The sequence below is a fragment of the uncultured Roseobacter sp. genome (assembly GCF_947495275.1).
Classification (GTDB): domain Bacteria; phylum Pseudomonadota; class Alphaproteobacteria; order Rhodobacterales; family Rhodobacteraceae; genus Roseobacter.
The window spans coordinates 54,700-110,372 of the sequence record NZ_CANLYL010000011.1; the positions used below are offsets into that span (position 1 = coordinate 54,700).

Consider the following 55,673-nt stretch of genomic DNA (forward strand, 5'->3'; position numbering starts at 1 on the left):
GCGCTTAGCTGACGCAGCATTTGCTCGCGGTCGCGGCACACGTGTTGTTGCGGTGCAGCGTATGTCGCCATTCCAGCCACTCAAAAGCGTTGTTCTAGCCTGACCCAAAACCGTGCTTTCGCTGCAGGCCACCCAGACAATCTAGACGCGCGCACACCCGCCTTTTGCTTGTGCAGCCAGTGCCTATACAGAAAGTCTTCGCCTTTGCAGCACAAAATTTCGGCGGAGCGCCAGTTTTCGCGACGCCCGTTATTCATTGGCATCAAACCCGGACTTGAATTTGTGCACCTTCGCTGATCATGCATCCCAGATTGCGGAGGCGGGCGTTGCGGCATCGTGCGCCTAATTTGCACCAACTTATTTGTCCTAAGCGCAACCGGATTATCCTAGTGTCTCGGTCACTTGGCGTGGGGCACTCGAAAAGCCATAGATCGCCAACCCAAGTGTCATCAACGCCAGCGCAGATGCAGCACTGAATGTTATCGAAAAGGCATTGGCAACTTCCTCTGCCGATGCTTGATCAGCCTCGCCAGTCCCGAGAACAATGACAAACAATGAAGACATGGCTGATGCTCCGGTCATCAAGCCAATATTTCGCGAGAGACCGAGCAGACCAGAGAGACGGCCACTCTCATCCTTGGTGGCCCCGGCCAGCACTGCTGTGTTGTTAGCAGCTAGAAACATCTGAAATGCCGGTGTCAAAACAAAGAGTGCAGCAACATATCCGGCGACGCCAAAATATCGGGGCAAGAAAGCTAGGCACAGCAGGCCAAGCAGGGTCTGCATCACTCCCATGATCATCACACGCTGCGCGCCAAAGCGGTCAGTCAACCACCCTGCCGGGACACCAGAGAGCGCAGCAACCGCTGGCCCGACTGCCATTACCAGACCAATAAGGGCATCATTGAGACCCAGAGAGAAAGCTAGAAAGAAGGGCCCAACGACCAGCGTGGCCATCATCGCGGTAGCAATCAAGACATTCATTGCGAACCCTGCGCCGGTCCTGCGGTCACGCAACAGAGCCATAGGCACCAGAGGAGAAGCCATCCGTGTTTCGATAAAGCCAAATAGAATGAAAGTGATTAATGCAATACCAAACAGCACCTCTGAAGAAACGGGAATTCCTGAAACCCCTCCACTGGTTGCAGCCCCATAGGTCACGAGTGCGACGGCCAACACCAATGTTCCCGGTAAATCCATCTTTCTCCAAGATGTCCCCTGGGGGCGGGCGGTTTGCGGAACAAGCGTAACAGTCAGAATGAACGCGGCGGCGGCGATGCCTGCAAGAAGCCAGAAGGCCATCCGCCAGTCCCCCCAGGCTAGCAATGCACCACCCAGAGACGGACCCAATGCCGTACCTGTCGCGGACGTTGTCCCTAGCAAACCCATAGCAGCACCAAGCCGACTCGTACCCATAAGGTCGCGGGCAAGTGATATGGGAAGCGCGATCATGATCGCTCCACCAAAACCCTGCGCCACTCTGGAGGCGATCAATACCCCAAAGCTAGGAGCCATAGCACTCGCAATCGATGCGGTGCTGAAAATGACAAGCCCCCAGATCAGAACGCGACGGTGACCAAAAAGGTCGCCAAGACGACCTGCAGAAACAATGGTGATGGTGACCGACATAAGGTACCCCAGCACGACCCACTGAACATTCGATACCGTTGCCGAGAAGCTGTGCGCCAATGTTGGAAGCAACACCGATGCAACGCTGATACCCAATGATGCAGTCAGTGTTGCGGCAGAGAGGGCGAGCAGAACGGGTAAAGAGGTTTGGACCTTCGCAGAGTTTGCCATGGAGATTCTTCTTGTCGTTCGTTGAGCGTAGCTTCAGTCTGCCACTTCAAGTCAACTTGAGGTCAACTGTGAAATTTCTTGATATTGGCGAATTGTCCAAACAAACTGGCGTCCCGCCTTCTACGCTGCGTTATTACGAGGAAATCGGGTTGATCCGATCTATCGGACGGCATGGGTTGCGGCGTCAGTTTGATACTTCGGTGCTGACGCAACTTGCGCTTATCTCAATGGGGAAACTGGCAGGATTTTCGCTGCGCGAAATCAAGGACATGTTTGCCAAAGATGGTTCTCCGCAGGTACCGCGCCCTGAATTGCATCGATGCGCCGATGCGCTTGACGATCAAATACATGGCCTAAAAAGGTTGCGCGACGCGCTCAGACATGTTGCAGAGTGTCCGGCAACGTCTCATATGAATTGCTCAAAATTTCAGCGTCTTATGCAATTTTCATTGCGCGCCGCAGCCGCTCAAAACCGATGAACGATAGTCTCGTGACAAAACTAAAAACTCTCTCCATGAATGGCTTACATTCGGCTTTGGGGGCATGGCTCGACGCCCGCTGTGGTTTTTCACGGAGGTCCCGGATCGGGCCTGAACCCAAATCACACGGCTTATTTCAATGCGGATCGCCATCGGGTTATCTTGTTCGACTAAAGGGGCACGGGGTTATCGGGGAGGCTGGATCGATCATTGCGAACACGACGCAACAGACCTTGCATGATGCCGAGGCCATCCGCATTACGCTTGGACAAGCCGATATTGGGCGCACGCGCGTTTATCTGTGGTACTGGCTCAAAGGTTTTTTTCTGCCTCCAGATGGTTCGGCGAACCCTAACATCATCGCTCGCCTCCCCAACCGGCTGATACACGGAGCGGACGATCTAATCTGCCTTATTGGGGCAACACGGCAGTTCGCGATGCAAGGCGGCCTCCAATTTTATGAAGTTCCCGAAACGGGCCACGACCGACTTGCGCCTGAAATGGTCGCAGCGGTTCGACAAGCAATTGAAGGTTTCGAACGTTGAGAGGTCTTCTGCCCTTCCGAATGGCACCCTACTGCCTTTGAAAAAGGCAATAACCGTTGCCGAGCAAAGGATCACTTTTCATTCGTTGCTGCGGTTCTTATATGGGCCTTGGAACTGGCCACGTAGGTGTGTTCTTCGCTTCACAAAGCCAACGAGAGAACCGATGAAATCTGCATTTTTTTTACTATGCCTGACATTATTCGCGTCTCCATTGTATGCGGATCAGACGCTGGGCGTCGCAACCATAGACGTTGCGGGGGAAAATGTTGAACGTCCTTTGCGCTTGTCCCTTTGGTATCCTGGTTTGGGTGGAAAAGTAGAGGAAATGGGCGGTAACGCGGTATTTACCGGGGAAACGGCCGTTCCCGATGCCGCTGTTGTCGCGCGGAGGTTCCCTTTGGTCTTGGTATCCCATGGTGGGTTGCGATCTGCCCGGGACTCAGGTGCGTGGCTCAGCGCAGCCTTGGCCCGTTCCGGCTACATCGTTGTAGAGGTCAATGGTCCGCGTCCAGCCACTGCGGCTGAAGCCGTAGATGAAATCTGGCGTCGACCCAGTGATACCAGCCGAGCCTTGGATACCGTCTTGAATCATCCCATCTGGTCACAACACATCGAGGAAAGTCGAATTTCAGTTGTAGGATTTGCTTTGGGGGGAACAGCAGCGTTGAAATTATCCGGTAGCCAACTGGACACGCAGGCATTCATGCAATCTTGTGGAACATTTGGCGGCAGCCCTGATTGTGGGTGGCTTGAGGCACATAATGTGTCATTGGGCTCGGTTGACCTGGATGCGCTCACCACGGCGCGAAAAGACGCGCGTGTCAGCTCAGTCGTCGCCATTGCACCTGAATACACGCACGCCTTCTCGGATAAATCGTCACACGCGGGCATATCGGCCCTGATTGTTTTGTTAGGGAGCGACAAGCCCTTGTCTAGCCCTGTCGACGCAACGACCCAGGTTATCGAGATCCCAAATGCAGACGTATCGGATGGCTTGCCGGTTTGCACCTCGGCAGGCCCGGAAATTCTATCGGAAGACGGTGGTGATCCTTCAATATGCGGACCGTCTGCCGAGACGCGAAGTGCCGCGCACTCAGCTATCGCAAACAGTGTTTTGACATTTTTGGAAAACCCTGACGGTAGCTAAGGTCGGGATTCCCGACCCTAGCAAACATCAATCCCATTACTTTCTGCGATCTGCATCAATGACTGGTTTTGACGCTGCGTGATGGCGCGGAACCTATTGCTCACTGAGCATTTCTTTCGCTGCGAGCGATCACAGCAAGGCACTGAGACTTCTCCATTTGGCGCGGAACCGTCATCTGACAATTTCGATCAGATGACCTCAGCTCAGCCCGGAGGAGACATTCAATCCAAGGACTGCTCTAACGTGTGGGCGGACTTTTCGGACTTGTGCAGACGCAGCTATTGCTCACGCAGAAAAACCTCGCATCTGCCGCATGTTTTTGCTGCAATGCAGCTCAAGTCGCCGAAGCGGTCATTGAACCCCGCCACAATACACCTAATCTAGACCACCCTTTCGCAGCAGCCGGTTTCGACAATCGAGATGCGAGCTAAGCATGAGAAATCGGGCAGGCCTGAGGGCTGGTTCAGGTCTGGCACAATCAAGAATCTTCCCGTAAGGGCATCGAGCCGCTCTGAGCCCTTACACCGCGAATGCGTCTCAGGATGCTCCAACGCCCACTCTCCAAGGAATTTATCAGAAATTAGATTTTTTCGATCATTTAGGTCTGATGGAGAAAACACCGTGCAAGCAATTGATGACACCACCGCTGGCCAACAGCCGAATCTCGATTCTGCACGTTCTCGTCGTGGCATTGTCGATGGCCCTTACGTTCAGTGCCTGGCACTTTTCAAAAAAGCAGGCTGAAAGCCGGATTGAGCAGAGATTTGAGGCCTCCCGGGACAATATCGTTGGCCTGCTTCGAGACAGGATGCTGAAGTACGAAGATGCTCTCTGGGCCGGTGTCGCCGCCATGGAGTCTCACGATGGCGACATGACACGCGCGCAGTGGCGGACCTTCGCAACACATCTGCGTATCGATGAGAAGTATCCTGGAATCAACGGCATTGGTGTGATTCATTTTCTTTCAGATCAATCGCTCAACACATACCTCGACCAGCGTCGCTCCGAGCAACCGGGTTTCAATATATTCCCGTCGCACGACTATCCCACATACATGCCAATTTCGTTTATTGAGCCAGAGGAGATCAACGCGGCTGCGGTGGGTCTGGATGTGGCCCATGAACTGAACAGACGAACAGCAGCCCTCGCGAGCCGCGACTCGGGTGATGCCCAGATCACCGGACCTATTGTGCTTGTGCAGGATGCCGGTGCCACGCCAGGCTTCCTGTTCTACGCGCCCTTCTACAATGGCGGCGCGCCGCCCGAACTTGGTGACCGACAGACCAGGATCGATGGCGTCGTCTACGCGCCATTTGTGGTCCGCAAACTGCTGGACGGGCTACTGGCAAAGAACTTGCGCCATATCAGCATCAGCATCAGCGACGCAGACCAGACAATCTATGATGAACACTTGTCCACCGAAGAGCTTCACGATCCGGCACCGATGTTTTCTGAAGAGATGCAACTCAACTTTTACGGACGCTCCTGGACCCTGGACATCCGGTCAAACCTCGCTTTTCGAGAGAACAACAGCTATGTGCAGCCAACCGTAATCCTGGTCGGTGGGATTGTCATCGAAGCCCTTATTCTCTCGCTTCTGATCATGATGGCACGCGCAAACCGCAATGCCGTCGCCTACGCTGACAAGGTGACGGAGGACTTGCGGATTGAGCAGCAGAAATTGATCAGAAGCAACGAAGAGCTGGAGCGGTACGCATATGCCGCATCTCATGATCTGAAGACGCCCATACGCGGCATCGGTGGACTTACGGAGATGCTGAAAGAGGATCTGGAAGACTACCTTTCTTCACCGGATGCAAACCCCGAAATCGCAATGAGCCTGGACCTGATCCTGGACCGGGTGCAGCGGATGAATGATCTGACAAACGGCATCATTGAATTTTCGCGCGTCGGCGCGCAATCGGAGGATGGCAGCCCCCTCGACCTGAGCGAGTTGATAACGTCTTTGAGGTCCGATTTCGGACTGTCACCACATCAGATTGAGCTCAACAGTTCCGTGAGACGGGTCAGCGTCGATCCAATAGGGCTGCGGCGGGTATTTGAGAATCTTGTTGGAAATGCCGTGAAGTACCACGATGCTGTGGACAATCTCAGGATTTCGATCACGTGCGAGAAGACATTGGATGGGCTGGCGTTTTCGGTAGCCGACAACGGTCCGGGCATTGATCAAAAGTACCAAGAACGCATTTTCGAGATGTTTCAGACCCTTCGAACGGGAGACGTCCCCGAGAGTACCGGCATCGGGCTGGCCGTCGTCAAAAAGGCCGTTGAGGTACACGGCGGTGAGGTGACGCTAATCTCGAATACCGGTGAAGGGGCGAAGTTCTCTTTCCAATGGCCACAGGGCTCGAAACCCGATGTGGCCCAGGGTGATTGGATGGCGGCGTGAGGGGCAAACAATGAACATACTTTTGGTCGAAGACAACGACGTGGATGTGTTGTTGTTCCAACGCGCCCTGCGCAATGCCGGAACCAACAGCTCGGTCGTTCGCGCAAAGGATGGTGTAGAAGCACTGGAAATCCTGAACGAGCAAAGCGCAGACGGGCGGGTTCAGGATCCATACGTGATCCTACTTGATATCAACATGCCACGCATGAACGGCCATGAGTTCCTGAAGGAACTGCGGGCAAGTGCGCATCTGGCTTCGTCGAGGGTTGTCGTTGTGACAACATCTGATGACCCGACAGACATCGAGCTGGCGTACGGCAACTATGCGAGTGGCTATGTTGTCAAGCCCGGAGGCTCCGCTGAAATGACGGAGATCATCAAGTCTTTGCAGCACTATTGGGACATCTGTGAACATCCTGTCCGACAGGTCGTTTTGCAAGCTCTATGAGCGCGCTACAACAACCTAAGACAAGAAGAAGGGGTCGTGCTGTTGATCAAGATCTTTTGAAATCCTTTGGCCGTGTGATGCTTATCGAGGACGACCTTGTTGACCGCATCACATGCCAGCGTCTGCTCAGAAGGCTGGATCTGGCTGATGAACTGCTGTGCTTTGCAGATGCTGAAGCAGCACTTCTGGGCATGGAGACGAACGAGGGTTTTGAGGCAGACGTCATTTTCCTAGATGTCAACATGCCGCGCATGAACGGGCTGGAGTTTCTTCAAGAGATATATAAATCCGAGAAGGTTCAGTTTTCCGGTGTAGTGGCGGTCATGGTATCAACCGATTTGACCGCTGAATTGCAGATGAAGTTCGAAGAGATACAGTGTGTCAGAGCATTCATCCGCAAACCAATGACAGCGGATGAACTGGCGGCGCTCGCTACTGAAATCGAAGGCAGGAAATAGCCCGATCAACCCACTTGGTCCTCGATGGACTGCATTGTTGGTTGGCGGAAGCAAAGCTCAGGCTGATCTAAGTCATGCTCATCCGGTCAGAGGATGGACGCCGCGGTAGCCATAGTCAGCAATCGGATTGTATCACCGTCCTGCGGCTCTCTTGAACGGTGAAGCCATAGATCGTTGATCTTATTCCCGCAAAACTGATAGTTTTTGTGATAGACTTGCCCCTGAATTTTACTGGATATTCATTGCCTGCTCTCGAAAAACCGGTCCATGGATTTGCATTTCGCATTGATGTGAGCTACTGGCCCAATAGGCGAGAGGCCATGGCACTCTCATATTTCATCGAAGAACTCATGTCAGAGTGGGCCTCAGACGAGGCACGAACCTACCACCGCCTGCTCAGCCAAATGCCCCCACAGGATATCCCATGGAAGAGGCCTGAACTGGCGGTTCTTCGGGAAGACATTCGAATGATCGTCAAGGATGTCATGGGGGACTATCGCGACGCGTTCTTGACCGTGATGTCAGATGGGGGGTTTCCGATCTCTGCGGTTGTGACACCTTAATGGTGTCATAACTAAGGCCCGCAACGGCCGCGATCCGTAAACTGCCGCCTCAATCGTCGCTGCGCCGCGCACCTATGATCGGTTTTTCCGCCGCCACGCAGCGTCATGAACCAAGCAGATGCAGCGGTTTTCGCGCTGCGCGCGCACGCAGCACAGATTCAAGACTTCTGCTGTGGGCTTATTTTGTTGAAGAAGTCTTGTTGCGTTGAGGCAAGTCGTTTGATTCACCCGTTATTGTAAAATGGGGGAGGATTTTGCGATGATGGGCACCCAGGAGGCTTCGGCGCTGCTGTTTTACGACTTTGACATGGAGGCGCATGTCCCGTCGGATCATATGCTGCGAGAGATTGACCGGTTTCTGGACGTTGGCACAATCCGCCAGCAGTTGAAGCAGCATTACAGCCACCTGGGACGTCCCTCGATTGATCCTGAACTGATCGTGCGGATGCTGGTGGTCGGATACGTTATGGGCATCCGGTCAGAACGGCGGCTTTGTGACGAAGTTCATTTGAACCTGGCCTATCGATAGTTCTGTCGCCTCGGCTTGAACCAAAAGGTGCCCGATCACAGCACGTTCTCTAAATATCGTCATGGCAAATTCCGCGACAGTGATTTGCTCCGTTCTGTGTTCGAAGTCACCGTCGCACGCTGTATCTCAGAGGGTCTGGTCGGTGGTCATGGATTTGCTGTTGATGCCAGCTTGATCGAAGCAGATGTCGACAGAATGAACTCAACTGCCCAAGCGGAATGGGACGTTTCTGCTATCGATCCGGACGATGCGCCACGGGCTGTCAGAGAGTATCTCGACGTTCTCGATGACAAAGCATTTGGGGCATCGACACCGGTCAAACCCAAATTCACATCCCATTCCGATCCGGCAAGCCAATGGACTGCCGCGCGCAAAGGCCCGGCAATCTTCACCTATTCGAATAACTATCTGATCGACACCGACCATTCCGTCATCGTGGATATAGAGGCGACACGCTCAATCAGGCAGGCCGAAGTGGGCGCGGCGTAAACCATGATTGATCGAACAGAAGAGCGCTTTGGTATCAAACCGGATTGGCTCGTTGCAGATACTGCCTATGGATCGGCGGAGAACCTCGCGTGGCTGACAAAGAAGCGCAGCATCATTCCCTTCATCCCATTGATCGACAAATCCGAGCGTAAAGATGGCACATTTTCCCGTTCCAACTTCGAATGGGACGAAGACAACGACCGCTATACTTGCCCAGAAGGCCAGCACCTGTTGCAGTCCCGCCGGAACTATTCTGACCCGCGCAGGAAAGAACCCAAAACTGGTCGTCGCAGATACAGGGCTACCAAAGCCATTTGCGATGCCTGCCCATCAAAATCAAAATGCTGCCCGAACACAAACACCCGCTTCATTGGCCGCGAAGAGCATGAGGACGCCCGTGATTTTGCCCGGCTGGCCGCCAAGTCCCCCTTCAATCCAAAGGCCCAAGCCAAACGTAAAAAGGTCGAGATGCTCTTCGCGCATCTCAAACGCATCCTTGGCCTCGGACGGTTCCGACTTCGAGGGCCATGCGGTGTGAGGGACGAATTTACGCTCGCTGCAATCGCCCAAAACCTCCGAAAATTTGCAAGACTAAGACCCAAGGCCGCCGAAACAAGCATCACGATATGATCTGAACTGGCAAAACGACAGCCCAACGAGCCGCCCAGCAAAACCGGCGGAACAATAAGCCCGCCACCAACGCCGCAAGGCGACCAAACCACTAAATCAAAGCGACTTCTTCAACAAAAGGCTCGGAGCAGACCTTCGCGGCAATTTCAGCGAGCGGCAGCTTTGTTCGAACCGCATCAGACAGAGTGGTAGGACCAGATCAGAGGGGGCAGCATGTTCGATTTTTGCTCTTATCGTGTAAGGTTTATTATGGATGAGAGGGTTGATGGGTTTGGATGGGGCAGGGCCACTGCTTCATCAGACATCGCAACCTGCAACAATGCTTCAAAACTTGGGGCGTGAAATGTATAAGCGCGCATATGTAACATTCACGTCTCAGAAAAGTTGGAGAGGTGTCAATTAAATCACCAAACACCTGCCCAACGCCTCGTCGAGATGAGCAACACTTGGACGTTGAGGAAGCTACAGTTCTTGTCTCATAAGCCTTCAAGGTAAGCGATCAGATCTGCCATATCGTCACTGTCTTTGATCCCGCGGAAAGACATTTTGGTGCCTTTGACGGTCTCTTTTGGGTCCGTCAGGAACTCTGCCAATGTCGCGGCATCCCAGGTGATGGCTGAATTGATCATTGGTTTGGAGTATTTGAACCCCTCGACAATACCCGCATCGCGGCCAACGATGCCTTGCAGGTGTGGGCCTGGCTTACGCTTGCCGGGTTCGACCGTGTGACAGGCGGCACATTTCCTAAAGATTTTCTTGCCTGCTTCGGCGTCGCCCTCGGCGAAGGCAGGAAGGCTGAGGCTCAGAACGGCGAGCAGAGGAAGGATAGTCTTTTTCATGGTGTTCTCCGATTGTTGAAGTGAATTAAAGGGTGTTGGTATCTTAGGCCTCAGCCGCCTGACTGAGGTTTGGCCGACCGGCAGCAATCCAGTAGCCGATGCCCATGATCCCGGCACCGGCAACGGCATTACCGGCGCTAACATAGGCCAGATTGCGCAGCGCACCGGCCCGGCTGATGCTGTCAGGGTGGTCAGACAAAAGGGCAACCGAAAACACGGTCATATTGGCGACGGAATGTTCAAAGCCTGCCGCGATGAAGGCGTAAAGGCAAAACCAGATCAGCGCGATCTTGGCCATGTCATTGTTGGCGCGCGAGGCGGTCCAGATCGCAAGACAAACAAGCCAGTTACACAGGATGCCGTTCAGAAACAGGGTCAGGCCATCGCCGGACATTTTCTTGGTCGCCACCTTGTGAAGCAGATTGTGCTCCTGATCACCAAGCACCAGACCGCCTCCGCCATAGACAAACAGCATCGCCAGAAAAGCCGCGCCAATCAGGTTGCCGCCCCAGCTGGCCAGCCAGCATTTGATCAGATCGCCAAATCCCGTCCGTCCGGTCAGTAATCCCATGGTCATATACATGGTGTGCCCGGTATAAAGTTCTGAACCGGCAAATATCACCAGAAGCAGCGCAATGCCAAAGCTCACCCCCATGACGATGGGGCGGATGCCGGGATCAACGCCCTGGCCGACCGAAAAGATCAGCAGAATGCCAAGGCCGACATAGGCGCCTGCCATCATGGCAAGCGTGAAAAACCCCAGTGGATCGCACGCCAAATGCTGGCGTTTGGCCAAAGCGGTTTCAGAAAAATTTGTGACCGAGTCGAGGTACGTCATGAGGTTTGTCTTTCAGTAGGGTGATAGGCTTGCCCAGAAAGGCAGGGATGATCCACCACAGGGTCAACCCGAGGGCCACGGTGACGAACCCAAGCCCAAGGCGGTCTTGATCGTCGACCAGATAGGAATTGCAGATGCGGATCGGTGCGTGGGTATAAAGAAAGCCCAGCAACAACAGCATCGAGATGACCTGCGCTTTGATGAAGCCGCGCAGAACCGGGCCGATGGCGGGCCACGTCAGGGACAGCGCAAGGCCAAATCCCAGCGGAAGGGTCACGAACTTGGCCAGATGCCAGCTCATTTCAGACAGGGCCGCATCCACGGATCGGGGCAACATCCAGACAACGCAGGTGACAAGAGCCAGTATTAACACCGGTCCTATTGCTGCGCGCGGCAGGGTAAGGCGATGGGGCAGCAGATAGCCGGCCGCGGCAAGCAATGGCATCTGCACAAGCACATGCATGACCGGATCGCCAGCCACCCAGGCCTGCGCCATGATGGCCAATGCGAAAAGCGTCAGAGAGATCAGAAATCTGATCATAGCGCTTGCTCGACCGCTTGGGCGATATCGTCAAATGCACGGGTGTCGAAAACCCCGGTGAACTTGCCATCGCTGTTGATCAGCAGAACTGCGATATTATGCTCATACCCGCCCCAATTGTCGGGGATCACGGTCACGCGGAAGGTATCCAGCAGCTCGGGCAGATCGGCAATCTGCGGGCGCGCGATCGTCCAGGGTTGGCCCGTTGCGCTGTGTAGGTCCGCATAATTGCGCAGGGCGTCAAGGTCGTCCCGTTCGGGGTCAAAACTGACCGAGATCATCGGGACATCCAGCCCGGAGGCCTGCAGATGATCGCGCAGTTCCGCGAAATCCCCGCCGGATGCCTGACAGATCGTTGGGCAGGTGGTGTAGATGAATTCTATCAACGTTGGGGTGCCCTGCGTAAGCTGGCGCTTGTCTCCTGACATGGTCTCCAGCGTGATCGCTGGGACTGGTTCGGGTGAATGCGCGATGGCAACACGGCGCGCCCCTTCTGCGGTAATCGCGCGCAGACCATCAGTGGCCTGCCATAGGGCGGCGCAGCCAAGAACGGCTGCGCTAAGGGTGTACAGCGCGCTGCGCATCATGCTTTCCGCAGCAGGCCAAGTGCATAGCGCACCACCAGCGCGGTTGTCGCCAGAACAACCACCAAGGCAAAGGCACTCGCAAGTTGGCTTTGCAATTGCCAGGCCTCATAGTGCACGGCCCAGCGACGCGGGATGGAGCTTGCACCGGACCACAGGAAGATCAGGACAAACCCGGCACCGCCCAGCATGTAGGCGCGGAACACCAGCTTATCGAGGCCCGACATGACCTCTTGCGATTTGCCCTTCACCAGCCAGACAGAAAAGCCAAAGGCCATCGCAACCTCACCCAGTAACAGATAGATGTGGAAGTGTCCCGGCACCCATTGCGTGTTGTGCATCAGCTTGTTCACAGCCAGCATCCCGTCGATGATTGCCGGGATTGAGCCAATGCCCCAACCCACGGTTCCCATCACCAGCAAGCTGATCGGCAAGTCCCACTTCAGGCCGGAGCCTTTGATGTAAATCGCCAGCGAGAACACGGTGACACCGATCAATGGCACACCAGAGGCATAGGAAATGATCTGACCCAGGGCGAGCGTCCAAGCAGGCATGTTCACGTCTTGCAACAGGTGGTGGAAGTAGACCGCCTGCACAAAGATCACGACCGCCGCCCAAGCACCGATGAAGAGCTTGGTGGTTTTCCAGGGGCGTCCTGTGTAATCGGGCAGCAATTCATAGACGGCGACCACCGCCATATAGATCGTTGCGTTGATAAAGACGTGGCCAAAGAAATAGGTCGCGTTTTTGGCGAACAGGGGGTTCACGACAAAATCAGGGAACAGCAGGTTCACGATATTTGCCGCGATGACAGCCGCGCCAAAGACGATGCCGATTGTGTTGAACACCAGTACCGATGATGCGGCCACGATTGTCGGCGGTGGCAAGTTCTCGTCCGAGCCACCAAAGAGATAGCGCCAGCCAAGTCCGCCAAACAGCCCCCGATACTTTGCCGAGATTTTCAGCCCGAGTTCGAGATAATAGAGCAAAAAGCCCACGCCAATGAACAGATAGCCCAGGATAAAGGTGACTGCTGCGCCTGCTTCCCAAGCGCCGCCCGATATTGCAGGCAGAGGGAACAGGAAGGTCCAGGCCCCGCCATATTGACCCACAAAGATGGCGCCCAGGATCAGGACCACACCCAGCAGGAACAACCCCAGGAAGGCCAGATAGATGCCGCCGCGCAGATCAAGATGCCGCGCGCAGAAGTACCACAATATCGCCGCACCTGACAGGGCAGCAGAGCCGACCATGCCCGCGCCGTGGGCTGTGAGCAGCAGATAAAACAGCGTCGGGTCAAGCTCTAGCAAGCCACCTTGGGCTGCCCGCATGATCAGGCCGAAGATCATCATCAGCAAAAAGACGACCCCGCCCAGAAGCATGGTAGACTTGATGATCCCTGCATGAGGGTTTGTCGGTGCCATCAAAGGGTTTGAATCAGTCGCGCTCATGAGTTTTCCTCCACAACATCAAATTCGTAAGCCATGTCGTGATGTGCGATCCCGCAGAACTCCATGCAGAGAATCTGATAGGTTCCGGGTTGATCGAAAGTATGCACGACCTTGTTGGTATAGGTGGGCATCGCCTGGACCTGCACAACAAGCCGCATGTCCGGATCATAGATGCCCAGCCCATGATTGACGTCGTCCGAAGTGACGTGAAATTCGACTTGCTGGCCAAGCGGGATTTCGGTTGTGTCTGTTTCCCACCACCATTGTCCGCTGGTGATGTTCACCACCATCGAGTCACTGCCCGCGCTTGTGTGTGGCCACTCCCGAAGGGTTGCTACGGACAAGACAACGCCGAACACAACCAGCGTCCAAAGCAGTCGGATGCGCGTTTTTGGTGCTGTGTCAGAGGGCGGCGGCCCATCGGTTGCCAGAACTGCGCGCAAAATCAACGCCAGAGTGGCGGCCATAAGCACGAGTGTTATGAGCAGAATCGTCGTTTGCATTCCCATCTCCCTGCAATTTGTTGGGAGATGGGTAGTAATATGCATTTCGTATGTCAATTTAAATGTGCAATTGATATGTGTATTAATTCGTGTTAGGTGCGCTCCATGCAGTTATCAAAATTCTCTGATTATGCGCTTCGCGTCTTGATGCATCTGGCGGCGTCGCCAGACAGGCTTTTGTCCACCCGGCAAATCGCCGAGATGCACGACGCCAAATACAATCACCTCACAAAGGTGACGGGATGGCTGGTCAGCGAAGGATACGCGTCTTCTTCGCGCGGGCGCGGCGGCGGATTGCAATTGGCAAAGGCCCCGTCGGAGATCAACCTGGGCAAGCTGATCCGGACACTTGAAGCAGACAGGCCACTGGTCGAGTGCCATTCAGGGGATGGGGGGAAATGCCCCCTAGCGGCGTCTTGTGGCCTTTCGATTGTCCTTCAGGACGCACAGGAAGTCTTCTTTCAGGCTCTCGAAAAATACTCGATCGAAGATACAGTACATGTGTTTCCGGGCATGGCGCGTTTTTTGACCGAAATGAATGATCACGCGCACCATTAAGCTTCTGTTTCATAGTGGCATTTCGCCACATCGCCCACATCGTGGTAACTGCGGGTGACCTCGTTATGGCGCTTTCGCCAAGGTTGACAGCCTGAGCAGGCTTATTGCAGCCCAGACCAAAAAAAAGAATTTGGCGATCTCGGTTGCGATGAAAATCAAATGTAGATGGCTTGAGGGCGCAGGCTGATCCGCAAGAATCAAATCGGTCCGGGCCTGAAGCAACGGTTGAAGTCCGACTTGCTGAAGGAATAGGATCAGAAGTGCGGCAATCGAGGTCCAACTCAGGTAAGCCTTCTTGATGAGGCACATTCCTATGAAAACAATGGCAAAGAGTATTTCTGCCACTCCCAGCCATGCAAACTGGGCGCGACCAATCCGCAGTAAATCATCAAGCGATACGACTTCGACCTGAAACTTTGCTGGTGCAGCGATCAGGTTGCCACCCAGGGACAGCCCGGCCCAAAGTAACAGTATCATAAATGTATTGGTCACAGCTGTATCTGAAGCGTTTTTCATAGGGGAGGTGGTAGCCGCTATAATAGGCATTTACAATACCTATTATAAGAGCTATCGACACCTTGCCCGTTGAATCGGGAAGGATGCAGCGCCAGTTGAAGGGAAAAGGCCATGGTAGGTCCAAAATTTCCAATCTCTGAAGACCAGATTGATGAGCTCGTCGCCACCTTCTACGCGCGTGCCCGGGTCGATCCGGAGCTTGGGCCGGTGTTTATGACCGCGATTGGGGAAAGTGAGGCTGCATGGCAGGCACATGAGGCCAAGATCGCGTCCTTCTGGCGCAATGCGGTGGGGCTTGATCGTAGTTTTTCCGGCAACCCGATGCTGAAACATCTGGCAAACAAGGACATCGTGCCCGACCAGTTCGGCATCTGGCTGGAATTGTTCCGAAAAACGGCGCGCGATACGCTTGCGCCAGAAGCGGCAAACAGCATAGCGGCCCTTGCGGATCGCATCGGGCGCAGCTTGCAGATGGGGCTTGTGCAGTTTCGTCAGAATGATGGTTTGCCACCTCGTTTTACTTAACCAGAAGTTGTATTGAATGAAGAGGGTTGGGCGATGAGAAGGAACGTTCGTTGATGTTGGCAGATACATCTCATCTTTACTGCAAAGCGCGGGTCGTCTCTGAGCAACCGCTTCAAGTAGTGCGATCCTGGCTGGCAGCAGGTATGAAAGATTTTAGAGCGCATTTACCAGTGTCATTGGCATATGGGCTTGGTTTCATGGTTCTGGGTTGGGCTGTGGTTCTAGGTCTTCAGGTTTCAGGGCTTAGCTGGATGATCCTACCGGCGGCGGCCGGCGCGATGCTTTTGGGACCCTTGGTGGCCGTTGGTCTTTATCGTATCAGTCGCCGTGCGCAGGGACAGGGCGGAGGCGGTGTGGCCGCACCTGGCCAGATCACATTGGTGAGCATTGTGATGATGACGCTGGCGCTTTTGTGGATCCGGGCGGCGACACTGCTCTTTGCGGTATTCTTCGGATTGCGTCCCTTCGCCGGGTTTCTGGAATCTCTTTCCACGCTTCTCGAAACCAAGGAGGGCATTGCGCTTGTCCTTGTGGGATCACTTGTTGGCGGCTTGTTCGCCGCACTTGGTTTTGCGATTTCAGTTTTCTCATTCCCAATGTTGCTCAACCGCGACATCGACGGGTTCTCTGCCATGGGGCTTAGCTTTAACGCCACCACCCAGAATTTTCGGCTGATGGTCACTTGGGCTGTTGTTGTGACCGTTCTCGTTGGGATTTGTGTCGTCACCGGCCTTTTGGCCGCAATACCGATTTTCCCAATCCTTGGGTATGCCACCTGGCATGCCTACTGTGATCTATTTGAGGGGTCTGAAAATGACGCGTGATCTTCCTGAAACAGTCGAAAAATACTCCCAATCACCGGTCTTTACGCAAGATACGATTCCTGCGGCGCTCCAACGTGATCATAACACCAAACCGTCCGTCTGGGGCTTGATCGTCGTGAGTGATGGCGCTCTGATTTACACCCGCAATGAGCACGCGCCCCAGAAGATTCCGGCAGGTGAAGTTGCCACAATCTATCCAGAAGAGCCGCACCATGTTGCCCCGGATGGCGAGGTCCGGTTTCAGGTCGAATTCTATCGAGAGCCAGCGAAGGCAGTTGCAAAATGATACGTCAGTTCGAATTGGTCCTCTCCCTGCTCGTTACCCTGATTGTTATGGTGCTGGGTATCGCCATCCTCGGTTTTGGACGCGGAACGGGGTATATATTGCATGGGTGGGTCATCGCGGGATTTTCGGCCTGGGGGGCGATGTATCTGGTCAACCACCTGTCCGACCCCGCACCAGTCATCCCGCTGGAATATAAAGACAACGTGATAAAATGGGGGGTGCTCGCTTGCTTTGTATGGGGTGTTATCGGCTTCACAGTGGGTGACATCATCGCCTGGCAACTGGCGGTGCCCGCCCTGAATGGCGACATGTGGTGGAGCAACTTTGGCCGCATCCGCCCGGTCCACACCACGGCGGTAATCTTTGGCTTTGGTGGTAACGCGCTGATCGCAACCTCGTTTTATGTGGTACAGCGGACTTCGCGGGCCCGGCTGGCCTCGGAAACAGCGCCCTGGCTGGTGTTTGCCGGCTATAACCTCTTCGTCTTTTTGGCAGTCACCGGCTATCCGATGGGGATCACGCAGTCGAAAGAATATGCAGAGCCTGAGTGGTACGCCGACCTGATCCTGCTGTTCACCTGGGTGACATATCTGTGGCTTTACATGGCGACACTGGCGCGCCGGGCAGAGCCGCATATCTATGTGGCGAACTGGTATTACCTGGGCTTCATCGTGGTGATCGCGATGCTGCATGTGGTCAATAACCTGGCTGTGCCGGTGTCGATTGCCTATCCCAAAAGCTATCCGCTGTTTGCCGGTGTGCAGGATGCCATGACCCAGTGGTGGTATGGCCATAATGCGGTGGGTTTCCTGCTGACTGCCGGATTCCTTGGCATGATGTATTATTTCCTGCCCAAGGCGGCGGGGCGGCCGATTTACAGCTACCGGATGTCGATCCTTGGGTTCTGGGGCATTACTTTCCTTTATCTGTGGGCCGGGTCGCATCATCTGCATTACACGGCCTTGCCCGATTGGGTCCAGTATCTGGGCATGACGATGTCGATCATCCTGCTGGTGCCCAGCTGGGGGTCGGTGTTCAACGGTCTGCTGACGCTGAACGGAGCCTGGGACAAGGTGCGCACGGACCCTGCGATCCGTTTCATGATGGTGGCCGTGCTGTTTTACGGTGTGGCAACGTTCGAGGGATCATTCCTCGCCATTCGCCCGGTCAATACGTTGAGCCACTATACCGACTGGACGGTGGGCCATGTGCATGCGGGGGCCTTGGGCTGGGTGGCGTTCATCACTTTCGGTGCGATGTACAAGATGGTGCCCTGGATCTGGAAACGCGAAGGCACCTATTCCCTGCGCCTTGAGGCCTGGCACTTCTGGCTCGCCCTGTCAGGCACGCTGATTTACGTCGGCGCGATGTGGAACAGCGGCATCACCCAATCGCTGATGTGGCAGACCTATGAGCCTTCGGGCGCCTTCACCTATGCCTTCATTGATACGGTCGATGCGATGAGGCCCTATTACACGGCGCGCGCGATTGGCGGGTTCCTGTACCTGCTGGGTGCACTGATCGGGGCCTATAATATCTATATGACCGTGAATGGCCCCCGGGTTGAGGCCAAAGACACAGATGCGCGCCCCCTGGCGCAACCGGCGGAGTAACTGGCATGGACGGTAAACACGCAAAACTCGAACGCAACGGGATCGCATTTGCAATGATGATCCTGTTCGTGGCCTCGCTTGGCGGTATTTTTGAAATCGCCCCGCTGTTCACGATTGAGAACACGGTCGAAGAAGCCCCGGGCATGCGCCCTTATTCGCCGCTGGAACTGGCCGGGCGGGACATCTATGTGCGCGAAGGGTGCTATGCCTGTCATAGTCAGATGATCCGCACGCTAAAGTCAGATGTGGATCGCTATGGGCACTATTCGCTGGCCGCGGAATCGATGTATGATCACCCGCACCAATGGGGCTCCAAACGTACCGGACCTGACCTTGCGCGTATTGGTCAGAAGTATTCAGACGCCTGGCATGTGGCGCATCTGAAAGCCCCCCGCGAATTCGTCCAGGGTTCGGTGATGCCGGGCTATCCTTTCCTTTCGGAGACACCGCTTGACACCAAACCGCTTCCGGCATCCTTGCGCGCGCTACAACGGGCCGGCGTGCCCTATACCGACGCGCAGATCGAAGCGGCTGTAAGGGACGCAGCCGCCCAGGCGGATGTTGATGTGGACTTTGAGGATGAGCTGCGCGAAAGCTACGGCGAGAATGTGCAGGTCCGTGACTTCGACGGGCAGCCAGACAGGCTGACAGAAATGGACGCACTGGTCGCCTATCTGCAGATGCTTGGGACATTGGTCGACTTTGATCAGATCAAAACCGAGGAGATCGCGCGATGACCCCGGAAACCCATGATGCTGTCTTGGTCTTCTCCAAAACCTGGGGGGCCATCTATCTTTTTGTTGTCTTTGTTCTAGCACTGATCTGGACCTATTGGCCAAGCAGAAAATCGATTTATGACAAGGCTGAACAAAGCCCTTTGGGTGATGAGGAGATCCGGCAATGAAACCGGAATTGGATGAAACCAGCGGCCAGCACACAACCGGCCACGAATGGAACGGCATCAAAGAGCTGAACACACCAATGCCGAAGGCATTCAGCATTTGGCTTTGGCTGTCGATTGCTGTGGCTGTGTTGTTGTGGCTGCTCTACCCCGCATGGCCTTATGTGACGCACTATACTGGCGGCATTCTGGGCTATTCCTCTCGCATCGCAGTAACAGAGCAGGTCGAGGCCGGGCGCGCGCAACGCGCCGAGACCTTTGCGCCTTTTGAAACAATGGATGTGGCTGAGCTGGCCGAAATGCCTAACCTTCGCGAGACCTATGAACCTGCAATCTCGGTCTTGTTTCGCGACAATTGCGCGGCATGCCATGGGCGCGACGCGGTTGGGCAGATCAATTTCCCAAACCTGACCGATGATCATTGGCTCTGGTCAGGCACTCCAGAAGAGATCGAATATACACTTCAGGTCGGTATTAACAGCAGCCATGATGATACCCGCTATGCCGAGATGCCTGCGTTTGGGCTCAATGAGATGCTGGAGCAACCTGAGATAAAAGATGTCATCGAGTACGTGTTGCAGATCTCCGGACAGGAACATGACGCGGCGAAGGCCCAAGCCGGAGAGACGGTTTTTGTCGACAACTGCGAAAGCTGTCACAATGAAGGTGGCATCGGGGAGCTTGAAAACGGCGCACCCAGCTTGATTGACGGCGCGTGGATTTATGGCGGTACCCGCGAAAGCCTTGCCGAAACACTGAAGTACGGGCGCGCCGGAGTGATGCCGCATTGGTCGGACCGTCTGAGCGCGTCAGAAATTCGGCAGTTGACGCTCTACCTCTTGTGGGCAGGTCAAGATGGCAACGGAGACTGACCGAGAGCGCAAGAGCCAGAAGATCTTCTACGTGCTGATACTCGGCCTTCTGTTGGGCTACGGCGTAATCAAGTACCGTCACATTCAACTGGCCATGGCAGCCTATGAGGGGCAGGTGTTGGAGACAGACACCACAGGAGCGGCCAAATGAGCATGGTGGATGATACGCTTGTGCTTCACGGCGTGCGGTGCGCGGCCTGTGTGCTCAAGATTGAACGCCATCTTGAACAACTGCCTGGTGTCGAAATTGCGCGCGGCAATGCCACGCAAAAACGTATGCGCCTTGTCTGGGAGGATGGGAGTCAATCGATCGCCAGTTTGATTCAGGACATCCGCGATCTGGGCTACGACGCGACGCAGATTCAGGTGGACCAGTCCGCCCAAAAAGAGCCGTCGCTGTTGCCGCGTCTTGGCGTCGCGGCCTTTGGCACCATGAACATCATGGCGTTTTCGTTGTCTTCTTGGTTTGGTCAGGCCACGGATATGGGTCCGGGCTCTATGCAGTTCATGCATTGGCTGTCTGCGGGGCTGGCGGTGCCGGTGATGCTCTATTCCGGGGCGGTGTTTCATGGGCCGGCCTTGCGCGCTATGCGCCACGGGCGCATGACTATGGACACACCAATCACACTGGCGATCTGGATCACCTTTGCCGGTTCGCTGTACGAAACCATACGTGGGTCCGAGGATGTCTATTTCGATGCTGTCGTCTCGCTGATCTTTTTCCTGCTTATTGGGCGGGTGCTGGAACAGGCTATGCGCCGCCGTACAGAAAATGCCGCCGATAACCTGCGCAAATTGCTGGACCTGACTGCCCATAGGATTGCACCAAACGGGGAAGTTGTTCCAATCCCAGCCTCGGATCTGGTGGTCGGAGACCGGATTCTGGTGCAAAGTGGCGCGCGCGTGCCTGCTGACGGCGTATTGCTGTCAGCGCGTGGTGAATTTGACGAGAGCGCGCTGACGGGTGAAACGCTACCACGGCCAGCGCTGCGCGAATCACCGGTGGCCGCAGGGGCGATTGTGACCGTTGGGCCGGTTGAACTGAAGGTCAGCCATGTGGGCGCGGCCTCGCAACTTGGCCAGCTTGCCGATCTTGCTGATCAGGCGGCAAGCCACAAGGGCAGGTTGCAATTGCTGTCGGACCGCTTTGCGCAAGGCTACATTCCTCTGGTTCTGATCGGCGGGGCGTTTGGGTTTCTGCTGTGGTACTTTGTACTCGGGGCGCCACTGTCGGAGGCTTTGAAAATCGCTATTGCGGTTCTGATCGTCACCTGCCCCTGCGCGGCGGGGCTTGCCACCCCGGCGGTGACGGCGCGGGCGGTTAATCTGGCCCTGAAGGCGGGGATCGTCGTGAAATCTGGGCGCGCGCTGGAACAGCTGAGCGAGGTGGATCAGATCTTTTTGGACAAGACGGGCACGGCCTCTTTGCCTGTGCTGGTCCCGGATGCGATGATCGACCCGCAGGTCTTGTCAGCGGCCCAAAGCCTTGCGGCAAGCAGCAGACACCCCCTTGCGATGGCGCTGGCGGCCGTGGATCAAACTTCCCCAATGAGTGGTGCAAAAGAACATCCCGGACAGGGAATTTCTGCCCCAAATGGCGCGCGTTTGGGCAATGCGGAATTTGTTGGCCTGAAGGGTAGGGCGCATACGCAGACCATGCTTTTCTACCGGGACCCGAATGGGCAGATCACCCAGATTGCCTTTGATGAAGCCGCCAGACCTGATCTGGAGCCCTTTCTGACGCGCACAGTTGAGATGGGGTTGGACGTGTCCCTCCATTCCGGTGATGTGCCAGAGGCCGTGGCGCGTTTTGCCGAACGTAACGGCGTTACTCATTGGTGCGCCAGGCAGAACCCCGCGCAGAAACTTGATCAGGTGGCAGCGATGCAGGCAAAGGGCCAACATGTGTTAATGATTGGTGATGGGATCAATGACAGTGCCGCGCTTAGCGGCGCACATGTTTCGGTCAGCTTCGCGGGGGCAACGGATATCGCCCAAGCCGCGGCTGATGTAGTGCTAACCCGCCCTCAGCTTTCGTTGATCCCAAAGGCGATTGACTTGTCCCGCGCGGCGAGACGACTAATTGCGCAAAATCTCGCGTTTTCAACGGCCTACAATGTCTTGTCTGTGCCGCTGGCTTTGGCGGGTTTCCTGACGCCTGCGCTTGCGGCGTTGCTGATGTCCTCCTCCTCGCTGGTTGTTCTGGCCAACGGGCTGCGCTTGCGGCAGATCGAATGAACGCCGCCCTGTACTTGATCCCAATTTCATTGGTGTTGGCGGTCTGCGCGCTGGCCGCGTTCATCTGGACGGTGCGCACAGGCCAGTATGACGATGTTGAAGGCGACAGCGCCCGAATGCTGGATGCCGAGGACAAGCCGCTTACCAAACGCAAGCCCCCGGACACATCAAATCACTGATCACCGGATACGAGTTTGCACAGCGCGATGAGATCATCTGCCTGTTGCTGTGTCAGCCCGGTTTGTTGAAAAACCATCTCCGTCGCATGGCAGCTGGTGCCCAGCAACGCGCGCCCCTGATCCGTAATCCTGACTGATTTCTGGCGTTCATTGTCGTCTTCCATACTTCGGGTGATCAGGTTCTTTTCTTCAAGCCTGCGCAACAGCGGCGTCATCGACGCCTTTGCCACGCGTAAGCGCCCGGCAAGATGGGTGATGGACACGCCATCCTCCTCGGCCAGCGCCATCAGCGCGGTATATTGCGCATAGGTCAGGTCATGGGCGGCGAGCAGCGGGCGGTAATGGTCACTGATTCTGTTCGAGGCGGCATGCACTGCAAAACAGAGTTGTTGCCCAAGTGTCAGGTCGGCGGGGATTGAGTGGGCGCAAGCGTCTGGCAAAACGGTGTTTTCCTTCGGGTATGAGTCAATTTTGGTTGTTTGGAATATAGCGCTTGATAGTCAAAATGCAAACAGTTAGAGATATGATTGTTAGATCACTAACCCAAGGATTAAATGATGTTGAAAACAAGTACACTCGCTATGTGCATTCTGGCTCTGCCGTTGAGTGCGGTCGCGCAGGATGGCGGATACGACACCGCTGAACAGGATTATAAAGTATTCGAAGGCACGTTTGGCGTGACCGAAGGCAAACGCCGCAATCACACCAAAGGGTTTTGCATCGTCGGCGAATTCGCCCCGGTTGATGCGGCGATCCTGAATTACACCAACAGCCCGATTTTCACTCAGACCTCTGCGGTCAACGGACGGGTCTCTCACAAAGGCGGCAGCAACACGGCCCCCGATGACAAGTTTGGTGATCTGGGCCTCGCGTTCGAATTGACCACGCCGGATGATGATTACCACATCATCAACGTAAACACTGAGTACTTCTTTCCTGCGTCTAACCCTGCTGATTTCATCGACGTTGTGCGCGCCAAGGGGCTGGGCGGTGAAGCAGTGAAAGCACTGGCGGCAGAGCGTCCTGAATTGGCGACCTATCTGCACTATCACAAAAAGGTGCGCGCCAAGGATCTGCGCCCCTACGAAGGCACAACCTTCAACAGTGTGAACGCCTTTTATCTGGTGAATGACGCGGGCGAGCGCACGGCGATCCGCTGGTCCATGGTGCCTTCTGGTGAACAGGGTCTTGTGGCCGAGCACAACCCGAATTTCTTCATGGATAACATGAACGCCAATCTGGCGACGGGGCCCGTGTCCTGGGACATGGTTGTTGCCATCGCGAATGCGGATGATGATCCAAACAATGCCGCTATCCGCTGGGAAGGCGATCATAAGGAAATCACCGCCGCACGTCTGACAGTGACCTCAACCGCCACCGAGGCCGAGGGCAACTGCGACCAAGTCAACTATGACCCCACCGTCCTGAGCGATGGATTTGAAGTGTCTGACGATCCGATCCTTGAGGCCCGCTCGCAAATCTATGCACACGGTGTGGGCGTACGTCTGGGTGAAAAAGAATAACGCCACCACCTCTCACGGCAGCCGGATCAGTTTTGAGATCCGGCTGTCGCCCCCAACCGCCCTCGCAGGAAGGAACTGAAGGATGAACAAGGACCTAGACCATCTGGCAGAAGCCCAGCTTGACACCTTGCGCCACGAGGGCAACTACCGCGAATTTGCCGAATTGGAACGCCACGCCGGATCCTTCCCAAATGCCACGCGCTATGTCCCCGATGGGCGCTCTGAGCAGGTCAAGGTTTGGTGCTCAAACGACTATCTGGCGATGGGCCAACACCCCAAAACACTTGAGGCGATGATGAACGCCTTGGCCGAATATGGCGCAGGGGCTGGCGGCACGCGCAACATTTCCGGCACCACGCATCACCATGTGTTGCTGGAACGCGAATTGGCCGATCTGCATCAAAAGCCCGCCGCTTTGGTGATGACTTCCGGTTACGTGGCCAATTGGGCCTCGCTTGGCACGCTCGCCGCGCGGCTGCCCAATTGCATCGTTTTCTCGGATGCGCTGAACCACGCCTCGATGATCGAAGGGATGCGCCATTCCAAGGCCCCTCGCAAAATCTGGCGGCACAATGATGTCGCCCATCTTGACCAGCTTTTGTCAGAGGCCGACGCGGATGCCGTCAAACTGGTGGCCTTTGAATCGGTCTATTCCATGGATGGTGATATCTGCCCCTTGGAAGAAATCCTTGATGTTTGTGAAAAACACGGCGCGATTTCCTATCTGGATGAAGTCCACGCCGTTGGTCTTTATGGCCGCCGTGGCGGCGGCATTGCCGAGGCACGCGGGTTGATGCAGCGGGTGGATATCATTCAAGGCACGCTGGGCAAGGCCTTCGGCGTCATGGGGGGCTATATCGCCGGATCGACCAGCGTGATCGACTTTATCCGGTCCTTTGCGTCGGGGTTTATCTTTTCTACCGCAATACCACCCGCCATTGCTGCGGGTGCCTGCGCCTCGATCAAACATCTCAAGCACAGCAATTCTGAACGGGCTGGGCAACGGCGCGCCGTGCGCGCGCTACGTGCCCGGCTTGATGCGATGGGAATTCCGCACCTGGACAATGACAGTCACATTATTCCCGTGATCGTCGGAGAGTCGCACAAATGCAAATTGATCTCGGATATGCTGCTTGATGACTATGGCATCTATGTCCAGCCGATCAACTACCCGACGGTGCCGGAGGGAACGGAACGATTGCGGATCACACCGGGTCCGCATCATTCTATTGAAGACATTGATGCCCTTTGCATGGCTCTGCATCATATCTGGTCGCATTGCGCGCTGGCTCCCAAAACTCCGATGCGCGGGCCGAAGGCAATTCACAATCATACAGTTGCTGCAAATGGAGAAGAAGCATGACACAACTAGCCAAATTGATTGATGCCCTTAACGGCACCTTTGGGCGCCACAAAGGCTTTCGCGCGTCGCATGCAAAGGGGCTTGCTGTTACGGGCCGTTTCATTCCGACAGTAAACGCACCTTCTGTCGACATTCCGCTCTTGCGGAGCGAACAGCCGATTTCCGCCCGGTTCTCCGTTGGCGGGGGCAAGCCCAACATGAGCGACAAAAGCCCGTCGGTCCGCGGTATCGGGATTGCGATCGGTGACAAGAGCGATGGTTGGACGATGGCGCTGATCTCGGCCCCGGTGTTCTTTGCCAATTCGGCGGAGCAGTTTGTAGACTTCCTCGCGGCCCGGAAGCCTGACCCGGAAATTGGCGGGCCAAACCCTGAGAAGGTCAAGGCCTTCAACGCGGCCAATCCAAACACGGTCCCGCATCAGGAATACCTCAAGGCGACCGCCCCATGCCGGTGTTACTCGAATGAGAATTACCATTCCGGACATGCCTATGGATTCGCAGGCCCTGACGGCCCGCTGTCAGCGCGCATTTTTCTAGAACCGGAAGCTGGTCGCATTGGTCTGACGGAGGATGAGAAATCAACATATTCGGATGACTTCCTGTTTGACACCTTGTTGGACAAACTTGATGGTGGCCCTGCGCGCTGGACCATGAAGCTGGTGTTGGCAAACAGTGGTGATGTGCTTGATGATCCGACCACACCCTGGGATGGCGAACATCAGGAAGTCACGCTGGGTACAATCGAAATCACCCAAATAGACGAAAACGAGGCAGGCCAGAAACGGGTCTATGATCCCGCGCGCATGCCCGCAGAAGTCACAGCCCCTCAAGACAATGTATTTGGGTTGCGCAGCCCTGCCTATGCGGTGTCCGTCGCCAGGCGAAACGAATAATGCGACCCCGGGCAGGCGTTTTGACGCACGACCTGAATAAATCCGCACCCTGAGCCGTTTAACCATCATCGGCGTCAAAAAGAACGGAGACGTCGTGCATCCATTCGTAACCTCAAAAGGAGAACACCCATGAAGACCATCAAACTCGCCGCCATCGGCGCGTTCCTAGCCGGCACAGCCGTTTTCGCCGGTGAAACCCCAAGTGCTGACGGTGCGGAGGTCTACTTTATCAATCTGACCGACGGTGCAACCGTTTCGGCAACTGTTAAAGTCCAGTTCGGTTTGAATGGCATGGGTATTGCTCCGGCAGGTACAGAAGCGGAATTCACTGGGCACCACCATCTCCTAATCAATCGCCCGCCTCTGGGTGAAGGCGAAGACGGCACAGATGAGTTTGAATATGCTCTGCCTGCGGATGAGAACCATGTCCATTTCGGCAAAGGGCAAACAGAAGCAACGCTTGATCTGCCTGCCGGGAAGCACACGCTTCAGATGGTACTGGGAGACTGGAGCCATGTGCCCCATGACAAGCCGGTTGTTTCGGAGGTGATTACGATCATCGTCAACTAGATGTACCTGAAAGTCAGCAGGAACAAGCGCGCGGTTTTGCGCGCTTGTTCTGCCCATCGAAGCTGGGAACATTCCAAGGGGCTGCATCGTTTTTGGCTGATTGCCGAAGGGTTCTTTAAGTCGCACCCAACCTTGAGATTAGCCGATGCAGGAAATCTTCACATTCATGCAAGTCTTTTTCTGACACATATTCATCCGGCTGATGGGCCTGAGAAATAGATCCGGGCCCACAAACGACGGTATCCAGTCCCGCATTCTGATAGTACCCCGCCTCGGTCACCCCATCCCAAAACTTGACTTTTGCCGCCCTCGGATCGGCCTGGAGTACGGGAAGAAAACCGCTTGGTTCTCGTGCTTTGAATGCAGGCACGTGGGACAATATTTCAATCTGGATCGATGCCTCATCATCATTTCTGTTCAACCCTGGCCTGAGGTCAGTGGACAAAAACGTCTCCAGGTTGGTCATGAATGATTTGCTCGGGTTGTCGGGTAAATGGCGAAACTCAAATTCCAGCGTGCATTGCTTTGCAATCATATTCCTGGCCTGACCGCCACGGATCAGTCCAACCTGGATTGTCGAGTACGGGGTATCATAGCCGTCCTGCGCTGGCTTCGCTGCATAGACTTGCTCCTGTTGCATGAGGTATTGCACCAAATCAGACGCATAATGGATGGCATTGGTCTTGGTCGCGATCGTCGCGGCGTGACCTTCAGACCCATTCACTGTTGCTCGCAGGCCGATGATGCCCTTATGCGCCACGACAGGCCGAAGATCTGTGGGTTCCCCAACCATGCAAAAGCTTTCTGCGGGGATGACCGATCGCAGATAATCGGAGATATCCCGCGCGCCGAAACATCCGGTTTCTTCATCATGGGTCAGAACAAGATGCAGCGAGAGCCCCAGCGCGTCCAGATTCAAATTGGTCGCAACGGACAGGGCGACCGCGACAAAACCTTTCATATCCGTTGTGCCGCGCGCGAAGAGGTTGCCATCCCTCTGCGTCAGCTTAAACGGATCGGTTGACCAGTTCTGACCGTCAACAGGGACAACATCCGTATGCCCGGCCAGGACCAGAGCAGGACCGTCCTTATGACCCGCCACGGCATGCAAGTTCGCCTTTGTACCGTCAGCATTGGGCAGAACAGTGATGTCGAATCCGGCGGATACAAGCAGATGGCGACAATACTCAACGCAATCCTGATTGGATTTGTGGCTGGTCGTGTCGAATGCACAAAGCCGCTCAAGGATCGTCAGCGTATCCTGCATATGACATTACCTCGCAAAAGCATCAGGCGGGCGTGCAGAAACATCAAAGCGCTGTTGCTTCAAAGCTCTTTGGATCTGCTTTGTGCAGCCATAACGGCATCCATCACAATCGCATTCAGATTGTTGTGCATGGCAAACTGCTCTAACGCTGCAGCCGTTGTGCCACCCTTTGACGTGACGCTCTCGCGCAGTTTAGCTGGCGCGCGGTCCTGTTTGAGAAGTTCGGCGGCGCCGATCAGCGTATCAATGGCCAGATCCTGTGCGAATTGACGGTCCAGCCCTGCGAGTTCCCCGGCCTTTCCCATGGCTTCGACAAAAGCAAAGAAATATGCCGGGCCGCTTCCCGAAACGGCTGTGGTTGCGTGAATGTCATCCTCATCATCGACCCAGCTGACCGGGCCGGACCCAGAAAAGAGCGCTTCGAACTGGTCTTTTCGAGAGGCATCCGTCGCAAAAGCCACATTGACTGATTTCTGAACCGAAGCAGCCATATTTGGCATGCAGCGCACCACTGGCACCGGCCTGCCAATGGTCTGAATGATCCTCGCACTGGTCACACCAGCCATAATGGAAACGATCAGCGCATCATCGCTGAGCACGTTCGACACCGGGCGGCTGGCGTCCTCGAACACCTGTGGCTTGGTGGCCAGAACACATGTTGCGAATTTCAGGTCGCCGGGAATGTCGTCATATGCCCGATAAAGCGCGCCGATCCCGAGGTCAGTGGCGTCCTGCGCGTCCATAAAGGGATCGATGATCGAAATATTCGACATTTCGCCACCGTTGGTTTTGTACCCCCAGAGAATAGCCCGCCCCATGTTGCCGCCACCGATGAGCAGGGTTTGATTTGCTGTTTTTGTCATGGCTTTTAGATCCTGTAATTGAATGGTCTGCCCGCTCGATAGGCTGCCAGTATTCTGCCTCACAGGGAGGTTCCTTGCTGGCGCAGCCACATCCTGGATGCAGCTGTGCCAAAATCATGTGGCTGGTTGGCTTACCACTGAGCGTCTCCGGCAACGCTTCGGGCACCTTTGGCGGCGATCCGGTTCTCCATGTATTTGATGCCGCGCAGGATTGGGAAGCAGTAGATAAAATACAGGCTCGCCACGAGGAACAGGATCCACATGATATGAGCCGGATGACGGTGGATGGCATCCTCGCCCTGACGCATGAGTTCCACCACACCGATAACTGTCAGGATCGACGTGCCCTTGATGACCAGAACATAGACCCCTGCAAGTGGCGGCAAGGTGAGTTTCCAGGCCTGGGGAAGGATCACATTCAGCAAGCGCTGGCGCATATTCATGCCAACTGCTGATGCAGCTTCCCATTGCCCTTTCGGCACGGCTTCAAGCGAACCGCGTACAATCTCGGCCGTGTAAGATGAGGTATAGATCGTCAGCGCGATCACAGCAGCGGTGAAATTCGAAAAGTCAAAAATCGACAGCTTCGTCGTCGGCAGCACGTAGTAAACGATATAAATCTGCACCAGAAACGGGGTCGCCCGGACAAGGTGAACGTAAAGCCCAATCAGGTTATAGACTGCCTTGGGCCCTACTGTTCGGCCAAGTCCAAGAACAAGACCGACGAAACTCCCGAGCGCGATTGCAACCAGCGAAATCAGGATAGTGTTCAAGAACCCTTCAAGCAAAAAGGGCATGGTTTGGAGCGTGAGTTCAAGCATCGTGACCTCCTATCGGCTGTTCCAGGCATTGCCTGAGAGCTTCTTTTGAATTTTATTCGAGGCCACCAGCATCATCAGATAAATCAGCAGATATCCAAAGGCGGCTGTCATGAAAGCTTCGGTTGGCATGACCCGGTCGGACAGGATAATCAGTCCGGCACCAAGCAGTTCAAAGACGGCGATGAAGCTAAGGATGGAACTGTCCTTCACCAAAACAGCTGCCTGTCCCAGAAGCGATGGGATGATTTTGGCGAAAGCCTGCGGGTAGATGATGTTGATCATCGTCTGCCGCTCGCTCATTCCCACGGCCTTGGCACCTTCGAATTGACCACGGTCCACCGCTTCGATCCCGCCACGAATGATCTCGCTCATGTAGGCGGCTGTGTGGATTGTCAGGGCAAAAATACCGCAGGCAAGGGCCGGAAGGGGGACATTCAGAACCGGGATTTGTGACAGCCCGTAGTAGACTATATAGAGTTGAACCAACAATGGTGTGCTGCGGATGGCTTCGACATAGGCGGTTACAGGGGCTGAAATCCAACGCTTTTGCGACCGACGCGCGACCGTGACAAGCGTCCCAAGAACCAGCGCACCGATGAGGCAGACGAAAGAAATCCAAAGCGTCGCCCATAGCCCCCAGGCGAATTCGGGCAGGTATCTTAAGACGATCCGGTAATTATAAAAATCTATGAGTTCCATTGCACACCTCCCTTAGTGAACTGGCCACGCGCGATACGTTGAGCGCGTGGCCAATGATTGCTTACTTGTGGTCGGCTTCCCACGCTTTGGTGTGCACCCAATAGTCCAGCATCCGCTCGATTGTGCGGTCTGCCTTTTTGATGCGGAACCAGTTGTTCAGCCAGGATTCAAGATGGGTATCCGTTGGGCGAACAGGAAAGCTAAGAGGCGACTGCACGATGGTGCCATCGGTAATACGGACGCCTTCGAACTCGGTCGTGAACTGCGTCGCGATTTCGCGCGAAGTCACACCGGCATCGACGCGACCCACGGACAGGGCCTGTGCCACAGCCGGGCTACCTCCGGAAAGTTCAACAACGGTTGCATTTGGCAAGTTGTCGCGCACAAATTTAACGTGCGAGCTGGCCTGAGGCACGCCGATCTTGACGCCCTCGACGTTCAGATCCTGCCACTTTGCAGCATCAGAACCGCCACCGACATAAGCCACAACATCGCTGTAGTAGAAGGGTTCAGTGAACACCAACTGAAGCGCACGCTGTGGAGTAGGGGTCATGTCAGCCGCGATGAAGTCGACTTTTTCCGCCAGCAGCGACGGGATCAGGCCCTTCCATTCATAGTCGTGAAATTCGATATCAACGTCCATGTCTTGCGCGATCAGTTTGACGATTTCGACGGCAAAGCCAGTGCGCTCACCGTGTTTGTCAACAAAGCTGAAGGGCGGTCCTTGGGTCTGAACGGCGACATTCAGCGTCCCGTTGTTCACAATATCGCTGATAGCGTCGGCGCTCGCAGGCGTGACAGATGTAGCATTGGAAGCGACGAAGATCGCGGCCCCTGCTACGAGGGTTTTAAAGAAATTCATTTGGGTTTCCTCCCTTGGTTGATGGTCGTTAGAGAACTTTGTCCAGGAACTGCTTGGCGCGGTCCGTGGCTGGTTTTTGGAAAAATTCTGCGGGCTTGCCGGTTTCGACCAGCTCACCGGCATCCATAAAGATCACCCGGTCGCATACCTCGCGGGCAAAATTCATCTCGTGTGTTACGATGCACATCGTCATGCCGTCGGTCGCGAGACCTTTCATCAGATCAAGCACTTCGCCCACCATTTCAGGGTCCAGAGCAGATGTCGCTTCGTCGAACAGCATGAGCTTTGGCTGCATTGCGAGGGCGCGCGCGATCGCGATCCGTTGTTGCTGACCGCCAGAGATCTGTGACGGATAGTTGTTGGCCAGATGATCGAGCCCCAGCTGACGCAAGAGATCCATTGCGATTTGGTCCGCTTCGGCGCCAGTCCGTTTGCGTACCAGCGTCTGTGGCAGCGTAATGTTTTCCAGCGACGTCTTATGTTGGAACAGATTGAAGTGCTGAAAGACCATGCCGACATCAGCGCGCAACGCGTTCATGTCTGTCTTTTTGTCCGCAAGGTCGATCCCGTCGATATAGATGTGACCCTTCGTGATCGTCTCGAGCCCGTTGAAGGTCCGAAGCAGCGTGCTTTTGCCTGAGCCGCTGGGCCCGATAATGGCGACAACCTCACCACGATCCACGCTTGTGTTCACATCTGTCAGCGCATTGATCGTGCGTCCGTCGTTGGTTTTGAAGACCTTCGAAAGGCCTTCGACCTTAACGAGCACGTCACCTTTTTGTGTAGACCCGTTTCCCATGTCACGCGACCTCCCTTACATCAGCGCCAAGATATTTTTTCAAGCACCCCATCAGCGCATCGCCAGCGGCGGTGTCGACGTCGATATGGGTGACAATACGAACGCGGCGCGTTCCGAACGCACCAGCCAAAATTCCGTCAGCGCGAAGCTTTGCGACGAGGTCCGCCGCCGTTGGAGCGGTGTCCTTGAGATCGAAAATGACGATGTTGGTCTCAACCGGCAGGACCGCTTTGACCTGAGCAAGCTGAGAAATCTGCTCCCCCAAGGTGTGCGCCAGCGCATGATCATCAGCCAGGCGGTTCACATGGTTATCCAGCGCATAGAGACACATGGATGCAACGATGCCGGACTGGCGCATAGCCCCTCCGAACTGTTGCTTCAGCCGCCATGCCTGCGCAATAAACTCGTGAGATCCGGCCAGCACGGCGCCCACCGGTGCGGCAAGTCCTTTGGTGAAGTCAATCCAGGCCGAGTCAAAGCCTTCGGCATAGGTGGCAGCGGGGATACCGGTTTTGACAACGGCGTTCATCAGCCGCGCACCATCCATATGTGTCGCCAGCCCTTCGCTTTTCGCGATGGCGGCGACATCTTGCAATTGCTCCAGTGGCCAGATCGCACCGCCGCCCATGTTTGCGGTTTGCTCAACACAAAGCAGCGTGCTTTTGGGCATGTAACGAGAGTTCGGGCGAATGGCATCTTGAACCTGATCGGGCGTGAACATGCCATTCTGGCCATGAAGCGCTTTGATCATCACGCCGCTGATAGCCCCAGGACCGCCAGTTTCAAAATTGATGATGTGGCAGGATTGCTCGCAAATGATCTCATCACCTGGATTGGTGTGCACCTTGATGGCAATCTCGTTGCACATGGTTCCCGACGGCAGAAAGACTGCCGCTTCTTTCCCAAGAAGCTCAGCCACCCGCTTGCAAAGCTCAGTAGTCGTCGGGTCTTCATCTTTCTGTTCGTCTCCTACAACACAATCCAGCACGGTCCGACGCATCTCGGGCGTCGGTTTTGTCTTCGTGTCTGCGTAGAAATCGTACATCGCGGTATTCTCCCCAGGGCCCTTCGGCGTATTCGCTTCAGGCATGTCACCAATTGCTTGGAGAGAAGCATCTCATCCCAGAAAGAATGTGAAAAATAAAAAAAAGGCCTATCAGCATGCATTTTTGATATGCTATGTGATGTGCAAGTCTGGAGGATGAAGATCAAATCAGCCGGTTTCAAACCTGGTTTTCCAAGCCTGAAGAGGGGCCGCTGCCGGCTTTTTACCGACTCAGCAGGATTTCAAGCTCGGCCAGATATCGGTCACGGGTCTCAAACAAGCATTTTCGAAACTCATCGACCAATGCGCTGACTGGCCGGTACTTTGACCGGAGCAATGTCGAGGAAAAGGCGAGATTTACCGAGAACCGACGAAACACAATTGCACGATGGCGGAAGCTAAGAGCGGAGAAGGGGTTAATGATTGAAACGCCCAGGCCTTCTGCCACCGCCTCACCGGCCATGAGCGAATTTTGAACTTCCATCACGTTGGACGTCGTTACATCGTGATCGCCTAGCAACCGCTGAAGCCGATGCGAGTACGGATCAATTTGACCAAGCGACACGAAGTCGACACCGTGGAGGTCTTCTGGTGTCACAACATCTATCTCACAAAGGTGATGCCCCGCCGGAAGGATACAGATTTCCGGCGCATCCGTGAAGGTTTCAAATTCCGTACCCTCTGGTTCTATTGCGTATGCTGCCAGTCCCAGATCGCATTGCTGCGAAGTCGCCAGCTCTGAAATTGTCGGCGTTTGTCGGGTCGTGACAATTGTCTGCACGCCAGGCCGATTTTCTCGAAATGACTTGACTGTATCGACCAGAAATCCCTGAGAAAACGCTGGAGCACAAGCAATATGAATGTTGCCGCTTTGCATATTTCGAATTTCGTCCGCGGCTCGGCCGATGCGTTTGAGGCCACGAAACGACCGATCGACTTCCTCATAGAGCAGCTGCGCCTCACGGGTCGGTGTTACACGGTTGCCAGTCCGGACGAACAGCACCATCCTGGTGGCATCTTCCAACTGCTTCAACGATCTGCTCACAGCGGGCTGGGAAGTGTTAAGCAGCTCAGCAGCGCCAGTTACCGTACCGACTGTCATCGTAGCGTGGAAACACTCGAGAATGCGCGAATTCAACTGCATATGTCTAGTCCAGAAACTGTTTTGTTCAATGTAACCTGTTTCTCTCAGAAGCACAGTGTGGCTCTACTGGTTTAGCTCGATATCAGGCGGCAGATTGAGAAAAGTGCTAAGTCTCTATCAAGCACATTCCGCTTTGCTGATGCGCATGTGAAAAGCCGCACACTCGGACGCCAGAGTGGCAAAGGTAGATTTGTTGCCCGATGCCAACAATTGAAATTGTCCAGAAACCACTGCGTCCGATGCGTGTTTTTGAGCTGAAAATCCAGAAAGACACCAACACTACGCTGTCAATAAGGTGTCGCCAAAACACTCAATCCAGTAGCTCCCGTTGTTCCTACACCCACTTCGCTTGGTACAAATGTGGCAGCAACCTGTACGCCTAAAAGGCCGAACAGCCAGTCAGCAGCCTTGTTCTAATAGGGCTCCAAAGCGAACTTAGCTGCGGGCAAGACGAATGGCCGCCAAACCCTTTTTGGTTAAATTTGACATAAGTATCCTTATGTACATTTTATGCTGTTGCCGGAGCGCGCTACTTCCAACTGCGACTCTTGTTAGAAAACAACATGTTATCTGACGAGAGGAAACCGCATGGGAGCTGTCTATAGCCAGCTGAGTATCACAGAACGACGCAAAATTGAACGCTGGAGACATGCAAAGGTCCCTGTCGACGAGATGGCCTGTGTTCTGAAGCACTGTCGCTCGACGATTTTCCGGGAACTGAAGCGTAATCATTTCAGCGATGAAAGCATGCCAAAATGTGATGGCTACTACGGCGCGGCCGCTCAGCTGATGGCGGCAGACCGACGTGCACGACAACGCAAACTGATCAAATATCCCGAACTGTGCAGTTGTGTGATCGAGCGCATAAAGAACGGCTGGACGCCCGAGCAGATCGGCAATCGCATGATCCATGAAGGCGCTAAGCCGAGGGTCTGCCAAGAGACGATCTACCGCTATATTTATTCCAAAGAAGGTCAACGCGATGATCTGTGGTGGTACCTGCCCACGCATCGTGTCGCCCGCAGGCCACGTCGCACCAGACGGCGCAGACAGCCCAAGTTCCACCGCGATGTCAGCATCCTGTTCCGCCCCGACGATGTCGCGCATCGTCGTCAGTTTGGTCATTGGGAAGCCGATTTGATGCTGTTCAAACAGAAGCTTGGCCAGACAAATGTGACCGCACTGGCCGAGCGTGTCAGCAGGTTCACAGTGATCTTAAAGAACCCGAACAAGCGCACTAAGCCTGTCATGGGCAAGATCATGGATGCCATCCGTGATCTGCCACTCACAGCTCGCAAGTCGATCACTTTTGATCGCGGGACTGAGTTCGTCAGTTGGCCACATCTGCAGGCAGAGATCGGAACGCAAACCTGGTTTTGCGATCCCTCCTCACCTTGGCAGAAAGGCACAGTCGAAAATACCAATCGAAGGCTTCGAAGATGGCTTCCGCGCAAGCGAGACATCCGGCGATGCACAGATCACGATATGAAAGTGATCTGCGATCGCCTCAACAACACGCCCCGAAAATGCCTCGGATGGAAGACACCTGCCGAAGTGTTCCGCGAAAAGATGATGGAGGAATTGCGATAAGCGCCCTACCCTGAGGCCAACAAGAGTCGCGGTTCAGGTATCGCTCACACCGCAAAGCTAAAATGTCACCCGTGAGCAATTCAGGAATGTCACTCTGCCCTCGAAAATCATTGAGGGTGAGCGGACATGGGATGGGTGGTTATGAGCGAGCGCGAGTTGAACCGCGTGGAAGTACTGGCGCAGGTCGATGATGGACGGCTGAGCGTCGATAACGCTGCGAACGTGTTGAGCCTGACGCGCAGACAAATCTTCAGGCTGTTGAAGCGGTATCGGCAAGATGGCGCGTCAGCGATCCGGCATAAGTCTCGTGGGCGTGCACCGAACAACCAAATCCATTCAGCAAAGCGTGACTATGCTCTGGCTGTGATCAAGGAGCAGTATCCGGATTTCGGGCCAACACTGGCAGCTGAGATGCTGGTCGAGCGTCACGGGTTTAAAGTCTCGCGCGAGACGGTCCGTAAATGGATGCAGGAAGATGGCATCTGTCTATCACGCAAGCAGCGCCGGACATTTCACCAACCACGACTGCGCCGGGAATGCTTTGGAGAACTGATCCAGATCGACGGATTGGACCACCGTTGGTTTGAGGATCGTGGCGATCCTTGCACCCTGCTCGTCTTCATCGACGACGCCACCAGCACGCTGATGGAACTGCGGTTTGTAAAGTCTGAGAATACATTCAGCTACTTCGAGGCTTTGGAAAGCTATCTGTTGAAGCATGGCCGTCCTGTCGCCTTCTACAGCGACAAGCACACCGTATTCCGGGTACCCAAACCCAACGAACACATGACGGGCATGACGCAATTTGGCCGCGCCCTTGCGGAGCTGAACATCGAGATCATCTGCGCCAATTCCTCTCAAGCCAAAGGCCGCGTCGAACGCGCAAATCGAACGCTGCAAGACAGGCTGGTCAAAGAGCTGCGCATCGCGGGCATCTCCAACATGGATGACGGGAACGCGTTTCTGGTGAGCTTCGTCGAACGCTACAACGCAAAGTTTGCGAAGGCTCCGGCCAAACCAGACAATTTGCATCGTGCTTTGAACATTGAGCCGGATGGGATGGCCGAGGTCTTCTGTCTGCGCGACAAGCGTTATGTCACCAAGGATTTGACGCTGAAGTACGACCGCAAGCGCATCCGGCTGGAGGTCAATGACCTGACGCGTGGCCTGGTCGGCAATACGTGGATGTCTACGAGATGCCAGACGGGCGGATTCAGGTGCGCGCCAAAGGCGTCGCCCTGCCCTGCAGCATTTTCGATCCGCACCAGCAACGCGTCACTCATGCGGCGATCACAGAGAACAAGCACCTGAGCGCAGTCCTCGCCCACATCAAGGAAGAGCAAGAGAAAGCCGCGCCGCCATCAAAGGTCAAACCTGTCAGCGCCAAGAACGGCTACAAGAAGACCGGACGCCGTCCACCGGGTCGACCTTCAAAGATGGAAGCGTATTATGAGCGACGACGCGCTGAGCGAGCTGCTGAAGCCTCATCCCAAATTGAGAGTAAATAAATGCAGATAGAGACTGACGGCCGTTCTGCTCAAACAAGTGTAGGATTGACCACCCAAACAGTCGCCTCTAACCCCGGGCATGCATCAATTTGAAGGAAGCTCATGTTCGAATCCAAACCAGTAATTCTGGGCATTTTTCTGTCTTCCGTCCTCGCCCTACCGGCGCTGGCAGACGGGTTAGAGTTGCCCAGTGGGGTTAAATTTGGAATGGCATTTTCCGACCTCCAAACCACAGCCGAAGAGCAAGATTGGGACCTACGCCAAACCACATTTAACACGAACGCATGGTCAGCAGACGCTGAAGGTTTGACGTTCTACTTCTGCAATCAGGAGCTGTCGAGCATTGACCAGTACCTGAACGGAGGACTGCGTGGCTTTGTGGAAACAGTCTGGCAGCTCGAATTGAAGTATGGCGAGGCTTCTACCGAAACTTTTGTAATTGCACCACGCAGCGATTTTGAAACACATGGCCTGCAATCAGTATTCGAGCTGAGCCAAGGAACGCGGATAAGCGTACTAATCCAAACAAGAAATGACGAAGTGGTCTTTTGGTCTCGTAAATCCAACGGTGAAGTCTGCGAAGAATAGCCGTCAGCAGCATCAACCCATATTGGAGCTCACCCCGCACCCAACGTTGGGAAGACGCACTTCCCAGTACACGCAAGGCTTTTCAGCCCTGCGATATTTGAGGTCTCCGGGCTGCTAAGCCTTGCTCCCGTCTGCGCTTTTGATGACATTTCTGCTTTGCAAATCCAGTGACATTTCTACTTGGTTGCAACATATGCGCATGTTTGACGCATATGGATTTTGTGCATAATCTTCTGATCCAAGGAGATCATGTGCCCCATTCACCGGTCAGAAAGCCTATAAACCTGACGTTGGACAGCGATCTGCTATCGGATGCCAAGGCCCTCAACGTGAATCTATCCCGCGCCGCAGAAGACGGTGTACGCGCGGCAGTGATCCGGGCCCGCGAGGAACAATGGCGCGCCGAGAACGCAGCGGCGCTCGCAAGCTCAAACACGTTTGTCAACAAACATGGCTTGCCGCTTGATCGTTATCGCCAGTTCTGATGGCAAAGTTTGACGTCTGTCTCGGTACTGAAAGCGAAACATTGCTGCTCGATGTACAGGCAGATTTGCTCGATGCGCTAAATACACGCATGGTCGTGCCCCTGATGGCTGTCGGCAAGGCACCGGTTCCGGCAAAGCTTCTGAACCCGGTATTCGCGATCGACGGTGCCGAATATGTCATGGCGACCCAGTTCATGGCGGCCGTTCCTCGAACAATCTTGCGAGACCCTGACACCAGCCTGAAGGACAGGTCCGAAGAAATCACGACGGCGATCGATATGCTGACGCAAGGGTTCTAAGGTCGGTTTCTACCGAACCGAATACCACGCCCCCCGTGCCTGGCCGTGAAGCTCCAGATGGCCATCATACACAAGCGCGCGGAAATGCTGTTTGAGCGTATTCCGGTTGGCACCTGTAAGTTTCACCGCATCTGCCATTGTCAAACGCCCGTGTTCTCGCGTCAGTTCGTAAAGCTTCGCGGCCAGTTCCGGCATTGCGCCCATCATCAGCTTTTCTCGCTCGACACGGGCCCTGAGTCGCAACATCTGCTTTTGCAGTGCGTTCAGGAAAAACTCCAGCCACGGCGTCCAATCGGGCTCCGCGCTTCGGATTGTGCCCTGGGTCTGCCGCAATGCCAGATAGTAACCCTCCTTGCTTTGCTCGATCACGCTTTCAAGCGAACTGTAGGGCACATAGGCATACCCTGCCCTGAGCAGCAACAGCGTGGTCAACACCCGGCTGAGCCTGCCATTCCCGTCCTGGAACGGATGAATCTCCAGGAACACCACGACAAAAATCCCGATTGCGATCAGAGGGTGTGGGTCTCGTTTCTGGGCGGCATCATTGTACCAGCTGAAAAGTTCCGCCATCAGCCGGGGTGTGTCAAACGGCGTTGCCGTTTCAAACACGATCCCAATTTGCGCGCCGGTATCGTCAAACGCGGCGACACTGTTGGAAGAGGTTTTGTAGGCGCCCCGATGACGCTCATCCTTGCCGCTGTATTTCAACAGGTCCCGATGAAGCTGGAGGATGTGGTTCTCAGAGATGGAGATATGGTCCCATGCCTCAAACACTGTTTCCATCACTTCGGAATACCCGACGACTTCCTGCTCATCTCGTGTGTCGAAGGTTTTGATCTCCAGGTTGGACAGAAGCCGCTGGATCTCCTGATCGGAAAGCTTGCTGCCCTCAATCCGGGTGGACGACCCGATGCTCTCGATGGTTGCGACCCGTCTCAGCGCCGCGAGCCGCTCTGGCGCGAGCGTCCCAAGGGCCTGCCAGGCACCTTTGAATTCGTCGATTTCCGAGATTCTGGCAAGGATTGTTGTAGTGATAACCAGTGTGTCAGTGCTGAACATACCCAAAACAACACCCATTTACAACCATTTGTCAATTCATTTCTACACCCATTTACACCCAAAACACCCCTGTTAACTACGCCCATCGATGCAGCTTTCAAAGGGCGCTCAGTAGTTCACCACCTCAAACCCATGCTTCCCTTCAACATCGATCCATTCGACACCGACCGCCCTTGAATAGCTCGCCGGCTCACAACTCCTTGACGGGATCAACCAGTCCGGAACTCGCCCCGGCCCGGACGGGGTCCAGCGAAACTCGCCCCGGGCGCCATATGTCCCAAGTGAAATCTCAGATTGCTCAAGGCATTCCCCTTCCCGGCCGCGCGGGTGATGGCTGTAATGTTTGACATTCCAGACTCTGATGGACCGAATAAGATCAAACTCCGGCCCCGACACATCGATGTCGACCGTGCCGTTTTCTTCCAAGATCTCCGCTGCGATGAGCGGAAAGGCATCCGGTGCAGGTGAAACGCTGTTGCTGTGCTCGAGAGCTGTTGGAATTGCGCCAAGTTCCTGCACCGAATTTAGCGAACGCACAGCTGCAAAAACTGCTTCTGGGGCATCGGCCTTTGCCAAATTGCGCAACCGTTCACCCGGCTTCATCATTGCTCCCTCGTTCGTTGCAGCCCCCATGGGGCAGTGCCAGATCTGCAGTGGGGGCTCGATCGGCCAGGGCGTGATCCGTTGAACGAACACATCCCAGGCGTGCCCGCATTCCAACGACGCAGGCCAGCCGCCAGCCAGACACAGCAGTATGGCGCAATCCACGTCATAAGCACTTGCAGGGATTGGAAAAGATAGCGCTATAGCCGCGCCATACAGCATGTTTCTGACCTTGGGTTTCAACGCGGTGATCACTCAAGTCGCTCCTTCATCAGGCACGTTATCAGGGTCACAAATATTCTACTTAAGAGAGAACATATGATATTGACGCCCTCATAGATAAATGTTCTGACGCGGCCCAATACGCCGGATTTGCACGTCGCAATCATGAATTCGGACCATGTCATTTCAGCAAACGAGTCGCAATATTAAATATTGGTTGTTTTAGGTTTTTAGTTTGTTTTTCACTATTGACACAGAATCCCTATCCGCAGATGTTCCGCACGTATTAGAAGTTGTCCCAAGTGGGGGACGACACATGCCGATCAAAAGAAAATATCAGCTGATAACCATCAAGGGCGTGAAGGCTTTGATGAGTGATGGCTCACGTTTTCAATGTCGGTATGACCTTGTCGAGCTGAACGATGGCAAACCGCGCTACCAATGCATCTATCTTGTCGACGGCAGGGAAAGCATACTCATTTCGGACCGCGTGTCGGAACAGGGGATCGAAGCGCGGCTCTTCAACGTTTGGCCGGGTCTCTTCAAGCATCATTTCGAGTTTGGCGACGGCACTGACCTCGCCTTTGGTTCGGATTTCGTCATCACCACGGGTGAGCTTCGCGGGCTTGACGAAGTGCCGCGTAAAGGAAAGCGCTAACAAGTCCTCCCCCAGACAAGCTATTCACAAGGCTATCGCGGCATCGACTTTGCTGCTTGGGAATGCACCTGGCGTCTTTGCCGAACCGATCCCGCTCCCTGCTTTTCAAATTCTTGCTGAAAACTGCGCCCTGTCCGTGGCACCCGAGATCATGGAAAAACTTGTGCGTGCAGAAAGCGGGTTCAACCGCTTCGCCATTGGCGTAAACGGTGCAGAGCATCGCAGCTATCATCCGGGCTCTGAGGAAGAAGCAGAGCGGATCGCGCGCGACTTGATCAGCCAGGGTCATTCCATCGATCTTGGTCTGGGCCAGATCAATTCGTCTAACCTCGAATGGCTCGGTCTGACGGTCGAGTCTATATTCGACTCCTGCGCCAACCTGAGCGCGTCCGAGAAGGTTCTCCGCGAGGGATACGACCGGGCGCGTGAGTTGGGCTCTGATCCCGAAACGGCCCTGCATCAGGCGCTGTCCGCCTACAATACCGGTACGTTCACCCGTGGATTTTCCAACGGTTACGTCACGCGCGTGATGGGCGGGGGTGTCGGGACGCCCCCTGCTGAAACCCAGGTTCAGTCAGCTGAGCGTTCTACACCGACGGACACCATACCGACATGGAACGTGTTTTCCGAGGATGCTGCGTCGTCAGCCCTTGTGTTCAACTAGAAGGAAAGATTCAGATGAATTCCATCACCGCATTTATTGGCCGGATTCGCGCGCCCGCGAGCATCGCATTGGTGCTCCTGCTCGGGCTCTCTGACCCTGCGGCGGCGGCCGGCTTTACTGATTTTCTGAACAACGTGGTGGATGAGTTCAACAGCGCACGGCGGCCGCTGGCGCTGATCGCGATCATGCTCGTTGGTTGTCTTTACATGTTCAATGTCATCGACATGCGCCGCACCGGCCAGGTGGCCATCGGTGTCATCGTGATCTTCGCCGCCACCGAAATTCTTGACCTGATCACCGCGTAGACTCCATGACCGAAGAACCCCTGAACACCGACCGACTCTACCTGGCGCTCACGCGCCCGGCGATTGTGTTTGGCGTGCCGCTGGAGGCGGCCTTCATCTCCGTCATGATCGGCGGGTTGGCGATGATCCTCGGGGATTCCCTCTTCTACCTGATCCTCGCCGTTCCTTTACTTGTGATCTCCTACTTCATCGTGAAGCGCGATCAGAACGCTTTCCGCATTCTCTTCCGCTTCTTTGACACCGGTGCCAAGTGCCGCAACCGTGGATTCTGGGGCGGCTCCTCGCCTTCTCCTCTGCAGGTTCAGCGGCGTTACCGTATCGAGGAGGTCGACTGATGGGGTTTACCCGCGCGCTCAAACGCGAAATCACCGCCACGGACTACTTGCCCTTCCTGCGCCATGCGGATGAACACAGCATCATCACGACGGGTCGTGGCGCCTTCCAGATGCTCAAGATCGAGGGCACCTCGTTCCGCACGGCGGACACGAGTGGGATCAATGCGCTGCATGACGGGTTGAGCCATCACATCCGCAATGTCGCCGATGACAATATGATGATCTACAGCCACATCATTCGCAGCGAAGATCATAGCTATCCCGGTGGTGACTTCAGATCTGAGTTTGGCCACTGGCTTGATGCGGCCTACAAGACCCAGATTCAGCAAAAGCGCCTCTTTCGCAACGACATCTACCTCACGATCTACATGCAGCCGCGTGGGATTGCGGGATCGCGGTTCGCCAGCGGGATACGGCGGGCTCGGAACAGCCAGGTAGAGATCGATCAGGATCTGCTCGACCAATTGGGTGACAAGGCGTCGCTGCTCGCGAAAAATCTGGCCCGCTACGGCGCGCGACGGCTTGGTCTCGTAAAGAACGGTCACGGTTTGCTTTGCTCGGAACCGATGAGCGTGTTGCGCCAGATCATCACCGGTCGTTATAATCTCCTGCCTCTGGTGCGCGGATCGATCGGATCGGCGATCTACACGGACCGGGTGATTTTTGGGCGCGAAGCCCTGGAAATCCGCCATCCGGCGGAGTCCACCTTCGGGGCCATGTTCGGCATCAACGAATACCCCGCGGTCACCCGCCCCACCATGCTGGATGACCTGCTGACAGCCCCGTTCCGGTTTGTCCTGTCGCAATCCTTCCGCCCCATCGCGCGATCTGACGCTCTCAAAACCATGAGCCTAAAAGAGGGGCGAATGCGCAATGCCGGGGATGACGCCATCTCCCAGACCGAAGAGTTGCAGGTGGCGCGCGACGATCTGATGGCGGGCAATTTTGTCATGGGCGAGCACAACCTGTCCTTGCTCATCCTCGGGGATGACCTGGACGCGGTCCGGGGACATGTGGCGGATGCAAGCAACCTTCTGGCCACTTCCGGCGCGATTGTTGCCCGTGAAGACCTCGGGCTTGAGAGTGCCTTCTGGGCGCAACTGCCCGGCAATCACTCAAAACGCCTGCGGCCCGCCCTGATGACCAGCCGGAACTTTGCCTCCCTCTCGCCGCTGCACAATTACCCGACCGGCCATCGGACAGGTAATCACTGGGGCAAGCCGGTCGCAAAGTTGAAAACCAGTGCCGACAGCGCCTTCTATCTTAATTTCCATGTGGGCGATCTCGGGCATACCGCGATCTATGGGCCTTCCGGATCGGGCAAGACCGTTGTCATCAATTTTGCGCTTTCTCAGCTCGAAACGCTCGACGTGAAACGCGTGCTCTTCGACAAGGATCGCGGCGGCGAGATCTTTGTCCGCGCCTCGGGCGGCACATATCTCGCGCTGCAGACCGGCGAGAAAACCGGCTGCGCACCCTTCAAGGCATTGGAGCTGACACCAGCGAATGAAGCCTTCCTCGTCGCACTGGTGAAATCGATGCTGGCCGATCCACAGCATCCGCTGACCGCGGACGATACGGCCCGGATTGAGGCCGCGGTGGCCGGTCTTGGAAACGTTGCCCAGGATCAGCGTTCAGTTTCCGTGCTGCGCGAACTGATCGGCTTCGGATCCGGTGAGCCCGATGACATCGGCAACCGGCTGGACAAATGGGCTGAAGGTGGGCGGCTTTCCTGGGTTTTTGATAACACCCAAGATGAGATCGGGTTTGACGCAAACCTGATTGGGTTCGACATCACATCCTTCCTGGATGATCCAACTATTCGCAACCCGATGATGATGTATCTCATGCATCGGGTCGAGCAGCTCATCACCGGCCAGCGCGTCGCAATTGTCATCGACGAGTTCTGGAAGGCACTGGCCGATCCGTTCTTTGTCTCCTTCGTCAAGGACAAGCTCAAAGTGATCCGCAAGCAGAACGGCATCGTGATCGCGGGCACCCAATCGACCTCCGACGTTGTTCAAAGCCCGATTGCCCGAACCGTGATCGAACAATGCGCCACCCAGATCTTCTTTGGCAATCAGCGGGCCGATGAGGCGGAACTGACCAGGGTCTTCGGCCTGACCCATCGCGAAGTCCGGATCGTACGCAACGAGCTGTCGGTTGGGCAGTTTCTGATCAAGCAGGGCGGCAATTCGGTGGTTTGCGAGCTTGATCTGCGCGGGCAGAAGGACGTCCTGGCTGTTCTGTCCGGCCGCACCGAGGCCACGGCACTCATGAACCGTATCCGGTTGGACCATCCCGAGCCTTCACAGTGGCTCCCCCTTTTCCACGCCAAGCGAAAGGAATTCGCATGAATCTCAAACCCGCGCTTTTGGTGTGCGCTCTGGCCTTGTCTTCGCCAGCATATGCAGGCGGAGTTCCAGTCATTGACACCACGGCCATCGCGAATGCCAAGGCGACATTTGCCAAGGAACTCGCCCAGATGGTCAAGGAGCTGGAAGAAGCCAAACGGCTCTACGATGCTGTCAACGGGCTGACCGAGATAGCTGATATTGTCGACGCACTCAATGATCCCAAGGTGCGTGAGCTTCTAGGGCCGGACGCCATGTCCATCGCCAGTGCCCTCGAAGTGAACATTGATGCCCTGGGCGATCTGTCGGACACAGCAAGCGAGTTTCTGGACCACACGCGGGTGACTGCTGCGGACGTGTCGGCAGAAGACTTCTATCGCCAGGAACTAGACCGGATCGGCGCGCGAACGGCGCGTGATGCGGCGGTCGGTGATCGCATCGTGCGATCCGCCGATGATCGTCTGGCCGGGCTGGAACGGCTGCGTCAAGCGATCGGGACAGTCTCCACCCAGAAGGAAATCAACGCGCTGCAGGCCCGTCTGCAGGTGGAATCCGCCATGCTGCAAAACGACACCAACCGCATCCAAGGCCTGGCGATGCTGCAGGAAGCGCAGAGTGAGGTCGAGTCGCAAAGACAGCGGGAGGTGGAAGTGGAAAACAGGGAGCGCTTTAACACAGATATGGGGACATTGTTCGGTGGCTAAACAAATCAATTCATTCGCGGTTATTGCTTTGCTGACCCTTTCGGCCTGCAATGAAGAAGAAAACAGAACTGTAGAGTTCTACCTGCAAAACACCGATGTACGCGCCGAAGTGCTTGCGAAATGCGAAGTCGCCGACGGGTCGGTTTTGGAAGCCAATTGCAAGAACGCACTCGAAGCAAAAGCCCAAAGCGCGGAGACGACCGCGCGGGAGAAAAACCTCTCAGATATGAACAATTTGTTCGGAGACTGACGGCAAATGCTTCAGGACCTGTATGATAGCTTTATTGCAACTCTGACTACCAAGACCAATGCAGTTTCAGGTGCCATGTCAGGTGCGCTTTCGGCACCTCTTACAGCCGCCATGACGTTGTACATCTTGCTTTATGGCATTGCTATCATGCGCGGGGCCATTCAGGAGCCCGTTCTTGATTTTGCCCTGCGCGGAATCAAATTGGCCGTGATCTGGTCGCTCGTCACCTCTGCTGGCGACTACACAAGCTGGGTAAGCAGTACGATCAATACCGGCGTCCCAGACTTCATCAATTCGCTGACAGGTGGCAGCGGTTCGTTGCCATCGGATCCGGTCATGGTGAAGGCCGGTGAAATAGCTGCGAAGGTGCAGGAAGAATATGCTTCGCAGGGTTGGAGCGGCAAGATCTATGGCTACATCATGAGCGGAGTGGTTTTGGTTTGGGCAGTCATTTTTGCTGCCATTGCTTTTGTAGCCTCGCTTCTTGCTACTTTCGGGCTCACAATCGCGGCTGCCATCGGTCCCATTTTCATCTGCTTTGCATTGTTTGACTCCACGAGAGGTTGGTTCTTCTCCTGGCTCGGACAGATCTTGAATTGGGCTATCGTAAAAGTTCTGGTTGTCGTCCTCACAATCGTCATCGTGGCAATGTTGGGTGACGTCTATACCAAGATCGATTTGGTGGGCGGAATGGCGGCTCTCGCCGCGTTTCTCGTCGCACTGTCTTGTGGCCTCATCTTCTTTCTTCTCATTCCCTCCGTCGCCTCCGGCCTTTCGGCGGGTGCGCAGGCCTCGACGGGCATGTTGCAGCGCTCGATCGAACGCAATCTCGGCATTCCAACACGCGGTGGCTCCGACGGCGCTCGGGGGAGCGCGACACGAACCTAGCGCGGGCCATCTCCTGCGCCTCCACTCACTGATCAAGGTCACCTGATGAATAAAATAACATTTCTTGCCCTGCTCCTCGCAGCGGGATGCGCCTCAACGACGACTCTACCTGACGTTCAGGGTTCGGTCGTGCGCCCCCTCAACCCCACCCAGTGGGACTATAGGCAAGCGCTTCAGCGCAAACAGGCCGAGATCGGTGTCAGACGATCAGGAGTGTCGAATGATCCGGAATGACAAGGAGCTTCGGGCCTATCTTGCCGAGGCCCGCACATTCGACCAGGACCGGCTGCTGGCCACGCAACGCTCAACCCGGCTGGCCTGGACAATTGCCGGTGTCGCCAGTGCTATGGCTTGCGCCGGTGTCGTCGCCGTTGCCGCTCTCGCCCCCCTGAAATCCGTCGAACCCTTCGTGATCCGCGTCGATCAGGCTACCGGTGTGCCCGAGGTCATGACGGCGCTGACGGATGGCCAGGAAGAGTATGACGAGGCCGTCGCCAAGTATTTCCTCGCCCTCTATGTGCGCACCCGCGAGGGCTATTCCTTTGCCGCTCGTAGCACGATTTTTGACCATGTGCAGATCATGTCCGGCCCTGAGGAACAGGGAGAGTTCTCGGCGCAGTACAACGCGTCAAATCCCGACAGCCCACAATATCTCTTCGGTAAAAAGACCAGGGCCGAGATTCAGATCCGGTCGGTTTCCTTCCTGGATGACGGGCTGGCTCAAGTGCGCTTCTACCGGATCACCAAACACGAAGACGAAGATCTGGAACGGCGCAGCCAGTGGGTCGCCACGCTTACCTACACATTCGACGGTCAGGCGGAAATAAGCGCCCAGGACCGGATGATCAACCCGCTCGGCTTTGTCGTGACCGACTACCGCGCAGACCCGGAGGTGATTCAATGAAACGCCTGATCGCTTTTGCCGCCGCCGCGTTGCTGGCCGCATCTCCTGCCCTGGCGCTGGACGTGCCCAATCCGAGCAGCTCCGACAGCCGGGTGCGTTCGGTGAACTACAATGAATGGGATGTGGTGCGTGTCGTCGGCACGGTGCGCACGGCGGTGCAGATCGTCTTCGATCAATCCGAGGAAATTCTCGATGTCGGCGGCGGCGATACGGTCGCCTGGGAGTTCAAGCCGCGCGGCAATATTCTCTATCTGAAGGCCCGCGAGCCGCATCCACCAACCAACCTGCAGATCGCAACGGTCCGATCAGATGGGACAACCCGAACCTATTCTTTTGAGTTGATCACCCGCGAAGGCGACATCATGGTCAATAATCGCGATGTCTATTTCCAGGTGCGGTTCCGCTATCCGCGTGATGAGGCCGACGCCCGCCGGGCCTCGCGCGCTGCCGAACGACAAGCCGCGCAGAAACAGGCAGCACGCGCCCGCCTGTCCGACTCGGTCGCCCATTCCGGCACCAAGAACTGGCAATACCTGGCCGCCGGGTCACGCAGCCTGCAGCCGTCAAGCGTGTTCGACAATGGCGACATGACCGTGCTGACCTTCAAGCGCAGCAATCGCCTGCCTGCTGTCTATATGATCGCTGCTGATGGTGAAGAACGCCTGGCCAATACCACGGTGCATCGCAATGAGGTCATCGTGCATGGCGTTGCCCATGAAATCCGCCTTCGGCTCGGACGGGAGGTGACCGCGATTTACAACATGGGTGTCGGCAAAGGGCACACTTTGATCAGCACCGGCACCACCAGCCATGTGGTTGAGCGCGAAATCATCGGAGGGTCGAACTGATGGCTCAGGATCATCCGAATGACGGCCAAACCCTGGAAGGTGAGCGCGGCATCACGTCGATCACCGAGGCCGCCGGCAAAGGCGGTGGCGGGGAGTTCGGCAAGAAGCTTGGGTTGGCCGCGGGCATCGCTTTTTTGGGTGTACTGGCCTGGTTGCAATGGCCCTCGGCCGAAGAACCACCCGCTGAGACAGTGACCGAAAGCACCCGCCGCATTCGCGCGGGTGGGGAGTTTCAGCCGGCGGAGATTGTTGATCCAATTCCCGAGGCGGTTACACCGGCTGCGGTGAAGGTCGACACCCGACCCGTTGGCCCGATCGAGCAGATCCGGAACGAACAGGCGGTGATGCCCGCGGAACCGACCGAGGCCGAGCTCTTGTTTGAAAGCTCCAAACGTGCCCCGCTCATGGCCTTTGAGGGCGCGTTGCCAATACAACCAGCGTCGAATGCAGCTGGACCCGCCGAAGGCAGCTTCTTCGGGTCGGACCCGGGCGCACAGGGTGCCTCCGGTCTTGCCGGTGATCTGAAAGCGACAAAGCTCGAAGGCAGCCGCGCCTCCGCCCTGGCAAACCCGCACCTGACGATCACCCAAGGAACACTCATTCCCTGTGTGCTCGACACGGCGATGGACTCTTCGCAGCCCGGCATGGTGCGCTGCACCGTCACCGATAGTATCTACGCCACCACCGGCACGGTTGTTCTCTTGGAAAAAGGCACACGGATTGTCGGTCAGTATCGTGGCGGGCTGCAGCGCGGCACACAGCGCCTCTTCGTGATCTGGACCCGGGCGGAAACGCCCAATGGGGTGATTGTCACGCTCGACTCGGCCGGGACAGACGGTTTGGGGCTCGCAGGATTCAGCGGCGACATCGATACCCAGTTCTGGACCCGGTTCGGTGGTACGATGCTGCTCTCGGTCATCGACGATGCGCTGGCCGCCCTTGTGGTCAGTTCCAGCAATGCCGACAGCATCGAGAACACTACAAACGGGGTCAGCAACCTGGCGCAGACGGAGCTGCAAAGCACGATCAATGTGCCGATTGTCCTGCGCAAGAACCAGGGCGAGGAAGTCGCGGTCATGGTTGCCCGCGATCTGGATTTCTCAGCCGTCTATCGCCTGAAAACCCGGTGATCCCGCATGCCCGATGGAAATTTACCGCCGCTTGACGCTCACCAAGCCCTGAATCTGGCGCCTGCCGGCCTGGTTTCCTTTCTGGCACCCATCCAACATCATCTCGAGCGGCCGGAGGTGATCGAGCTTTGCATCAACCGGCCGCAGGAACTGTTCATCGAAAGCTATGAAGGTTGGACGAGAGAGAGCCTTGAGGCGCTCACGTTCGGCCATCTCAGCAGTTTTGCGACGACGGTCGCGACTTACACCAGGCAATCGATTTCACCGACAAAGCCGATCCTCTCCGGATCGCTCCCGGGCGGTGAACGGATCCAGATCGTCATCCCGCCCGCGGTGCCCGAGGGCACGATCAGCATCACCATCCGCAAACCCTCGGACCGCGCCTTCACGCTGGAGGATTATGAGGCGTCGGGTATGTTCGAAGATATCCTGCCGGAAACCGGCGCGCTGTCAGCAACGGATCAGGACCTGCTCGATCTGCACGCGACGAGATCGTGGAAAGCGTTTCTCCGAAACGCGGTCTTGACCAGGAAAAACATTCTCGTTTCCGGCGCCACCGGATCGGGCAAGACCACCTTCGCCAAAGCCCTGATCCGCGAAATCCCAGATTGCGAACGCATTCTCACTATCGAGGACACGCTGGAACTGGTCATCCCCCAGCCCAATCACGTGCGACTGATCTATTCTAAGGACGGACAGGGACAGGCGAAGCTTTCGGCCAGGCAACTACTGGAAAGCGCGTTACGGATGCGGCCAGACCGCATCCTGTTGCAGGAGCTGCGCGATGCTTCGGCCTTTTACTACCTGCGCAACGTCAATACCGGGCATTCGGGCTCGATCACCACCATCCATGCGGACAGCGCCCTCCTTGCTTTCGAACAGCTCGCCCTCCTGGTCAAGGAAAGCGAAGCGGGGCGTGATCTGAAGCGCGCTGAAATCAAGGAGATGCTCTTCCAGATGGTCGATGTGGTCGTGCAGGTCAAACGCAGCGAGGGGCGGTTTCGCATTACGGAAATCTATTTCGACCCGCACCGGAAGCTCAGCGGGGGCACCCCGTGATCCTTGAAAAATGGCCAGACCTCTCGCCCGCGGCCAGGGGAAGCTTTCTTGGCTTCTGCGGGCTTCTTTCCGTTGGCGGCGGGTTGGCGCTTTCCGGATTTGTTGCGGCCCGTGGCCTGAATCTCGGCTTTGATCCAATGAGCGATCTGCTTCTCTGGCCGAGGCTTGCCCTATCCGACGCTACAGGCGCCGAGACCGCCAAATGGATCAAGCTGGGCGGCTATGCGGGTCTCACCCCTGCCCTGCTCATCGCGCTGGCCTTTCTGACCAACAAGCCTAAAGGCGATCTGCATGGCAAAGCCCGGTTCGCTGTAGAGCGGGACATCAAAGTGGCAGGCCTGCGCTCCCGACAGGGACTGATCGCCGGATTCACTGGCCCCCTGGCCTCGCGCCACTACGGCAAGCTCGTCGACAGGATGGGGCGCCCCGTCGAAGACGGTGGGACGGTTAAAATCGCCCCCAGTGGCCACCTCACACAAAAGAACCTGCTGAGTTATGGCGGGCCGGAACACATGCTCCTCTACGCCCCCACAAGATCGGGCAAAGGTGTCGGCGTCGTGGTGCCCAACCTGCTGAACTGGCCGGGCTCCGCCGTCATCCTCGACATCAAGAAAGAGAACTGGACCCTGACGGCGGGGTTTCGCAAGCGCGGCGGCCAGGAGGTCTATCTCTTCGATCCACTGGAGCCAAATGGCAAAACCCATCGCTGGAACCCGCTCTCGACCGTGCGCCGGGGCACCGAATTCCAGATCGAGGATCTGCAGCGTCTGGCGGATCTTTTCATCCCGGTGCACTCCAAGGATCCGTTTTTTGATCGTGCCGCGCAGACCGCCTTTGTCGGCGTCGGCGGCTATCTTGCGGAAACCCCGGACCTGCCCTTTACGCTTGGCGAGATATTCCGCCAGCTCACGCTTACCGGCACTGTGGCCAAAACCTTCAAGGAGCGGATCGGTGAGCGCAAGAAAGATGGCCGGCCGCTCTCCTGGCAGACCGAAGCGGCGCTGACGGATTTCATCTCAAAATCGGAAAACACCTTTGAAAGCGTCAAATCGACGATCACCGCCAATCTCGGCCTCTTTGCCAATCCGATGCTGGACCGGGCCACGTCCCACTCGGATTTCGACTTCGCGGATTTGCGCAGGCGGCGCATCTCGATCTATGTGGGCATTACGCCGAATAATCTCGGGCGCCTCGGCCCCCTGCTCAACCTCTTCTTCCAGTCCTGCGTGGATGCAAACATGCAGGAATTGCCCGAGGCCAACCCCGCCCTGAAACACAAAGTGCTCCTTTGCATGGACGAGTTTGCTGCGGTGGGTGAATTGCCTTCCTTCAAGCGCGGGATCGGGTATTTCGCCGGCTATGGCCTCACCGTCCTGACCATCATCCAGACCCCCGCCCAGCTCTCGGACATATACGGCGCCGATGGCGCTGCCGCCTATATGGACAATGCCGGTGTCGAGATCGTCTTCACCCCCAAAAGCCTGAAAGAAGCGCGCAACCTCTCCGAGCGGTTCGGGACACACGCAATGGAAAGTCGCAGCACATCGAAATCAAAGCATCTCATCGACAGCAAGGGTACCACAATCAGCACCAGCGAGCAGAAACGCGCCCTGATGATGCCCCAGGAATTGCTGGCAATGGACCAATCCCAGGCGCTCGTGATCATCGCCGGACACCCGCCAGTAAAGGCCAGCAAACTGCGCTTCTACGCGGAAGAGGTGTTTCTGGAACGCTCGCTGATTCCTCCGCCCGACATTCCCTCCATCGTCAGAGGTGCCACGCAGGACGAGCTGGCCGAGCTGAAAGCCGAGAACAAGCGCCAGCGCGAGGATCTGGCGGCGGTCAGGGAAGAACTGGCCCGGATTTCCATGCTTGCAGAGGTTCGCGCGGAGAATGTCGCCAACGGCCAGCCCGCCAGTGTTCCGATGACCGACGCGGAAATCGCCAACCCCGAGACCATCATGCCGGAACGTCTGAAGCTCGATCACTCAAGCGCGAGGGCCAAGCTCGAGACCCTCAAGAACTCTGGGAAACTGACGACACGGGATGGCACGCGGGAGTTGCTCTCGGCCATGGGTGTCGAGCTCAGCGCAACGGAGAAAACATGAGAAAGAGGACATGATGTCGGACGCAGATACAATCGTAGAGACCATCGAGCGCATGTTCACGTTGTCCGAGGCGCATTCGGAACGGGTCGAGCAATTTTCGACAGCAGCGGAAGCAGGACGGGCCTTCGCCGAGACGGATGCCAAGATGCGTCCGATTGTGATCGAAAGTTCGGGCAAAGGTGCGCGGAGAATGGCAGGTACGGTGATCATATTGAACGAAGTGCAGAAATCCGTGCCCGCTTTGGCGTCCCTGAACGCCGAACACCGGGATCAGGAATTCTGGAAGGCCTTTCATGCGCGGGAGGCAGAAAAAGGTAAAACAGGTCCTGAAATCACTGGCTCGACCGAAACTTCGCCAAAACCCGATAGTGCCCAAGAGGGTTCCGTCGAACCCGAAGCGCCACAACCAGAAAAGTCGCGCGAAGAACGTTTTGCCCTGCCGCCCAGCTTCGAGGATCGGTTCATTCTGACCCGCGAGTTGGGCCGACAGGACATGTACCGCGCCTTTAACGACATACGCCCCGCAATCTCTGATCGCGGTGACAGCCTGCATACCAAGAACGCCGATCGCAGCACCGCCATGGACATGATCGAACTGGCCGCCCATCGCGGCTGGTCATCCATGAAGGTACGCGGCCCGGAGGATTTCCGCCGCGAGATGTGGATCGAAGCCACAGCCCAGGGAATCCGGGTTCAGGGATATCGGCCCAATGACAAGGATCGGGCCGAAGCGGACCGCCGGGCCGAGCTGATCGGTGAGCGTGTGATCGAGCGCACCGATCAGGGCAACCGCACCAATGGCATGCAACACGGGGGCAAGGGTCAATCCGGGAATCCGGAAAATGGTGCATCGAATGTCGTACCGATGATCGACTATCAGAAAGGCATCGAGGGCAAGATCACCGGCATCGGCACCGCGCCCTATCGGGATCGACAAGGGGCGTCCTCCACGCCCTATGTGGCTCTGGAACTTGCAGATGGGCGATCCCACAAACTCTGGGGCGTGGCATTGCCCGACATGATTGACCGTCATGAGCTCAAAGTTGGCGACAAGGCGACGATCTACGACGATGGCAGGAAGGCAGTCACGGTCAAATCCCGTGACCCTAAAACAGGCGAGGAACGCGAGATTCAGACCTTCCGGCGGGAATGGGTGGCGAGAGATATCGAACGTGCAGCATCCCAGGAAAAAGACCGTGTTGAGCCGGTCCAGAAGCGCGATGAGCATGTGATCGACACCAGCCACCCGGATCGCATTGAGGATCGATTGAAGCAAAGGGATGCTGCTGGCGACCCGCGGCTGCGCGGTGCTGCCAGTATCCTGGCCAAGCTCGATGCCGAGATGCGTGCGGCCGGTGTCCCGGAGAAAGACCGCGCAACGGTGCGTGATCTTGCCGCCAGCGAGCTTGCCAAGGGCATCCGCGAAGGCCGGCAATATGATGTTCAGAAACTGCCCAATGTGAGCATTACGCAGCAGATGGCGGCAAAGTCGCTGAGCCCGAAAGAAGTCTCCCGGATTATCGAACAGGCCAGGGTTAAGAATGTGTCTGGGCGCCAAGCCTCATCGAAAGGGAACGGTGAAATGGCCGCGAAGGACCGAGAAAGATCGTCGCAAACAGATCATGGTCGAGAAAGGTGAGTTGAAGCGCAACGCTTCGGTGGCCGCTTATGCGGCCATTGGTATGATCCGCAGAGAATTCACCGTTGGGAGCCCACTTCGACCAATGCTGCGCTGCGAACGAGTGTCAGCTTTGCGGAGCTTATAGTGGTAATTCCAAGGTCGCTTTTTCTGTTGATATAACAATCGACGTGCGAAACTTTCGGACATTCTTATCGGCAAAGAAGAAACGATGTGTGAACTCTTCGTAGTCCGCTATATCCATTGCGACGACCACCATCATAAAATCTGCATCCCCTGCGATACAGTAGAAATTCGTAACTTGCCGGTCCTGCCGTGCCTTTCTCTTGAACGCATCAATCTGGTCTAGCCGATCGCGTTCCAACTCCACCGCCACAACCGCTGTTATACCAAACCCGAGTCTCTTCTGGTCCAGAACTGCGACCTCTTTTTGTATAACGCCGCTCTCTCTTAGGGCTTTCAAACGTCGCTGCACGGATGCTGTTGATGAACCAATGTGCTCTGCCATGTCATGTATAGACGTCTTGGCGTTTTGTTGCAGAATGGCGAGTAGTTTGCGGTCATTGGAATCCATGATCAATATACCTCAATTATGGTCATTATTTGATAGAGTGCCGTCATAAAATATAAGTATCAATGGTATCCCCGATCATATTGCCGACCTACGTTGGCGTGTATGAAACAAGGTATGATCGCAATTCTTCCGCTTGCTGCTGGCGCCACCCTATACGGATTTGCCTTCGGGTTACTGGCTGCCCAAGTTGGTTTTCCGTGGTGGAGCGTTGCTCTAATGAGTAGTTTTGTTCACGCCGGTTCCTCGCAAATCGTTGCGGTCGAACAGTTTGCGGGAAGTTCTGC

The 55,673-nt window shown here is 55.8% G+C and carries 62 protein-coding genes and 2 pseudogenes (1 of these 64 running past the window's edge); 44 read left to right on the forward strand and 20 right to left on the reverse strand.

The window, feature by feature from the left end; translation table 11 throughout:
- Positions 1–381: 381 nt before the first annotated feature.
- Positions 382–1,800: an MFS transporter gene (locus Q0802_RS18335; protein ID WP_298920965.1), complete on the reverse strand. Its 1,419-nt coding sequence runs from the start codon at positions 1,798–1,800 to the stop codon at positions 382–384.
- Here Q0802_RS18335 and Q0802_RS18340 point away from each other — a divergent pair.
- The 8 genes and pseudogenes from Q0802_RS18340 to Q0802_RS18375 all read left to right on the forward strand — a co-directional run bounded on the left by Q0802_RS18340 (position 1,728) and on the right by Q0802_RS18375 (position 9,498).
- Positions 1,728–2,279, forward strand: coding sequence for a helix-turn-helix domain-containing protein (locus Q0802_RS18340; RefSeq protein ID WP_366523338.1), 552 nt, complete (start codon positions 1,728–1,730; stop codon positions 2,277–2,279). The two genes, Q0802_RS18335 and Q0802_RS18340, sit on opposite strands and share 73 nt — an antisense overlap.
- Positions 2,192–2,824, forward strand: a complete 633-nt coding sequence (locus Q0802_RS18345) for a hypothetical protein (protein ID WP_298921177.1) — start codon at positions 2,192–2,194, stop codon at positions 2,822–2,824. Before Q0802_RS18340 ends, Q0802_RS18345 begins: the two co-directional genes overlap by 88 nt.
- Before the next feature lie 163 nt (positions 2,825–2,987).
- Positions 2,988–3,971: a hypothetical protein gene (locus tag Q0802_RS18350; RefSeq protein WP_298920968.1), complete on the forward strand. Its 984-nt coding sequence runs from the start codon at positions 2,988–2,990 to the stop codon at positions 3,969–3,971.
- 634 nt (positions 3,972–4,605) lie between these two features.
- Positions 4,606–6,381 (forward strand): CHASE domain-containing protein, encoded by a 1,776-nt coding sequence (locus tag Q0802_RS18355; protein ID WP_298920970.1) that lies wholly within the window; start codon positions 4,606–4,608, stop codon positions 6,379–6,381.
- Between the two features lie 10 nt (positions 6,382–6,391).
- The gene (locus tag Q0802_RS18360) at positions 6,392–6,829 is read left to right on the forward strand and encodes a response regulator (RefSeq protein WP_298920973.1); all 438 of its coding nucleotides are present in this window, start codon (positions 6,392–6,394) and stop codon (positions 6,827–6,829) included.
- The gene (locus tag Q0802_RS18365) at positions 6,826–7,287 is read left to right on the forward strand and encodes a response regulator (protein ID WP_298920975.1); all 462 of its coding nucleotides are present in this window, start codon (positions 6,826–6,828) and stop codon (positions 7,285–7,287) included. The genes Q0802_RS18360 and Q0802_RS18365 overlap by 4 nt, the downstream gene beginning before the upstream one ends.
- Positions 7,288–7,607: 320 nt before the next feature.
- Positions 7,608–7,850 (forward strand): hypothetical protein, encoded by a 243-nt coding sequence (locus Q0802_RS18370; protein WP_298920977.1) that lies wholly within the window; start codon positions 7,608–7,610, stop codon positions 7,848–7,850.
- Positions 7,851–8,109: 259 nt separating this feature from the next.
- Positions 8,110–9,498, forward strand: a pseudogene (locus tag Q0802_RS18375) (IS1182 family transposase).
- Positions 9,499–9,974: 476 nt separating this feature from the next.
- Here the strand turns inward: Q0802_RS18375 and Q0802_RS18380 are convergent.
- From Q0802_RS18380 to Q0802_RS18405, 6 genes are read right to left on the reverse strand one after another with little or no spacing between them, the layout of a single operon-like run.
- Positions 9,975–10,337 (reverse strand): cytochrome c family protein, encoded by a 363-nt coding sequence (locus tag Q0802_RS18380; RefSeq protein ID WP_298920979.1) that lies wholly within the window; start codon positions 10,335–10,337, stop codon positions 9,975–9,977.
- Between the two features lie 43 nt (positions 10,338–10,380).
- Positions 10,381–11,175, reverse strand: a complete 795-nt coding sequence (locus tag Q0802_RS18385) for a formate/nitrite transporter family protein (protein ID WP_298920981.1) — start codon at positions 11,173–11,175, stop codon at positions 10,381–10,383.
- Entirely contained in the window at positions 11,141–11,716 is a 576-nt protein-coding gene (locus Q0802_RS18390; RefSeq protein ID WP_298920983.1) for a hypothetical protein, read from the reverse strand. Before Q0802_RS18390 ends, Q0802_RS18385 begins: the two co-directional genes overlap by 35 nt.
- Positions 11,713–12,300, reverse strand: a complete 588-nt coding sequence (locus Q0802_RS18395; RefSeq protein ID WP_298920985.1) for an SCO family protein — start codon at positions 12,298–12,300, stop codon at positions 11,713–11,715. The genes Q0802_RS18390 and Q0802_RS18395 overlap by 4 nt, the downstream gene beginning before the upstream one ends.
- The gene (locus tag Q0802_RS18400; protein ID WP_298920987.1) at positions 12,300–13,751 is read right to left on the reverse strand and encodes a cbb3-type cytochrome c oxidase subunit I; all 1,452 of its coding nucleotides are present in this window, start codon (positions 13,749–13,751) and stop codon (positions 12,300–12,302) included. The genes Q0802_RS18395 and Q0802_RS18400 overlap by 1 nt, the downstream gene beginning before the upstream one ends.
- The gene (locus tag Q0802_RS18405) at positions 13,748–14,254 is read right to left on the reverse strand and encodes a cytochrome C oxidase subunit I (RefSeq protein WP_298920991.1); all 507 of its coding nucleotides are present in this window, start codon (positions 14,252–14,254) and stop codon (positions 13,748–13,750) included. Before Q0802_RS18405 ends, Q0802_RS18400 begins: the two co-directional genes overlap by 4 nt.
- 105 nt (positions 14,255–14,359) lie before the next feature.
- Between Q0802_RS18405 and Q0802_RS18410 the strand changes: the two genes are divergently transcribed.
- Positions 14,360–14,812 carry an Rrf2 family transcriptional regulator gene (locus tag Q0802_RS18410; RefSeq protein WP_298920993.1) on the forward strand — a complete coding sequence of 151 codons (453 nt, stop codon included), beginning with the start codon at positions 14,360–14,362 and terminating at the stop codon, positions 14,810–14,812.
- A gap of 63 nt (positions 14,813–14,875) precedes the next feature.
- Here Q0802_RS18410 and Q0802_RS18415 read toward each other — a convergent pair whose 3' ends face one another.
- Complete coding sequence (locus Q0802_RS18415; RefSeq protein WP_298920995.1) at positions 14,876–15,328, reverse strand: hypothetical protein; 453 nt, start codon at positions 15,326–15,328, stop codon at positions 14,876–14,878.
- Positions 15,329–15,439: 111 nt separating this feature from the next.
- Here Q0802_RS18415 and Q0802_RS18420 point away from each other — a divergent pair, with 111 nt between their 5' ends.
- The 10 genes from Q0802_RS18420 to ccoS all read left to right on the forward strand — a co-directional run bounded on the left by Q0802_RS18420 (position 15,440) and on the right by ccoS (position 22,766).
- Positions 15,440–15,853: a group III truncated hemoglobin gene (locus Q0802_RS18420; RefSeq protein ID WP_298920997.1), complete on the forward strand. Its 414-nt coding sequence runs from the start codon at positions 15,440–15,442 to the stop codon at positions 15,851–15,853.
- A gap of 143 nt (positions 15,854–15,996) precedes the next feature.
- Entirely contained in the window at positions 15,997–16,677 is a 681-nt protein-coding gene (locus Q0802_RS18425; RefSeq protein ID WP_298920999.1) for a DUF2189 domain-containing protein, read from the forward strand.
- Positions 16,667–16,963, forward strand: a complete 297-nt coding sequence (locus Q0802_RS18430; RefSeq protein WP_298921001.1) for a DUF1971 domain-containing protein — start codon at positions 16,667–16,669, stop codon at positions 16,961–16,963. The genes Q0802_RS18425 and Q0802_RS18430 overlap by 11 nt, the downstream gene beginning before the upstream one ends.
- Entirely contained in the window at positions 16,960–18,576 is a 1,617-nt protein-coding gene (gene ccoN / locus Q0802_RS18435; RefSeq protein ID WP_298921003.1) for a cytochrome-c oxidase, cbb3-type subunit I, read from the forward strand. The genes Q0802_RS18430 and ccoN overlap by 4 nt, the downstream gene beginning before the upstream one ends.
- A gap of 5 nt (positions 18,577–18,581) precedes the next feature.
- A complete protein-coding gene (gene ccoO / locus Q0802_RS18440; protein ID WP_298921005.1) occupies positions 18,582–19,313 on the forward strand; it encodes a cytochrome-c oxidase, cbb3-type subunit II in 732 nt (243 codons plus the stop codon).
- Positions 19,310–19,480 carry a cbb3-type cytochrome c oxidase subunit 3 gene (locus tag Q0802_RS18445; RefSeq protein WP_298921007.1) on the forward strand — a complete coding sequence of 57 codons (171 nt, stop codon included), beginning with the start codon at positions 19,310–19,312 and terminating at the stop codon, positions 19,478–19,480. Before ccoO ends, Q0802_RS18445 begins: the two co-directional genes overlap by 4 nt.
- Complete coding sequence (gene ccoP, locus Q0802_RS18450; RefSeq protein ID WP_298921008.1) at positions 19,477–20,349, forward strand: cytochrome-c oxidase, cbb3-type subunit III; 873 nt, start codon at positions 19,477–19,479, stop codon at positions 20,347–20,349. Before Q0802_RS18445 ends, ccoP begins: the two co-directional genes overlap by 4 nt.
- A complete protein-coding gene (locus Q0802_RS18455) occupies positions 20,333–20,500 on the forward strand; it encodes a hypothetical protein (protein WP_298921010.1) in 168 nt (55 codons plus the stop codon). The genes ccoP and Q0802_RS18455 overlap by 17 nt, the downstream gene beginning before the upstream one ends.
- Positions 20,497–22,587 carry a cation-translocating P-type ATPase gene (locus Q0802_RS18460; RefSeq protein ID WP_298921011.1) on the forward strand — a complete coding sequence of 697 codons (2,091 nt, stop codon included), beginning with the start codon at positions 20,497–20,499 and terminating at the stop codon, positions 22,585–22,587. Before Q0802_RS18455 ends, Q0802_RS18460 begins: the two co-directional genes overlap by 4 nt.
- On the forward strand, positions 22,584–22,766 hold the full coding sequence (gene ccoS / locus Q0802_RS18465) for a cbb3-type cytochrome oxidase assembly protein CcoS (RefSeq protein WP_298921012.1): 183 nt from the start codon (positions 22,584–22,586) through the stop codon (positions 22,764–22,766). The genes Q0802_RS18460 and ccoS overlap by 4 nt, the downstream gene beginning before the upstream one ends.
- Here the strand turns inward: ccoS and Q0802_RS18470 are convergent.
- The gene (locus tag Q0802_RS18470) at positions 22,760–23,206 is read right to left on the reverse strand and encodes a MarR family transcriptional regulator (protein WP_298921014.1); all 447 of its coding nucleotides are present in this window, start codon (positions 23,204–23,206) and stop codon (positions 22,760–22,762) included. The two genes, ccoS and Q0802_RS18470, sit on opposite strands and share 7 nt — an antisense overlap.
- Positions 23,207–23,323: 117 nt before the next feature.
- Between Q0802_RS18470 and Q0802_RS18475 the strand changes: the two genes are divergently transcribed.
- From Q0802_RS18475 to Q0802_RS18490, 4 genes are all read left to right on the forward strand, one after another.
- The gene (locus tag Q0802_RS18475; protein WP_298921015.1) at positions 23,324–24,289 is read left to right on the forward strand and encodes a catalase; all 966 of its coding nucleotides are present in this window, start codon (positions 23,324–23,326) and stop codon (positions 24,287–24,289) included.
- Positions 24,290–24,371: 82 nt separating this feature from the next.
- Positions 24,372–25,652: a 5-aminolevulinate synthase gene (gene hemA / locus Q0802_RS18480; RefSeq protein WP_298921017.1), complete on the forward strand. Its 1,281-nt coding sequence runs from the start codon at positions 24,372–24,374 to the stop codon at positions 25,650–25,652.
- Positions 25,649–26,545, forward strand: coding sequence for a catalase (locus Q0802_RS18485; protein WP_298921018.1), 897 nt, complete (start codon positions 25,649–25,651; stop codon positions 26,543–26,545). Before hemA ends, Q0802_RS18485 begins: the two co-directional genes overlap by 4 nt.
- Before the next feature lie 129 nt (positions 26,546–26,674).
- On the forward strand, positions 26,675–27,115 hold the full coding sequence (locus tag Q0802_RS18490; RefSeq protein WP_298921019.1) for a DUF4399 domain-containing protein: 441 nt from the start codon (positions 26,675–26,677) through the stop codon (positions 27,113–27,115).
- 115 nt (positions 27,116–27,230) lie between these two features.
- Here the strand turns inward: Q0802_RS18490 and argE are convergent, their stop codons facing one another.
- From argE to Q0802_RS18530, 8 genes are all read right to left on the reverse strand, one after another.
- Entirely contained in the window at positions 27,231–28,382 is a 1,152-nt protein-coding gene (argE, locus tag Q0802_RS18495) for an acetylornithine deacetylase (protein WP_298921020.1), read from the reverse strand.
- Positions 28,383–28,441: 59 nt separating this feature from the next.
- Positions 28,442–29,245, reverse strand: coding sequence for a pyrroline-5-carboxylate reductase (proC, locus tag Q0802_RS18500; RefSeq protein ID WP_298921021.1), 804 nt, complete (start codon positions 29,243–29,245; stop codon positions 28,442–28,444).
- A 131-nt stretch (positions 29,246–29,376) separates the two neighbouring features.
- Positions 29,377–30,066: an amino acid ABC transporter permease gene (locus Q0802_RS18505; RefSeq protein ID WP_298921023.1), complete on the reverse strand. Its 690-nt coding sequence runs from the start codon at positions 30,064–30,066 to the stop codon at positions 29,377–29,379.
- Positions 30,067–30,075: 9 nt separating this feature from the next.
- Positions 30,076–30,765, reverse strand: coding sequence for an amino acid ABC transporter permease (locus Q0802_RS18510; protein ID WP_298921024.1), 690 nt, complete (start codon positions 30,763–30,765; stop codon positions 30,076–30,078).
- 61 nt (positions 30,766–30,826) lie between these two features.
- Positions 30,827–31,627, reverse strand: coding sequence for an ABC transporter substrate-binding protein (locus Q0802_RS18515; protein WP_298921025.1), 801 nt, complete (start codon positions 31,625–31,627; stop codon positions 30,827–30,829).
- 28 nt (positions 31,628–31,655) lie between these two features.
- Positions 31,656–32,426: an amino acid ABC transporter ATP-binding protein gene (locus Q0802_RS18520; protein WP_298921027.1), complete on the reverse strand. Its 771-nt coding sequence runs from the start codon at positions 32,424–32,426 to the stop codon at positions 31,656–31,658.
- A 1-nt stretch (position 32,427) separates the two neighbouring features.
- Positions 32,428–33,471: a GntG family PLP-dependent aldolase gene (locus Q0802_RS18525; protein ID WP_298921029.1), complete on the reverse strand. Its 1,044-nt coding sequence runs from the start codon at positions 33,469–33,471 to the stop codon at positions 32,428–32,430.
- 223 nt (positions 33,472–33,694) lie between these two features.
- Entirely contained in the window at positions 33,695–34,615 is a 921-nt protein-coding gene (locus Q0802_RS18530; protein WP_298921032.1) for a LysR substrate-binding domain-containing protein, read from the reverse strand.
- A gap of 588 nt (positions 34,616–35,203) precedes the next feature.
- Between Q0802_RS18530 and Q0802_RS18535 the strand changes: the two genes are divergently transcribed.
- The 5 genes and pseudogenes from Q0802_RS18535 (at position 35,204) to Q0802_RS18555 (ending at position 39,085) form a co-directional block, all read left to right on the forward strand.
- Positions 35,204–36,205 (forward strand): IS30 family transposase, encoded by a 1,002-nt coding sequence (locus Q0802_RS18535; protein ID WP_298921035.1) that lies wholly within the window; start codon positions 35,204–35,206, stop codon positions 36,203–36,205.
- A 126-nt stretch (positions 36,206–36,331) separates the two neighbouring features.
- A pseudogene (locus Q0802_RS18540) lies at positions 36,332–37,713 on the forward strand (ISNCY family transposase).
- A 102-nt stretch (positions 37,714–37,815) separates the two neighbouring features.
- Positions 37,816–38,301: a hypothetical protein gene (locus tag Q0802_RS18545; protein ID WP_298921037.1), complete on the forward strand. Its 486-nt coding sequence runs from the start codon at positions 37,816–37,818 to the stop codon at positions 38,299–38,301.
- A gap of 251 nt (positions 38,302–38,552) precedes the next feature.
- A complete protein-coding gene (locus Q0802_RS18550) occupies positions 38,553–38,786 on the forward strand; it encodes a type II toxin-antitoxin system CcdA family antitoxin (RefSeq protein ID WP_298921039.1) in 234 nt (77 codons plus the stop codon).
- Complete coding sequence (locus Q0802_RS18555) at positions 38,786–39,085, forward strand: CcdB family protein (RefSeq protein ID WP_298921040.1); 300 nt, start codon at positions 38,786–38,788, stop codon at positions 39,083–39,085. Before Q0802_RS18550 ends, Q0802_RS18555 begins: the two co-directional genes overlap by 1 nt.
- Before the next feature lie 9 nt (positions 39,086–39,094).
- Here the strand turns inward: Q0802_RS18555 and Q0802_RS18560 are convergent, their stop codons facing one another.
- Complete coding sequence (locus tag Q0802_RS18560; protein ID WP_298921041.1) at positions 39,095–40,144, reverse strand: Fic family protein; 1,050 nt, start codon at positions 40,142–40,144, stop codon at positions 39,095–39,097.
- 108 nt (positions 40,145–40,252) lie between these two features.
- Entirely contained in the window at positions 40,253–41,002 is a 750-nt protein-coding gene (locus tag Q0802_RS18565; protein ID WP_298921043.1) for a hypothetical protein, read from the reverse strand.
- 283 nt (positions 41,003–41,285) lie between these two features.
- On the opposite strand from Q0802_RS18565, the gene Q0802_RS18570 reads away from it, so the two are divergent.
- The 15 genes from Q0802_RS18570 (at position 41,286) to Q0802_RS18640 (ending at position 54,815) form a co-directional block, all read left to right on the forward strand.
- The gene (locus Q0802_RS18570; RefSeq protein ID WP_298921045.1) at positions 41,286–41,627 is read left to right on the forward strand and encodes a hypothetical protein; all 342 of its coding nucleotides are present in this window, start codon (positions 41,286–41,288) and stop codon (positions 41,625–41,627) included.
- 130 nt (positions 41,628–41,757) lie between these two features.
- A complete protein-coding gene (locus tag Q0802_RS18575; RefSeq protein ID WP_366523339.1) occupies positions 41,758–42,291 on the forward strand; it encodes a lytic transglycosylase domain-containing protein in 534 nt (177 codons plus the stop codon).
- Positions 42,292–42,305: 14 nt separating this feature from the next.
- A complete protein-coding gene (locus Q0802_RS18580) occupies positions 42,306–42,596 on the forward strand; it encodes a TrbC/VirB2 family protein (RefSeq protein ID WP_298921047.1) in 291 nt (96 codons plus the stop codon).
- A gap of 5 nt (positions 42,597–42,601) precedes the next feature.
- A complete protein-coding gene (locus Q0802_RS18585) occupies positions 42,602–42,931 on the forward strand; it encodes a type IV secretion system protein VirB3 (protein ID WP_298921050.1) in 330 nt (109 codons plus the stop codon).
- A complete protein-coding gene (locus Q0802_RS18590; protein ID WP_298921053.1) occupies positions 42,931–45,288 on the forward strand; it encodes a VirB4 family type IV secretion system protein in 2,358 nt (785 codons plus the stop codon). The genes Q0802_RS18585 and Q0802_RS18590 overlap by 1 nt, the downstream gene beginning before the upstream one ends.
- Complete coding sequence (locus tag Q0802_RS18595) at positions 45,285–45,989, forward strand: type IV secretion system protein (RefSeq protein ID WP_298921055.1); 705 nt, start codon at positions 45,285–45,287, stop codon at positions 45,987–45,989. Before Q0802_RS18590 ends, Q0802_RS18595 begins: the two co-directional genes overlap by 4 nt.
- Complete coding sequence (locus tag Q0802_RS18600; RefSeq protein ID WP_298921057.1) at positions 45,982–46,239, forward strand: EexN family lipoprotein; 258 nt, start codon at positions 45,982–45,984, stop codon at positions 46,237–46,239. Before Q0802_RS18595 ends, Q0802_RS18600 begins: the two co-directional genes overlap by 8 nt.
- Positions 46,240–46,245: 6 nt before the next feature.
- Positions 46,246–47,127, forward strand: coding sequence for a type IV secretion system protein (locus tag Q0802_RS18605; RefSeq protein ID WP_298921059.1), 882 nt, complete (start codon positions 46,246–46,248; stop codon positions 47,125–47,127).
- A 45-nt stretch (positions 47,128–47,172) separates the two neighbouring features.
- A complete protein-coding gene (locus Q0802_RS18610; RefSeq protein ID WP_298921063.1) occupies positions 47,173–47,361 on the forward strand; it encodes a hypothetical protein in 189 nt (62 codons plus the stop codon).
- Positions 47,348–48,031 (forward strand): VirB8/TrbF family protein, encoded by a 684-nt coding sequence (locus Q0802_RS18615; RefSeq protein ID WP_298921065.1) that lies wholly within the window; start codon positions 47,348–47,350, stop codon positions 48,029–48,031. Before Q0802_RS18610 ends, Q0802_RS18615 begins: the two co-directional genes overlap by 14 nt.
- Positions 48,028–48,879: a P-type conjugative transfer protein VirB9 gene (virB9, locus tag Q0802_RS18620; RefSeq protein ID WP_298921068.1), complete on the forward strand. Its 852-nt coding sequence runs from the start codon at positions 48,028–48,030 to the stop codon at positions 48,877–48,879. The genes Q0802_RS18615 and virB9 overlap by 4 nt, the downstream gene beginning before the upstream one ends.
- Positions 48,879–50,009: a type IV secretion system protein VirB10 gene (gene virB10, locus Q0802_RS18625; RefSeq protein WP_298921071.1), complete on the forward strand. Its 1,131-nt coding sequence runs from the start codon at positions 48,879–48,881 to the stop codon at positions 50,007–50,009. The genes virB9 and virB10 overlap by 1 nt, the downstream gene beginning before the upstream one ends.
- A 6-nt stretch (positions 50,010–50,015) precedes the next feature.
- Positions 50,016–51,068, forward strand: coding sequence for a P-type DNA transfer ATPase VirB11 (gene virB11 / locus Q0802_RS18630; protein WP_298921072.1), 1,053 nt, complete (start codon positions 50,016–50,018; stop codon positions 51,066–51,068).
- Positions 51,065–53,176, forward strand: a complete 2,112-nt coding sequence (locus Q0802_RS18635) for a type IV secretory system conjugative DNA transfer family protein (RefSeq protein WP_298921073.1) — start codon at positions 51,065–51,067, stop codon at positions 53,174–53,176. Before virB11 ends, Q0802_RS18635 begins: the two co-directional genes overlap by 4 nt.
- Positions 53,177–53,189: 13 nt before the next feature.
- Complete coding sequence (locus Q0802_RS18640; RefSeq protein WP_298921074.1) at positions 53,190–54,815, forward strand: LPD7 domain-containing protein; 1,626 nt, start codon at positions 53,190–53,192, stop codon at positions 54,813–54,815.
- A gap of 121 nt (positions 54,816–54,936) precedes the next feature.
- On the opposite strand, the gene Q0802_RS18645 is transcribed toward Q0802_RS18640, so the two are convergent.
- A complete protein-coding gene (locus tag Q0802_RS18645; RefSeq protein ID WP_298921076.1) occupies positions 54,937–55,389 on the reverse strand; it encodes an Lrp/AsnC family transcriptional regulator in 453 nt (150 codons plus the stop codon).
- A 114-nt stretch (positions 55,390–55,503) separates the two neighbouring features.
- Here Q0802_RS18645 and Q0802_RS18650 point away from each other — a divergent pair, with 114 nt between their 5' ends.
- Positions 55,504–55,673 carry the beginning of an AzlC family ABC transporter permease gene (locus tag Q0802_RS18650; RefSeq protein ID WP_298921078.1) on the forward strand. It continues 499 nt past the right edge of the window, so the window shows 170 of its 669 coding nt (coding positions 1–170); its start codon is at positions 55,504–55,506; its stop codon lies beyond the right edge, outside the window.

Bases quoted from the DNA above. Each gene is read 5' to 3' on its own strand.
- Q0802_RS18460 (WP_298921011.1), top strand. From the start codon at position 20,497: ATGAGCATGGTGGATGATACGCTTGTGCTTCACGGCGTGCGGTGCGCG.
- Q0802_RS18395 (WP_298920985.1), bottom strand. From the start codon at position 12,300: ATGCGCAGCGCGCTGTACACCCTTAGCGCAGCCGTTCTTGGCTGCGCC.
- virB11 (WP_298921072.1), top strand. From the start codon at position 50,016: ATGCCCGATGGAAATTTACCGCCGCTTGACGCTCACCAAGCCCTGAAT.
- ccoP (WP_298921008.1), top strand. From the start codon at position 19,477: ATGAAACCGGAATTGGATGAAACCAGCGGCCAGCACACAACCGGCCAC.
- Q0802_RS18525 (WP_298921029.1), bottom strand. From the start codon at position 33,471: ATGTACGATTTCTACGCAGACACGAAGACAAAACCGACGCCCGAGATG.
- Q0802_RS18390 (WP_298920983.1), bottom strand. From the start codon at position 11,716: ATGATCAGATTTCTGATCTCTCTGACGCTTTTCGCATTGGCCATCATG.
- Q0802_RS18340 (WP_366523338.1), top strand. From the start codon at position 1,728: ATGCAGTCAGTGTTGCGGCAGAGAGGGCGAGCAGAACGGGTAAAGAGG.
- Q0802_RS18420 (WP_298920997.1), top strand. From the start codon at position 15,440: ATGGTAGGTCCAAAATTTCCAATCTCTGAAGACCAGATTGATGAGCTC.
- proC (WP_298921021.1), bottom strand. From the start codon at position 29,245: ATGACAAAAACAGCAAATCAAACCCTGCTCATCGGTGGCGGCAACATG.
- Q0802_RS18355 (WP_298920970.1), top strand. From the start codon at position 4,606: ATGACACCACCGCTGGCCAACAGCCGAATCTCGATTCTGCACGTTCTC.
- Q0802_RS18615 (WP_298921065.1), top strand. From the start codon at position 47,348: ATGATCCGGAATGACAAGGAGCTTCGGGCCTATCTTGCCGAGGCCCGC.
- Q0802_RS18445 (WP_298921007.1), top strand. From the start codon at position 19,310: ATGACCCCGGAAACCCATGATGCTGTCTTGGTCTTCTCCAAAACCTGG.
- Q0802_RS18425 (WP_298920999.1), top strand. From the start codon at position 15,997: ATGAAAGATTTTAGAGCGCATTTACCAGTGTCATTGGCATATGGGCTT.
- Q0802_RS18475 (WP_298921015.1), top strand. From the start codon at position 23,324: ATGTTGAAAACAAGTACACTCGCTATGTGCATTCTGGCTCTGCCGTTG.
- Q0802_RS18405 (WP_298920991.1), bottom strand. From the start codon at position 14,254: ATGCAAACGACGATTCTGCTCATAACACTCGTGCTTATGGCCGCCACT.
- Q0802_RS18365 (WP_298920975.1), top strand. From the start codon at position 6,826: ATGAGCGCGCTACAACAACCTAAGACAAGAAGAAGGGGTCGTGCTGTT.
- ccoS (WP_298921012.1), top strand. From the start codon at position 22,584: ATGAACGCCGCCCTGTACTTGATCCCAATTTCATTGGTGTTGGCGGTC.
- Q0802_RS18560 (WP_298921041.1), bottom strand. From the start codon at position 40,144: ATGTTCAGCACTGACACACTGGTTATCACTACAACAATCCTTGCCAGA.
- Q0802_RS18645 (WP_298921076.1), bottom strand. From the start codon at position 55,389: ATGGATTCCAATGACCGCAAACTACTCGCCATTCTGCAACAAAACGCC.
- Q0802_RS18415 (WP_298920995.1), bottom strand. From the start codon at position 15,328: ATGAAAAACGCTTCAGATACAGCTGTGACCAATACATTTATGATACTG.
- Q0802_RS18610 (WP_298921063.1), top strand. From the start codon at position 47,173: ATGAATAAAATAACATTTCTTGCCCTGCTCCTCGCAGCGGGATGCGCC.
- Q0802_RS18585 (WP_298921050.1), top strand. From the start codon at position 42,602: ATGACCGAAGAACCCCTGAACACCGACCGACTCTACCTGGCGCTCACG.
- Q0802_RS18350 (WP_298920968.1), top strand. From the start codon at position 2,988: ATGAAATCTGCATTTTTTTTACTATGCCTGACATTATTCGCGTCTCCA.
- Q0802_RS18490 (WP_298921019.1), top strand. From the start codon at position 26,675: ATGAAGACCATCAAACTCGCCGCCATCGGCGCGTTCCTAGCCGGCACA.
- ccoN (WP_298921003.1), top strand. From the start codon at position 16,960: ATGATACGTCAGTTCGAATTGGTCCTCTCCCTGCTCGTTACCCTGATT.
- Q0802_RS18580 (WP_298921047.1), top strand. From the start codon at position 42,306: ATGAATTCCATCACCGCATTTATTGGCCGGATTCGCGCGCCCGCGAGC.
- Q0802_RS18360 (WP_298920973.1), top strand. From the start codon at position 6,392: ATGAACATACTTTTGGTCGAAGACAACGACGTGGATGTGTTGTTGTTC.
- Q0802_RS18380 (WP_298920979.1), bottom strand. From the start codon at position 10,337: ATGAAAAAGACTATCCTTCCTCTGCTCGCCGTTCTGAGCCTCAGCCTT.
- argE (WP_298921020.1), bottom strand. From the start codon at position 28,382: ATGCAGGATACGCTGACGATCCTTGAGCGGCTTTGTGCATTCGACACG.
- Q0802_RS18515 (WP_298921025.1), bottom strand. From the start codon at position 31,627: ATGAATTTCTTTAAAACCCTCGTAGCAGGGGCCGCGATCTTCGTCGCT.
- Q0802_RS18640 (WP_298921074.1), top strand. From the start codon at position 53,190: ATGTCGGACGCAGATACAATCGTAGAGACCATCGAGCGCATGTTCACG.
- Q0802_RS18555 (WP_298921040.1), top strand. From the start codon at position 38,786: ATGGCAAAGTTTGACGTCTGTCTCGGTACTGAAAGCGAAACATTGCTG.
- Q0802_RS18595 (WP_298921055.1), top strand. From the start codon at position 45,285: ATGAATCTCAAACCCGCGCTTTTGGTGTGCGCTCTGGCCTTGTCTTCG.
- Q0802_RS18535 (WP_298921035.1), top strand. From the start codon at position 35,204: ATGGGAGCTGTCTATAGCCAGCTGAGTATCACAGAACGACGCAAAATT.
- ccoO (WP_298921005.1), top strand. From the start codon at position 18,582: ATGGACGGTAAACACGCAAAACTCGAACGCAACGGGATCGCATTTGCA.
- Q0802_RS18370 (WP_298920977.1), top strand. From the start codon at position 7,608: ATGGCACTCTCATATTTCATCGAAGAACTCATGTCAGAGTGGGCCTCA.
- Q0802_RS18545 (WP_298921037.1), top strand. From the start codon at position 37,816: ATGTTCGAATCCAAACCAGTAATTCTGGGCATTTTTCTGTCTTCCGTC.
- Q0802_RS18410 (WP_298920993.1), top strand. From the start codon at position 14,360: ATGCAGTTATCAAAATTCTCTGATTATGCGCTTCGCGTCTTGATGCAT.
- Q0802_RS18590 (WP_298921053.1), top strand. From the start codon at position 42,931: ATGGGGTTTACCCGCGCGCTCAAACGCGAAATCACCGCCACGGACTAC.
- virB9 (WP_298921068.1), top strand. From the start codon at position 48,028: ATGAAACGCCTGATCGCTTTTGCCGCCGCCGCGTTGCTGGCCGCATCT.
- Q0802_RS18400 (WP_298920987.1), bottom strand. From the start codon at position 13,751: ATGAGCGCGACTGATTCAAACCCTTTGATGGCACCGACAAACCCTCAT.
- Q0802_RS18385 (WP_298920981.1), bottom strand. From the start codon at position 11,175: ATGACGTACCTCGACTCGGTCACAAATTTTTCTGAAACCGCTTTGGCC.
- Q0802_RS18430 (WP_298921001.1), top strand. From the start codon at position 16,667: ATGACGCGTGATCTTCCTGAAACAGTCGAAAAATACTCCCAATCACCG.
- Q0802_RS18505 (WP_298921023.1), bottom strand. From the start codon at position 30,066: ATGCTTGAACTCACGCTCCAAACCATGCCCTTTTTGCTTGAAGGGTTC.
- Q0802_RS18455 (WP_298921010.1), top strand. From the start codon at position 20,333: ATGGCAACGGAGACTGACCGAGAGCGCAAGAGCCAGAAGATCTTCTAC.
- Q0802_RS18570 (WP_298921045.1), top strand. From the start codon at position 41,286: ATGCCGATCAAAAGAAAATATCAGCTGATAACCATCAAGGGCGTGAAG.
- Q0802_RS18530 (WP_298921032.1), bottom strand. From the start codon at position 34,615: ATGCAGTTGAATTCGCGCATTCTCGAGTGTTTCCACGCTACGATGACA.
- Q0802_RS18485 (WP_298921018.1), top strand. From the start codon at position 25,649: ATGACACAACTAGCCAAATTGATTGATGCCCTTAACGGCACCTTTGGG.
- Q0802_RS18605 (WP_298921059.1), top strand. From the start codon at position 46,246: ATGCTTCAGGACCTGTATGATAGCTTTATTGCAACTCTGACTACCAAG.
- Q0802_RS18335 (WP_298920965.1), bottom strand. From the start codon at position 1,800: ATGGCAAACTCTGCGAAGGTCCAAACCTCTTTACCCGTTCTGCTCGCC.
- hemA (WP_298921017.1), top strand. From the start codon at position 24,372: ATGAACAAGGACCTAGACCATCTGGCAGAAGCCCAGCTTGACACCTTG.
- virB10 (WP_298921071.1), top strand. From the start codon at position 48,879: ATGGCTCAGGATCATCCGAATGACGGCCAAACCCTGGAAGGTGAGCGC.
- Q0802_RS18510 (WP_298921024.1), bottom strand. From the start codon at position 30,765: ATGGAACTCATAGATTTTTATAATTACCGGATCGTCTTAAGATACCTG.
- Q0802_RS18520 (WP_298921027.1), bottom strand. From the start codon at position 32,426: ATGGGAAACGGGTCTACACAAAAAGGTGACGTGCTCGTTAAGGTCGAA.